46 protein-coding genes, 7 tRNA genes, 3 rRNA genes and 1 riboswitch (1 of these 57 running past the window's edge) are annotated in these 57,671 nt (G+C 35.3%); of the genes, 40 read left to right on the top strand and 16 right to left on the bottom strand.

Going from position 1 to position 57,671, the window contains the following annotated elements; all coding sequences use genetic code 11:
- The first annotated feature begins 224 nt into the window (after nt 1-224).
- From CKV65_RS05995 to crcB, 8 genes are all read left to right on the top strand, one after another.
- A 16S ribosomal RNA gene (locus CKV65_RS05995) occupies nt 225-1,780 on the top strand.
- A gap of 238 nt (nt 1,781-2,018) precedes the next feature.
- Nucleotides 2,019-4,928 (top strand): 23S ribosomal RNA (locus CKV65_RS05990).
- 66 nt (nt 4,929-4,994) lie between these two features.
- Nucleotides 4,995-5,111, top strand: a 5S ribosomal RNA gene (gene rrf / locus CKV65_RS05985).
- The 16S, 23S and 5S rRNA genes sit together here with 4 tRNA genes alongside, the layout of an rRNA operon.
- 5 nt (nt 5,112-5,116) lie before the next feature.
- Nucleotides 5,117-5,191: transfer RNA gene (locus CKV65_RS05980), tRNA-Gln, on the top strand.
- Nucleotides 5,192-5,197: 6 nt separating this feature from the next.
- Nucleotides 5,198-5,273: transfer RNA gene (locus CKV65_RS05975), tRNA-Lys, on the top strand.
- 4 nt (nt 5,274-5,277) lie between these two features.
- Nucleotides 5,278-5,352, top strand: a tRNA-Glu gene (locus CKV65_RS05970).
- 8 nt (nt 5,353-5,360) lie between these two features.
- Nucleotides 5,361-5,436: transfer RNA gene (locus CKV65_RS05965), tRNA-Val, on the top strand.
- A gap of 47 nt (nt 5,437-5,483) precedes the next feature.
- Nucleotides 5,484-5,549, top strand: a riboswitch (Fluoride riboswitch).
- A 73-nt stretch (nt 5,550-5,622) separates the two neighbouring features.
- On the top strand, nt 5,623-6,000 hold the full coding sequence (gene crcB, locus CKV65_RS05960) for a fluoride efflux transporter CrcB (protein WP_027890121.1): 378 nt from the start codon (nt 5,623-5,625) through the stop codon (nt 5,998-6,000).
- A gap of 49 nt (nt 6,001-6,049) precedes the next feature.
- Here the strand turns inward: crcB and CKV65_RS05955 are convergent, their stop codons facing one another.
- Nucleotides 6,050-6,508 carry a DUF441 domain-containing protein gene (locus tag CKV65_RS05955; RefSeq protein WP_027890120.1) on the bottom strand — a complete coding sequence of 153 codons (459 nt, stop codon included), beginning with the start codon at nt 6,506-6,508 and terminating at the stop codon, nt 6,050-6,052.
- Nucleotides 6,509-6,730: 222 nt separating this feature from the next.
- Here CKV65_RS05955 and CKV65_RS05950 point away from each other — a divergent pair, with 222 nt between their 5' ends.
- Complete coding sequence (locus tag CKV65_RS05950) at nt 6,731-7,534, top strand: amino acid ABC transporter substrate-binding protein (RefSeq protein ID WP_036254653.1); 804 nt, start codon at nt 6,731-6,733, stop codon at nt 7,532-7,534.
- Nucleotides 7,535-7,587: 53 nt separating this feature from the next.
- Here the strand turns inward: CKV65_RS05950 and CKV65_RS05945 are convergent, their stop codons facing one another.
- Nucleotides 7,588-8,463 (bottom strand): DMT family transporter, encoded by an 876-nt coding sequence (locus CKV65_RS05945; protein WP_027890118.1) that lies wholly within the window; start codon nt 8,461-8,463, stop codon nt 7,588-7,590.
- A gap of 159 nt (nt 8,464-8,622) precedes the next feature.
- Between CKV65_RS05945 and CKV65_RS05940 the strand changes: the two genes are divergently transcribed.
- Nucleotides 8,623-9,264, top strand: coding sequence for a flavin reductase family protein (locus tag CKV65_RS05940; RefSeq protein ID WP_027890117.1), 642 nt, complete (start codon nt 8,623-8,625; stop codon nt 9,262-9,264).
- A gap of 68 nt (nt 9,265-9,332) precedes the next feature.
- Here the strand turns inward: CKV65_RS05940 and CKV65_RS05935 are convergent, their stop codons facing one another.
- Nucleotides 9,333-9,755, bottom strand: coding sequence for a nitrous oxide-stimulated promoter family protein (locus CKV65_RS05935; protein ID WP_027890116.1), 423 nt, complete (start codon nt 9,753-9,755; stop codon nt 9,333-9,335).
- A gap of 177 nt (nt 9,756-9,932) precedes the next feature.
- On the opposite strand from CKV65_RS05935, the gene CKV65_RS05930 reads away from it, so the two are divergent.
- The 4 genes from CKV65_RS05930 to CKV65_RS05915 all read left to right on the top strand — a co-directional run bounded on the left by CKV65_RS05930 (nt 9,933) and on the right by CKV65_RS05915 (nt 14,665).
- A complete protein-coding gene (locus tag CKV65_RS05930; protein ID WP_027890115.1) occupies nt 9,933-10,994 on the top strand; it encodes a methionine ABC transporter ATP-binding protein in 1,062 nt (353 codons plus the stop codon).
- Nucleotides 10,963-11,616: a methionine ABC transporter permease gene (locus CKV65_RS05925; protein ID WP_027890114.1), complete on the top strand. Its 654-nt coding sequence runs from the start codon at nt 10,963-10,965 to the stop codon at nt 11,614-11,616. The genes CKV65_RS05930 and CKV65_RS05925 overlap by 32 nt, the downstream gene beginning before the upstream one ends.
- A gap of 27 nt (nt 11,617-11,643) precedes the next feature.
- The gene (locus tag CKV65_RS05920; protein WP_027890113.1) at nt 11,644-12,477 is read left to right on the top strand and encodes a MetQ/NlpA family ABC transporter substrate-binding protein; all 834 of its coding nucleotides are present in this window, start codon (nt 11,644-11,646) and stop codon (nt 12,475-12,477) included.
- Nucleotides 12,478-12,712: 235 nt separating this feature from the next.
- Complete coding sequence (locus CKV65_RS05915) at nt 12,713-14,665, top strand: alpha-amylase family glycosyl hydrolase (protein WP_036254651.1); 1,953 nt, start codon at nt 12,713-12,715, stop codon at nt 14,663-14,665.
- Between the two features lie 61 nt (nt 14,666-14,726).
- Here CKV65_RS05915 and CKV65_RS05910 read toward each other — a convergent pair whose 3' ends face one another.
- On the bottom strand, nt 14,727-16,037 hold the full coding sequence (locus tag CKV65_RS05910) for a hemolysin family protein (protein WP_027890111.1): 1,311 nt from the start codon (nt 16,035-16,037) through the stop codon (nt 14,727-14,729).
- 176 nt (nt 16,038-16,213) lie between these two features.
- Here CKV65_RS05910 and CKV65_RS05905 point away from each other — a divergent pair.
- From CKV65_RS05905 to CKV65_RS05835, 15 genes are all read left to right on the top strand, one after another.
- Nucleotides 16,214-16,288 (top strand) — tRNA-Gly (locus CKV65_RS05905).
- A 6-nt stretch (nt 16,289-16,294) separates the two neighbouring features.
- A tRNA-Gly gene (locus CKV65_RS05900) sits at nt 16,295-16,369 on the top strand.
- Nucleotides 16,370-16,445: 76 nt separating this feature from the next.
- Nucleotides 16,446-17,750, top strand: a complete 1,305-nt coding sequence (locus CKV65_RS05895) for an anion transporter (protein WP_027890110.1) — start codon at nt 16,446-16,448, stop codon at nt 17,748-17,750.
- Between the two features lie 55 nt (nt 17,751-17,805).
- A tRNA-Gly gene (locus CKV65_RS05890) sits at nt 17,806-17,880 on the top strand.
- Nucleotides 17,881-18,162: 282 nt separating this feature from the next.
- On the top strand, nt 18,163-19,455 hold the full coding sequence (gene tig, locus CKV65_RS05885) for a trigger factor (RefSeq protein ID WP_027890109.1): 1,293 nt from the start codon (nt 18,163-18,165) through the stop codon (nt 19,453-19,455).
- Nucleotides 19,456-19,498: 43 nt separating this feature from the next.
- Nucleotides 19,499-20,095, top strand: coding sequence for an ATP-dependent Clp endopeptidase proteolytic subunit ClpP (gene clpP, locus CKV65_RS05880; RefSeq protein WP_027890108.1), 597 nt, complete (start codon nt 19,499-19,501; stop codon nt 20,093-20,095).
- Between the two features lie 102 nt (nt 20,096-20,197).
- Nucleotides 20,198-21,436, top strand: a complete 1,239-nt coding sequence (clpX, locus tag CKV65_RS05875) for an ATP-dependent Clp protease ATP-binding subunit ClpX (protein WP_027890107.1) — start codon at nt 20,198-20,200, stop codon at nt 21,434-21,436.
- Between the two features lie 122 nt (nt 21,437-21,558).
- A complete protein-coding gene (gene lon, locus CKV65_RS05870; protein WP_027890106.1) occupies nt 21,559-23,871 on the top strand; it encodes an endopeptidase La in 2,313 nt (770 codons plus the stop codon).
- A 3-nt stretch (nt 23,872-23,874) separates the two neighbouring features.
- Nucleotides 23,875-24,504, top strand: a complete 630-nt coding sequence (gene yihA / locus CKV65_RS05865) for a ribosome biogenesis GTP-binding protein YihA/YsxC (protein ID WP_027890105.1) — start codon at nt 23,875-23,877, stop codon at nt 24,502-24,504.
- A gap of 403 nt (nt 24,505-24,907) precedes the next feature.
- Entirely contained in the window at nt 24,908-27,160 is a 2,253-nt protein-coding gene (gene pflB / locus CKV65_RS05860) for a formate C-acetyltransferase (RefSeq protein WP_027890104.1), read from the top strand.
- Nucleotides 27,161-27,223: 63 nt separating this feature from the next.
- Entirely contained in the window at nt 27,224-27,958 is a 735-nt protein-coding gene (pflA, locus tag CKV65_RS05855) for a pyruvate formate-lyase-activating protein (protein WP_027890103.1), read from the top strand.
- A gap of 117 nt (nt 27,959-28,075) precedes the next feature.
- Nucleotides 28,076-28,528 (top strand): siroheme decarboxylase subunit alpha, encoded by a 453-nt coding sequence (gene ahbA, locus CKV65_RS05850; RefSeq protein WP_027890102.1) that lies wholly within the window; start codon nt 28,076-28,078, stop codon nt 28,526-28,528.
- An 18-nt stretch (nt 28,529-28,546) separates the two neighbouring features.
- Entirely contained in the window at nt 28,547-29,026 is a 480-nt protein-coding gene (gene ahbB / locus CKV65_RS05845) for a siroheme decarboxylase subunit beta (RefSeq protein ID WP_027890101.1), read from the top strand.
- A 141-nt stretch (nt 29,027-29,167) separates the two neighbouring features.
- Nucleotides 29,168-30,358, top strand: a complete 1,191-nt coding sequence (locus tag CKV65_RS05840; protein ID WP_027890100.1) for a pyridoxal phosphate-dependent aminotransferase — start codon at nt 29,168-29,170, stop codon at nt 30,356-30,358.
- A gap of 99 nt (nt 30,359-30,457) precedes the next feature.
- Nucleotides 30,458-31,519, top strand: coding sequence for a DUF4163 domain-containing protein (locus CKV65_RS05835; protein WP_051177608.1), 1,062 nt, complete (start codon nt 30,458-30,460; stop codon nt 31,517-31,519).
- 58 nt (nt 31,520-31,577) lie between these two features.
- Here the strand turns inward: CKV65_RS05835 and CKV65_RS05830 are convergent, their stop codons facing one another.
- The 6 genes from CKV65_RS05830 to CKV65_RS05800 all read right to left on the bottom strand — a co-directional run bounded on the left by CKV65_RS05830 (nt 31,578) and on the right by CKV65_RS05800 (nt 37,719).
- Complete coding sequence (locus CKV65_RS05830; protein ID WP_027890098.1) at nt 31,578-33,245, bottom strand: SulP family inorganic anion transporter; 1,668 nt, start codon at nt 33,243-33,245, stop codon at nt 31,578-31,580.
- A 298-nt stretch (nt 33,246-33,543) separates the two neighbouring features.
- On the bottom strand, nt 33,544-34,050 hold the full coding sequence (locus CKV65_RS05825) for an O-acetyl-ADP-ribose deacetylase (RefSeq protein WP_095197698.1): 507 nt from the start codon (nt 34,048-34,050) through the stop codon (nt 33,544-33,546).
- 54 nt (nt 34,051-34,104) lie between these two features.
- Nucleotides 34,105-35,064, bottom strand: coding sequence for a DUF2971 domain-containing protein (locus CKV65_RS05820; protein ID WP_027890096.1), 960 nt, complete (start codon nt 35,062-35,064; stop codon nt 34,105-34,107).
- 193 nt (nt 35,065-35,257) lie between these two features.
- On the bottom strand, nt 35,258-35,497 hold the full coding sequence (locus tag CKV65_RS05815; protein ID WP_027890095.1) for a DUF6718 family protein: 240 nt from the start codon (nt 35,495-35,497) through the stop codon (nt 35,258-35,260).
- Between the two features lie 286 nt (nt 35,498-35,783).
- Nucleotides 35,784-36,281: a hypothetical protein gene (locus CKV65_RS05810; protein ID WP_027890094.1), complete on the bottom strand. Its 498-nt coding sequence runs from the start codon at nt 36,279-36,281 to the stop codon at nt 35,784-35,786.
- Between the two features lie 535 nt (nt 36,282-36,816).
- The gene (locus CKV65_RS05800) at nt 36,817-37,719 is read right to left on the bottom strand and encodes a ComEC/Rec2 family competence protein (protein ID WP_155909574.1); all 903 of its coding nucleotides are present in this window, start codon (nt 37,717-37,719) and stop codon (nt 36,817-36,819) included.
- 300 nt (nt 37,720-38,019) lie between these two features.
- Between CKV65_RS05800 and CKV65_RS05795 the strand changes: the two genes are divergently transcribed.
- A complete protein-coding gene (locus CKV65_RS05795) occupies nt 38,020-39,369 on the top strand; it encodes an AAA family ATPase (RefSeq protein WP_027890091.1) in 1,350 nt (449 codons plus the stop codon).
- A 23-nt stretch (nt 39,370-39,392) separates the two neighbouring features.
- On the opposite strand, the gene CKV65_RS05790 is transcribed toward CKV65_RS05795, so the two are convergent.
- The 3 genes from CKV65_RS05790 to CKV65_RS05780 are packed head-to-tail and all read right to left on the bottom strand — an operon-like array spanning nt 39,393 to nt 44,929.
- Nucleotides 39,393-40,601, bottom strand: a complete 1,209-nt coding sequence (locus tag CKV65_RS05790) for a restriction endonuclease subunit S (protein WP_051177607.1) — start codon at nt 40,599-40,601, stop codon at nt 39,393-39,395.
- On the bottom strand, nt 40,601-42,160 hold the full coding sequence (locus tag CKV65_RS05785; RefSeq protein WP_027890090.1) for a type I restriction-modification system subunit M: 1,560 nt from the start codon (nt 42,158-42,160) through the stop codon (nt 40,601-40,603). The genes CKV65_RS05790 and CKV65_RS05785 overlap by 1 nt, the downstream gene beginning before the upstream one ends.
- 15 nt (nt 42,161-42,175) lie before the next feature.
- Entirely contained in the window at nt 42,176-44,929 is a 2,754-nt protein-coding gene (locus CKV65_RS05780; protein ID WP_027890089.1) for a type I restriction endonuclease subunit R, read from the bottom strand.
- A 280-nt stretch (nt 44,930-45,209) separates the two neighbouring features.
- Between CKV65_RS05780 and CKV65_RS05775 the strand changes: the two genes are divergently transcribed.
- From CKV65_RS05775 to CKV65_RS05755, 5 genes are all read left to right on the top strand, one after another.
- Nucleotides 45,210-45,974, top strand: a complete 765-nt coding sequence (locus CKV65_RS05775) for an alpha/beta hydrolase (RefSeq protein WP_027890088.1) — start codon at nt 45,210-45,212, stop codon at nt 45,972-45,974.
- 29 nt (nt 45,975-46,003) lie between these two features.
- On the top strand, nt 46,004-46,756 hold the full coding sequence (locus tag CKV65_RS05770; protein WP_027890087.1) for an esterase family protein: 753 nt from the start codon (nt 46,004-46,006) through the stop codon (nt 46,754-46,756).
- A gap of 32 nt (nt 46,757-46,788) precedes the next feature.
- A complete protein-coding gene (locus tag CKV65_RS05765) occupies nt 46,789-47,982 on the top strand; it encodes an ATP-grasp domain-containing protein (protein WP_027890086.1) in 1,194 nt (397 codons plus the stop codon).
- A gap of 207 nt (nt 47,983-48,189) precedes the next feature.
- Nucleotides 48,190-48,753, top strand: coding sequence for an alkyl hydroperoxide reductase subunit C (gene ahpC, locus CKV65_RS05760; protein WP_027890085.1), 564 nt, complete (start codon nt 48,190-48,192; stop codon nt 48,751-48,753).
- A 17-nt stretch (nt 48,754-48,770) separates the two neighbouring features.
- The gene (locus tag CKV65_RS05755; protein WP_027890084.1) at nt 48,771-50,414 is read left to right on the top strand and encodes an FAD-dependent oxidoreductase; all 1,644 of its coding nucleotides are present in this window, start codon (nt 48,771-48,773) and stop codon (nt 50,412-50,414) included.
- Between the two features lie 52 nt (nt 50,415-50,466).
- Here CKV65_RS05755 and CKV65_RS05750 read toward each other — a convergent pair whose 3' ends face one another.
- Genes CKV65_RS05750 through CKV65_RS05740 form a run of 3 tightly spaced genes read right to left on the bottom strand, consistent with a single transcriptional unit; the run spans nt 50,467 to nt 53,385 of the window.
- A complete protein-coding gene (locus CKV65_RS05750) occupies nt 50,467-51,768 on the bottom strand; it encodes a pyrimidine-nucleoside phosphorylase (RefSeq protein ID WP_027890083.1) in 1,302 nt (433 codons plus the stop codon).
- Between the two features lie 16 nt (nt 51,769-51,784).
- The gene (gene deoB / locus CKV65_RS05745) at nt 51,785-52,966 is read right to left on the bottom strand and encodes a phosphopentomutase (protein ID WP_027890082.1); all 1,182 of its coding nucleotides are present in this window, start codon (nt 52,964-52,966) and stop codon (nt 51,785-51,787) included.
- Between the two features lie 17 nt (nt 52,967-52,983).
- A complete protein-coding gene (locus CKV65_RS05740) occupies nt 52,984-53,385 on the bottom strand; it encodes a cytidine deaminase (protein WP_027890081.1) in 402 nt (133 codons plus the stop codon).
- A 171-nt stretch (nt 53,386-53,556) separates the two neighbouring features.
- Here CKV65_RS05740 and CKV65_RS05735 point away from each other — a divergent pair, with 171 nt between their 5' ends.
- The 5 genes from CKV65_RS05735 to CKV65_RS05715 all read left to right on the top strand — a co-directional run.
- Nucleotides 53,557-54,465 carry a DUF2156 domain-containing protein gene (locus CKV65_RS05735; RefSeq protein WP_027890080.1) on the top strand — a complete coding sequence of 303 codons (909 nt, stop codon included), beginning with the start codon at nt 53,557-53,559 and terminating at the stop codon, nt 54,463-54,465.
- Between the two features lie 72 nt (nt 54,466-54,537).
- Nucleotides 54,538-54,954 (top strand): YwiB family protein, encoded by a 417-nt coding sequence (locus CKV65_RS05730; RefSeq protein WP_027890079.1) that lies wholly within the window; start codon nt 54,538-54,540, stop codon nt 54,952-54,954.
- 36 nt (nt 54,955-54,990) lie between these two features.
- On the top strand, nt 54,991-56,646 hold the full coding sequence (argS, locus tag CKV65_RS05725; RefSeq protein WP_027890078.1) for an arginine--tRNA ligase: 1,656 nt from the start codon (nt 54,991-54,993) through the stop codon (nt 56,644-56,646).
- A 39-nt stretch (nt 56,647-56,685) separates the two neighbouring features.
- Nucleotides 56,686-57,033: a DNA-directed RNA polymerase subunit delta gene (gene rpoE, locus CKV65_RS05720; RefSeq protein WP_027890077.1), complete on the top strand. Its 348-nt coding sequence runs from the start codon at nt 56,686-56,688 to the stop codon at nt 57,031-57,033.
- 30 nt (nt 57,034-57,063) lie between these two features.
- A protein-coding gene (locus CKV65_RS05715; protein ID WP_027890076.1) for a CTP synthase crosses the window boundary here: on the top strand, nt 57,064-57,671 show its start. 1,000 nt of this gene lie beyond the right edge of the window; 608 of the gene's 1,608 nt are visible here — the first part of the coding sequence; it begins with the start codon at nt 57,064-57,066; the stop codon falls past the right edge of the window.

Here is a 57,671-nt window from a genome sequence, read left to right as displayed (position 1 = left end):
GAAAAATAAATTAAAAAAAGTGCTTGACAAACTCTTCTAAGTGAGATAAAATAAACAAGCTGACTTTTGAGAGGTCAGCAAAAACAAAGATGTTCTTTGAAAACTAAACAATGCACAATGTTTTCTAACAGACGAATGTGCGGTAATTCATGAAAATGAATTTACCTTTAAAATTTCTTTTAAAACAGATAATTAAGAGCCAATCGGTTCTTCGAAAAATAATTTTTTTGGAGAGTTTGATCCTGGCTCAGGACGAACGCTGGCGGCGTGCTTAACACATGCAAGTCGAACGGGGTGTTTATTTCGGTAAACATCAAGTGGCGAACGGGTGAGTAACGCGTAAGCAATCTACCTTCAAGATGGGGACAACACTTCGAAAGGGGTGCTAATACCGAATGAATGAGAGATGACCGCATGGATATTTCTCTAAAGGAGGCCTCTGAAAATGCTTCCGCTTGAAGATGAGCTTGCGTCTGATTAGCTAGTTGGTGAGGGTAAAGGCCCACCAAGGCGACGATCAGTAGCCGGTCTGAGAGGATGAACGGCCACATTGGGACTGAGACACGGCCCAGACTCCTACGGGAGGCAGCAGTGGGGAATCTTCCGCAATGGGCGAAAGCCTGACGGAGCAACGCCGCGTGAACGAAGAAGGTCTTAGGATCGTAAAGTTCTGTTGTTAGGGGCGAAGGGCAACATTTTGAATAAGGGTGTTGTTTGACGGTACTTAACGAGGAAGCCACGGCTAACTACGTGCCAGCAGCCGCGGTAATACGTAGGCGGCAAGCGTTGTCCGGAATTATTGGGCGTAAAGGGAGCGCAGGCGGGAAGTTAAGCGGACTTTAAAAGTGCGGGGCTCAACCCCGTGAGGGGGTCCGAACTGACTTTCTTGAGTGCAGGAGAGGGAAGCGGAATTCCTAGTGTAGCGGTGAAATGCGTAGATATTAGGAAGAACACCAGTGGCGAAGGCGGCTTTCTGGACTGTAACTGACGCTGAGGCTCGAAAGCTAGGGTAGCGAACGGGATTAGATACCCCGGTAGTCCTAGCCGTAAACGATGGATACTAGGTGTGGGAGGTATCGACCCCTTCCGTGCCGGAGTTAACGCAATAAGTATCCCGCCTGGGGAGTACGGCCGCAAGGTTGAAACTCAAAGGAATTGACGGGGGCCCGCACAAGCGGTGGAGTATGTGGTTTAATTCGACGCAACGCGAAGAACCTTACCAAGACTTGACATCGACTGACGTACTTAGAGATAAGTATTTTTACTTCGGTAAACAGGAAGACAGGTGGTGCATGGCTGTCGTCAGCTCGTGTCGTGAGATGTTGGGTTAAGTCCCGCAACGAGCGCAACCCCTATACTATGTTGCCAGCACGTAAAGGTGGGAACTCATAGTAGACTGCCGCGGACAACGCGGAGGAAGGCGGGGATGACGTCAAGTCATCATGCCCCTTACGTCTTGGGCTACACACGTACTACAATGGGATGAACAGAGGGAAGCGAAGTCGCGAGGCAGAGCGGAACCCTAAAAGCATCTCTCAGTTCGGATTGCAGGCTGAAACTCGCCTGCATGAAGTCGGAATCGCTAGTAATCGCAGGTCAGCATACTGCGGTGAATACGTTCCCGGGCCTTGTACACACCGCCCGTCACACCACGAAAGTCATTCACACCCGAAGCCGGCTAAGGGCCGAAAGGAACCGACCGTCGAAGGTGGGGGCGATGATTGGGGTGAAGTCGTAACAAGGTAGCCGTATCGGAAGGTGCGGCTGGATCACCTCCTTTCTAAGGAGCATGCGTTACCGGAAGGTAAGGTATGAGTCGAGCACATTCGTAAGCATTGTTTGGTTTTGAGAGAATATCTCTCAATTGTTCTTTGAAAACTGCACAGAAGAATATAAATGCAAAAAATTAATTCACCGAAAAGAAAAGCAAATGCTTCTCTTAGAGTTTAGTGGATTGAACCAAGCATTTTAGGATTAAAAAAAACATTAGCGAAGACAAAAGCAAATGACCTTAAGTAAGTTAAGTGAACAAGGGCATACGGCGGATGCCTTGGCGCCAAGAGCCGATGAAGGACGCGGTAAGCTGCGAAAAGGTATGGTAAGGAGCAAGCATCCAGTGACCCATACATTTCCGAATGGGGCAACCCATCATCAGTAATGTGATGATACGAAAGAGGCAGACCCGGGGAACTGAAACATCTAAGTACCCGGAGGAAAAGTAATCAAATGAGATTCCCTAAGTAGCGGCGAGCGAAAGGGGAAGAGCCCAAACCAGATAACTTCGGTTGTCTGGGGTTGAGGACCGGCAGAAAGAGGAAACTTCTTAGCCGAATGGTCTGGAAAGGCCATGCGTAGAAGGTGAAACACCTGTAGGCGAAAAGGAGTCAATCTGGCTGGTATCCAGAGTACTACGAGACACGTGAAACCTTGTAGGAAGCAGGGGGGACCACCCTCCAAGGCAAAATACTAATTGGCGACCGATAGAGAATAGTACCGTGAGGGAAAGGTGAAAAGAACCCCGGGAGGGGAGTGAAATAGAACCTGAAACCGTATGTCTACAAGCAGTCGAAGCACCTTAAGAGTGCGACGGCGTGCCTATTGAAGAATGAACCGGCGAGTTACATTATGTTGCGAGGTTAAGTGGGAGACACGGAGCCGAAGCGAAAGCGAGTCTTAATAGGGCGACTAGTAACATGGTGTAGACCCGAAACCGCAGTGATCTATCCATGGTCAGGTTGAAGCGCAGGTAAAAATGCGTGGAGGACCGAACCCGTGAGTGTTGAAAAACTTTGGGATGAACCGTGGATAGGGGTGAAATGCCAATCGAACGCGGAGATAGCTGGTACTCCCCGAAATAGCTTTAGGGCTAGCCTCAGGGAAGATTATAGACGGTAGAGCACTGTTCTGGTAAGGGGGCGTAAAGCCTACCGACCCTAGACAAACTTCGAATGGCTATAATTAAGACCCTGGGAGTCAGACTGCGAGTGATAAGACCCGTAGTCAAGAGGGAAACAGCCCAGACCACCGACTAAGGTCCCCAATGCTGTACTAAGTGGAGAAGGATGTAAGACTTCATAAACAACCAGGATGTTGGCTTAGAAGCAGCCACCATTAAAAGAGTGCGTAATAGCTCACTGGTCGAGAGGCCTTGCGCCGAAGATGTCCGGGGCTCAAGTACAGAACCGAAGTCGTGGCAGGATGAATAATTCTGGGTAGGGGAGCGTTGTGTATTCGACTGAAGGTGTACCGTAAGGAGCGCTGGAGGATACACAAGAGAGAATGCCGGTATGAGTAGCGAAAAGAACAGTGAGAATCTGTTCCACCGAAAGCCTAAGGTTTCCTGAGCAACGCTCGTCGACTCAGGGTAAGTCGGGACCTAAGCCGAGGCAAAAAGCATAGGCGATGGACAACAGGTTAATATTCCTGTACCGCTTCAAATCGTTTGAGCAATGGAGTGACACAGAAGGTAGCTTGAGCACGCGACTGGAAGAGCGTGTCGAAGGTGGTAGGTTGTGATATAGGAAAATCCGTATCATAAGACCGAGAGCTGATAGATAGACGATACTTCGGTAGAGTCAAATTCAAGTGAGCCATGCTGTCGAGAAAAGCTTCTAGTGAGAGATGGAGCGCCCGTACCGAAACCGACACAGGTAGGCGGGGAGAGAATCCTAAGGTGCGCGGGACAACCCTCGTTAAGGAACTCGGCAAATTGTATCCGTAACTTAGGGATAAGGATAGCCGGAGGATGTGAAGGGATTAACTTCTGGAGCGTCAGCCGGTGGCACAAGAGAGGCCCAAGCGACTGTTTAGCACAAACACAGGTGCCTGCGAAAGAGAAATCTGAAGTATAGGTGCTGACACCTGCCCGGTGCTGGAAGGTTAAGAGGAGGGCTTAGAGGCAACTCGAAGGCTTGAATTGAAGCCCCAGTAAACGGCGGCCGTAACTATAACGGTCCTAAGGTAGCGAAATTCCTTGTCGGGTAAGTTCCGACCCGCACGAAAGGTGTAACGACTTGGGCACTGTCTCAACGAGGGACCCGGTGAAATTGAAGTACCTGTGAAGATGCAGGTTACCCGCGACTGGACAGAAAGACCCCATGGAGCTTTACTGCAACCTGACATTGATGTTTAGTAAATAACGTACAGGATAGGTGGGAGACTGGGAAGTCTGGGCGTTAGCCTAGATGGAGTCGACGTTGGGATACCACCCTTTATTTATTGAACCTCTAACTGTAGGAGTAACGAAACTCAGGACAGTGTCAGGCGGGCAGTTTGACTGGGGCGGTCGCCTCCCAAAATGTAACGGAGGCGCCCAAAGGTTCCCTCAGCGCGAACGGAAACCGCGCAAAGAGTGCAAAGGCAGAAGGGAGCTTGACTGCGAGTCAGACACGACGAGCAGGTACGAAAGTAGGGCTTAGTGATCCGGTGGTTCCGAGTGGAAGGGCCATCGCTCAACGGATAAAAGCTACCCTGGGGATAACAGGCTAATCTCTCCCAAGAGTCCATATCGACGGGGAGGTTTGGCACCTCGATGTCGGCTCATCACATCCTGGGGCTGGAGCAGGTCCCAAGGGTTGGGCTGTTCGCCCATTAAAGTGGTACGTGAGCTGGGTTCAGAACGTCGTGAGACAGTTCGGTCCATATCCATCGTGGGCGTAAGAGACTTGAAGGGGGCTGCTCCTAGTACGAGAGGACCGGAGTGGACGGACCAATGGTGTACCAATTATCCCGCCAGGGGTACAGTTGGGTAGCTACGTCCGGAAAGGATAAACGCTGAAAGCATCTAAGCGTGAAACCAGCCTTGAGATGAGGTCTCCCGAAGCGTAAGCTTGAAAGACACCTTAAAGAAGATGAGGTTGATAGGCCAGGAGTAGAAGTTCAGTAATGAATGTAGCGGACTGGTACTAATAAGTCGAGAACTTAACTTAAAAGCTTGGTAGGGCAAAGAAATTCTTCTGTGAAGTTTTGAGGGAACAAACCTCAAAAAATGAATATCCGGTGATGATGCCTAAATGGAACCACCTGTACCCATACCGAACACAGTAGTTAAGCATTTAGAGGCCGAAAGTACTTGCATGGAAACGTGCTGGGAGGATAGGAAGTTGCCGGTTATAGTTGGGGTATCGCCAAGCGGTAAGGCATGGGACTTTGACTCCCACATGCGTTGGTTCGAATCCAGCTACCCCAGCCAAATAATGGTTCACTAGCTCAGTTGGCAGAGCACCTGACTTTTAATCAGGGTGTCCCGAGTTCGAATCTCGGGTGAGCCACCATCATGGCGCGTTGGTCAAGTGGTTAAGACACCGCCCTTTCACGGCGGCTTCATGGGTTCGAATCCCATACGCGTCACCATTTTTATTGGGCGGTTAGCTCAGCTGGGAGAGCGCTTGCCTTACAAGCAAGATGTCAGCAGTTCGATCCTGTTACCGCCCACCATTAGTGATTAATCTCCTTGTTTTCAAGGAGTTTTTTTGTTGCATAAATTAATAGATGGTGATGGAGTTCACCGATAAATCTGTAAATCATACAGTAATGACTCCTGTTATATTATATTTATAATTTTAAATATGTATAACAGGAGTTTTTTATTTTATAAATAAATGAGTATTTAGGGAGGTTTTTATGACTAAAGTATTAGTAGTGATGTTAGGATGTTCTGTAGGTGGTGCTATGCGATATTTAATTACCACCTATATAAATAAGTTAGGTCATTTCCCTTATGGAACTTTGACAGTAAATTTAGTTGGTTGCTTTTTAATTGGCATCATTTCTACACTGTTAACAGAACGATTTACAGGAGCATCGCAGTATTTATCGTTATTATTGACAGTTGGCTTTTTGGGTGGACTTACGACATTTTCTTCTTTTAGTAATGAAACTATGCTTTTATTAAAAACAGGATTGGTTTTGCAGGCTATAGGTAATATTGCTTTAAATACGATTGGTGGACTTATTGCCGTTTGGATTGGCATAATACTTGTTAGAATGATTTATTCATAAATAGTAAAAGGGTGAGGATTTTCCTCACCCTTTATTTTTAGTTTATCATTTAGTGAAAAATTACTTTTGCTATGCTTAATACTAAATACGTCATGCCACCGGCTATCAATGGACCAACAGCAACGCCTTTAAAGAAGAATACACCGACCATAGTGCCGACAACGAGGGAAGTTACAATAAAAGGTGAATCTTTTAATAATGTTATTCCCCAGCCACCAGCTACAGCAGCAAAAACACCTGCAAGAAGTGCTAAAATTCCTATAGGCGATTTAAAGCTATCTATCATCATAGAAACAGTTATTTTGCCGTTAGCTAAAGGCAGTAATATAGCAATAGTAAGAAGGATAATGCCATAATTTAAACCATTGGTTTCGACAAAGTTCATTAGAGCATTGAATTGAAAAAGTTTGAGAATTAATATGATGCCTACGGCATAAAATACGGACATATTATGACCGATATAGCTTAAAAGTAATAAGACACCAAGAATAATGTATTCACTATACAAAAAGAAGGCCTCCATTTCTTAAACTGCGTATATTTTAGCATATTATTTTTATAAACACAAAATTTTTGCAAAAAAATGTATAAAAGTATGGAATTTTATAAAAAAATCTGTTACAATATAACAGGTTTCTTTATTGTGAAAGCGTAGTAATTTATTATTGCTTTAACTAATTAAAATAATAAATAAAGAAGCAGTTTTATTACATAGGGAGGCATTATTTATATGAAAAAATTATTGGTATTATGCTTAGCAATGGTATTCGGTGTAATGATGATTGCAGGCTGTGGTAGTCAGAATGAACAAAGTTCTTCTGGAAGTGAAGCAGACAACAGCAAACCAATCGTAATTGGTTTAGATGATAGTTATCCACCAATGGGCTTTAAAGATGAAAATAATGAAATTGTTGGTTTTGATGTAGATTTAGCTAAAGAAGCTGCAAAACGTTTAAATCGTTCTGTAGAATTTAAAGGCATTGATTGGTCCAGTAAAGAAGCTGAATTACAAAGTGGCCGTGTAGATGTTTTATGGAATGGTCTTGATATCACAGAAGAACGTAAACAAAATATGTTATTCAGTGACCCATATATGAAAAACCGTCAGGTTGTATTTGTTCCAGTTGATGTAGAAGTTAACTCTATTGAAGATTTGAAAGGTAAAGTAATCGGTACTCAGAGTGGTAGCACAGCAGAAACTTTCCTTGATAATAACCAAGAATATGCATCTCAGTTCGCTGAAGTTAAAAAATATGGTGATTATATAGATTCCTTCATGGATTTGGAAAATGGTCGTATTGATGCTGTAGTAACTGATGAACTCGTAGGTACTTACTATATGCAAAAACATCCAAATGCATTTAAAGAAACAACTATCGTTGTAGGTGAACCAACTGATTTTGGTATCGCTTTTGCTAAAGATAATACAGCACTTCGCGATGAAGTACAAAAAGTTATGAATGAAATGAAAGCAGATGGAACAATCGCTAAGATTTCTGAAAAATGGTTCGGTAAAGATATTACAAACGAATGATAAATAGTAAATAGAAAAACCTCTAAGAGCTAAAATAGTTCTTAGAGGTTTTTTTATATGTTCAAGATAGTTACAGCAAATATGATTATGAAAGCACCGATTAATTCAATGAAACCAAAGTTGATGTTTAAAAATATTATGGATAAGATTATTGATGAAAATGGTTCAAGTGAAGCAAAGACGCTTATTTTTGTCGGTGAAAGATATTTCGTGCTTTCAAGATAAGCACAAAAGGCAATTGCTGTGCCGAAAATGATTATGGCAGAAAAAGAAATTGCAGTATCTAAATCGAAAATACCTGTGAATTCCCAAAATGGTTGATAAAAACACATTACAACGCCACCGATTAACATACCCCAACCAATGACGAGTGTAGAACGCCATCGTTTAATGATTTGGCGCGGTTGAAGTGTATAAAATGCAGCAAAAACAGCACAAGTAAGTCCCCAAGCTAGAGCAGCTGGTGAAATTGCTAATGTATTAAGTTGTCCTTTTGTCACGAGTAAAAATGTTCCGAGCATAGCGAGAAAAATAGAAAATAATTCGATTTTGCGCGGAATGCGATGTGTTGTTATAAGTAAATAAAGAACAATGAATATTGGCATTAAATATTGTAGGATTGTAGAAGTGGCAGCATTACTATGTACAATGGTCTCAAAGTAAGTGTATTGAACGCCTAGCATGCCTAAGATACCAAAACAAATCAATGGAATTTTATCTTTTGTTTGCCAAATGGAAAAAATATCTCCATGGTGAAGTATTGCATCGACACATAATAAAATGATACCAGATAAAATTAAACGGATAGTAACGAGCCATTCAGCAGAAATCATTTTATCAACAAATAGATGTTGAGATAATACGCCAGAAGCGCCCCATAATACTGTGCCTGTAATTATTAACAATGTTCCTTTTAATTGTGAAGACATAACAACCTCCTAATAATATAAAAATAATAGATATATTCTAATATTTTTTTTATTTGTTGTAAATAAATCTTGCTTTTTGAAACTGCTTATATTAAAATTTACATAAGATATTAATTAATAATAAATATTTATAAATAGCGGTTAAAGGAGATGGAAGTTATGGAAATGTCAGCATTATGGAAATTGAGTTATGGAATGTATGCTATAGGAACAATGGACGGAAAAAGACCTACAGGTTGTATAGTTAATACGGTAATTCAAATCACTAGTGATAATCCAGTGATTGCTGTTAGCATGAATAAGAACAATTATACTTATGAATGTATAAAGCGCACAGGCAGATTTTCTGTATCAATTTTATCAGAGCAAACTACGCAAAATGTAATAGCAAAATTAGGTTTTTCATCAGGAAAAGATACAGATAAATTTGATGGTGATATTTTCGCTTGGGAATATATGGATGGTCTTCCAGTGGTAAATGAAAATAGTTGTGCGCAAATAACAGCTCAAGTGCTCACAATGACAGAAATGGAAACGCATTTTGTGATTTTAGCTCGTGTGCAAGATGCTAAGGTAACATCTAATTATAATCCGATGACTTATAAATATTATCATGAAGTAATAAAGGGTAAAGCACCGAAGAATGCACCTACGTATCAAGCACCAGAAAAGATTACGAATAAAGAAACATGGGTTTGCCAAGTTTGCGGATATATTTATGAAGGCGATTTAACGAAAGAACCTGATGATTTTGTTTGCCCTATTTGTAAACAACCAAAATCTATGTTTAAAAAGCAGTGAAATATAAGGTTTTAATATAAAACTAAAAAAGCTGACCTGTTGGTCAGCTTTTCATTTTAATCATTTAATTATTTATTTTTGGAACGAGCTTTAGCTTTAGCAGCTTGTTTTTTCTCTTGTTCGCGTTTAGCATAATCTACGCCCCAGCTTTTCATTTTATGCTTAAAAGCAAGCATTGGGTGATGTAAAAACATGCGTTTTTGTGTACTTTTCATGATATCGCGAAATTCTTTAGTTTGTTTTGCGCCAAAACATGGACGGTCGCAGCGTTCGCAAATTGGTTTTGTAATACCGTATGGACAACGAGCAATTTTTACCATTACAGTGCTGAGTAGTGCTGTACATTTTGGACAAAGTTTTGTTCCTGAAGTGCCGTGATGACTATGACAGTATACGCCGAATGTTTTACGGATTTCTTCTTTTTCTTTTGGTACGTTGTTTTTTATTTCAACGGGTTTGCGTTTTGGCAAAATTTTTGAAAAAATTCCCATAATAGTCTCTCCTAATCATAATAATAAGTTCTCATTTAATTGTACGGTTTATTATAATTTATGTCAAGGATAGGTATAATTTATACTAAATAGGTAATATTTGTTATTTGACAACAAATAAGATTTATGATACTGTCATTGGTAATAATATAAAAAAACAACGGGGTGTATGTTTATATGATAGAACTAAAGAACATAGTAAAGACATATGATACACCGAACGGCCCTGTTCACGCTTTAAAAGATATTAATTTGAGTATAAAACGCGGTGAAATATATGGAATTATTGGGCTAAGCGGTGCGGGTAAATCAACTTTAATTCGTTGCATAAATATGCTAGAAAGACCATCATCTGGGGAAGTAATCGTTGATGGTAAAGATTTGACTAAAATGAGTGATAGTGAACTTCGTCAAGCGCGTAAAGATATCGGCATGATTTTCCAACACTTTAATTTATTGTCAACATCAAATGTATATGATAACATTGCATTTCCATTAAAATTGGCAGGAAAGTCAAAAGAAGAAATCAGAGAAAAAGTAGAACCATTACTAAGTTTAGTTGGTCTTGAAAATAAAGCACATCAATATCCTTCTCAGCTTTCTGGTGGTCAAAAACAACGTGTAGGTATTGCTAGAGCACTTGCTAATGATACAAAGATATTACTTTGTGATGAAGCAACGAGTGCACTTGACCCACAAACGACAAAAGCTATTTTAAAGTTGATAAAAGATATTAATCAAAAGCTTCAGCTCACAGTTGTAGTAATCACACATGAAATGCAAGTAATTAAAGAACTTTGTGATAAAGTAGCTGTACTTGACCGCGGTATTATTGCTGAAAATGGAACAGTATTAGATGTATTTACTAATCCAAAAGAAAAAATTACTAAAGAATTCATCAGTGTATTGAGTAGTAATGAACTTCCAGCAGCATATCGTCAAGGAGAAATCAGTAAAACATATATTAAAGATGCTACGATGTTACTTAGACTTACGTTTATTGGAGAGTCGGCTGATAATCCAGTTATAGCAAATTTAGCACGAAAATATCCAAATTTAGATATAAGTATATTATTTGGTGATTTATCACAAATTCAAATGGTACCATACGGTCGTATGATTATTGGTCTTGATGGCGATGAAGCAGGTATAAAAGAGGCTATTAGTACGCTTATGGCACAGGATTTAAAAGTGGAGGTGATAGGATATGTTCAGCGACGCTCTACTGTTACTGCCTAAGGCATTAGGTGAAACTATATATATGGTAGGAGTTTCTATGATTATTGCTTCTGCTATTGGTATTCCACTTGGTGTATTACTTTTAGCAACAGGTAAAGACCAAGTATTAGAATTAGGTATAGCAAATAAAACTTTATCTGCTATTGTAAACTGTGTACGTTCCATTCCATTTATTATTTTAATGGTAGCAATTATTCCATTTACACGTTTAGTTGTAGGTTCTTCTATTGGTACAACAGCAGCTATTGTTCCGCTTATAATAGCTTCCATTCCGCTTATTGGTAGATTGGTAGAAACATCACTTAGAGAAGTTCCATATGGCTTAGTTGAAGCGGCTTTATCTATGGGAGCTACGCCATATCAAATTATTCGCAGAGTGCTTTTGCCAGAAGCAATGCCAAGTATTGTATCACAGCTCACAACAGTAGTTATAGTTTTAATCGGTGAATCAGCAATGGCTGGTGCTGTTGGTGGCGGTGGTCTTGGTGATTTAGCTATCCGCTATGGTTATCAGCGTTTTAATCCTGAAGTGATGCTGGCTACGGTTATTGTACTTATTATATTAGTACAAGTAATACAATTGCTGGGTAATTTGTTGGCTAAAAAGCTAAACAAAAAATAAATATTTTTATAAGGAGAGGATTTATTAATGAAGAAGATTTTAACCATTCTTGCTGCTGCAATGTTTGCAGTAGGTGCTCTCGCTGGTTGCGGTTCTGACAATGCTTCTAGCGATAAGAGCAGTTCAAGTTCCTCCGGTGAAAAAGTTGTATTAAAAGTAGGTGCAACTGCTGTTCCTCATGCTGAAATTTTGGAACAGATTAAACCAGAACTTGCAAAAGAAAACATTGATTTACAGATTGTGGAATTCAATGATTATGTTCAGCCAAACTTAACATTAAATGATGGTGAATTGGATGCTAATTTCTTTCAGCATAAACCATATTTAGATGAATTTGTTGCAGAACACAGCGTAAAATTAACTAGTGCTGGCGGTGTTCATATCGAACCAATGGGTATTTATTCTCATAAAGTTAAAGCTGTTGACGAATTACCAGAAAATGCTACTATAGCTATTCCAAATGACCCAACAAATGGCGGTCGTGCACTTTTATTACTCGCTAAAGCTGGTGTTATCACATTAAAAGACAATAACGATATTAAAGCTACTGTTCAAAGCATTGTAGAAAATCCTAAAAACATTCAATTCCAAGAAGTTGATGCAGCTCAGCTTCCACGTGTACTTGATGATGTAGATGCAGCTGTTATCAATACAAATTATGCTATGCAAGCTGGATTTGTACCAGAAAAAGATGCTTTAATGATTGAAGATAGCACTTCTCCATACGTTAATATCGTAGCTGTACGTGAAGGCGATGAAAACAGACCAGAAATTCAAGCTTTAATGAAAGCTTTAAGATCTGATACTGTAAAGAAATTTATCGAAGAAAAATATAAAGGTGCTGTAGTTCCAGCATTTTAATTTAAATTAGAAAAGAAATAGACAGAAACGTACATGTTTCTGTCTATTTTTCTATTTATGGTAAATGTAGTATAATATAATTAATTTTACGCAATATAATATATTGTTGTGTTAAAATGTTTAGATTGATTATTTTAAGTTGTAATTAATCTAAGGTATTATATATTGATTTAAAAATTAATTAGCGTAGTATATGATTAATTTTATACATAGCTGATAATTTGGAGGGATAATAATGGCTAAATCAGAAGAAAAGGAAAATAAAGTAAAAAAGGCCAAAAAACTAGTCGATAAAAAGGCTAAGAAAAAAGCTAATGAAAACACAATTTGTGATGATAAAGCTTTTAATGAACGTCTAAACAAACATTATGATGAATTAAAATGGCTTTATTGCGAATTATATCAAGATGATGAAAATCCACTTGCACATTTTGACGATTTATTAAAACAAATAAGAGAATATTATAATAATCGTCCACAGTATTTGAAAAAATTAGATGTACAAAGAGAACAAAATCCAAATTGGTATAAAGGCAATAAATTAATGGGTATGATGATGTATGTAAATTGCTTTTCTGGTACATTGAAGAAATTTGAAAAGAGATTGCCATACATTGAAGAAAGTAATATAAATTATCTTCATCTTATGCCATTATTATCCTCACCTAAAGGAAAAAGTGATGGTGGTTATGCTGTAGCAGATTTTCGCAGTGTACAAAAAGAATTAGGCACAATGGAAGATTTAAGAGCATTAGCAGAAAAATGTCATGAAAAAGACATCAGTATTTGCCTAGATTTCGTTATGAACCATACATCAGATGAACATGAATGGGCTATTCGTGCTCGCAAGGGTGAAAAAGAATACCAAGATAGATACTTTTTCTTTGATGATTATTCTATGCCTGAATTATTTGAAAGAGATTGTCCTGACGTATTTCCAACAACAGCACCTGGCAACTTTACTTATTTAAACGATATAAATAAATTTGTTATGACAACATTTTATCCATATCAGTGGGATTTAGATTATCGTAATCCAATCGTATTCAATGAAATGGTATATAATATGTTATTTTTAACAAATCAAGGTATAGATATAATTCGCCTTGATGCTGTACCATATATTTGGAAACAACTCGGTACAAATTGCCGTAATTTACCACAAGTTCACACTATAGTACGTATGATGCGCATGATTTCTGAAATTGTTTGTCCTGCTGTATTACTTTTGGGTGAAGTTGTAATGGCTCCAGATAAAGTTGTTCCATACTTTGGCACACAGGAAAAACCAGAATGTCATATGTTATATAATGTAACAACTATGGCAACAACATGGAATACTGTAGCAACTAGAGATACTGCACTTTTAAAACATCAAATGGACATCTTATCTACTTTACCAAAACAGTATATCTTCCAAAATTATTTGCGTTGTCATGATGATATAGGTTGGGGACTTGATTATGGTTTCTTGCGCAATTTTGGTATAGATGAAGTGGCTCATAAACGTTATTTGAATGATTTCTTCACAGGTAAAATACCAGGTTCATTCAGTATTGGTGAACTTTATAATGATGATGAACGCTTGGGTGATGCACGTCTTTGTGGTACTACAGCTTCACTTTGCGGTATTGAATATTATGACAAACAAAAAGATAAAGATGGCATTGAAAGAGCAATTCAACTTGATTTGACTTTACATGCATTTATGCTTTCTCAATCTGGTATTCCTGTTATCTACAGTGGTGATGAAGTTGTTCAATACAACGATTACAGTTATAAAGAAGATAAAGATGCAGATAAACGTGCTGATTCTCGTTATGTACATCGCGGAGCATTTAATTGGCGAAAAGCTGGTAGACGTAAAATTAAAAATGCTATTCAAGCTAAGGTATATCAGAACTTGAGCAAAATGGAAAAAATTCGCAGTAAGTACGATGTATTTAAATCAGATGCTAATATGTATACTTTACCAACTTGGGAAAAATCTACTTTGGCAATTGTTCGCGAAAATGAAAATGAAAAATTCATCGGTATATATAATTTTAGTGAATACGAACAAATGGCTTGGATTAATGAAACAGATGGTTTATATACAGATTTATTGACAGATACAAAGGACTTTAAAGCTGCTGGTATAAAAATGCCACCGTATGGTGTATTATGGTTATGGCGTGAAAAAAAATAAAGTTTTAATAAAAGAAAAAAGAGATAGGATTTTTATGTCCTATCTCTTTTTGTATTAGTAGTTATTTTATCTGTGTCATTAAAATTCTATCGACACGAGCTTTGTCCATGCTGATGATTTCAAAACGATATTTGTCCCAAATGCGAACTTCAGCGACTTTTGGAATGTAGCCAAAATATGAAGTAATAAAGCCACCCATTGTTTTAAAATGACCACTATCTTCATGTGGTAAGATTTCAATATCAAATTTTTCTTTGAAATCATCAATATCATATAATCCATCAATGTACCATGAATTTTCATCACGTTGAATAAGTTGTGGTGTGTTTTGTACAGGTTTGCCTGCAATATCACCTAAAACTTCATTGATGATATCGAAAATGCTGACAAAGCCGATAACACCACCGTATTCATCGAGTACGACAGCTTCATTAACATCGCTTTCGCGGAATTTTTCCATCAAGCGGAATGTTTCCATAGCTCGTGGTACAAACATTGGTTTACGTATAAGAGCTTCTAAATCAGGTTTTTTGTTATCTAACAATGTATTTAAAATATCTTTAGCGTATAAAATACCGACGAAATCATCTAAATCATCTTTGCCGACTAAGAATACATTGATATTATTTTCCTTAATTATTTTTAAGTTGGTTTCTAAATCGTCTTCTAAGTCAAGCCAAAGCATTTGTGTACGCGGTGTCATTAAATCGTAGGCTGTTTGGTCGCTCATATGGAAGATGCGGTCTACGATATCCTGTTCAGCTTTTTCAAAAGTACCTTCTTCTGTACCGCGCTCGATTAAGTCTTTTACTTCATCTTCAGTGACATTATCATTTTTTTGTGGGTTGATACCAAAGACGAGTAAAATTGTATTAGCAATAGCAGTAAAAATAGCGATAAGCGGTGAAAGGATTTTTTGCCAGAATTTTAAAAAGCTAAGAATTTTAAGTAGACAAAGTTCAGGATTATTGATAGCAATTTTACGTGGCAAAGTTGTGCTGAGTACAAGACATATTAAAATGATGAAAAATGTGCTTAATATTAATGTAGCTGGTTGAACATAAGCAGCAATTTGTGAACCTGTGATATTTATAAGTCTATTTGTAAGAAATGGTGCAATGGCAATACCTGTAAATAAACCAATTAAAATATTGGAACAAACATTGCCTACTTGCACAGTAATAAAATAGGGATTAGGGTCATCAATAATTTTTAGTGCTTTTGTCGCTTTTTTGTAGCCATCATCAATTAATTTTTCTATTTGGTTTTTATGAGAATTGGCAACAGCTATTTCTGCAAAAATAAAAAAAGCATTTAAGATAATTAATAAAAAGGTTAAAATGATAAAAATATTTGTCTCGGGACTATCCAAGAAAAACCACTTCCTTTAAAAATTTTATGTTTATTATATCACTTCTAAATGGCAAATACCATTTTTCCAAAGGATTTTATCTGTTTAGAAAAATTTTTACAAAAAATTTATAAATAAGTGTTGACAAATAAGTTTGATATAAGATATAATAATCAACGTTGCTGATAGCAACAAATGCGGAAATAGCTCAGTGGTAGAGCACCACCTTGCCAAGGTGGGGGTCGCGAGTTCGAGCCTCGTTTTCCGCTCCATATAACGCGGAAATAGCTCAGTGGTAGAGCACCACCTTGCCAAGGTGGGGGTCGCGAGTTCGAGCCTCGTTTTCCGCTCCATTTGCTCAACATCCCAGTAGAAATACTGGGTTTTTTTGTTATAATATATAAAAATGAATATTTAGCAGGTGATAAAATGAAACCATTTATGCAAGAGTTCATCGCGGGATTTATTTTATTGTTAGTATTAGTTGTATTTACAATTGGCGGTTTTAGTAATGTACACGATGCTCAAGAATTAGTGGCAGGACTTATATTGCTGGCTACTTTAGTTGTATTTACACTCGGAAAAAGTCCTGTATTTAGAGTTGATAGAGCAGGTATGTCTATTATCGGAGCTTCATTGATGACAGCTTTTGGCATATTGACCATTGATGATGCTGTTGGAGCTATTGATGCAAAGACGATTGTCGTATTATTCTCATTAATGGTTGTTGTAAGCAATCTGAAATTAGCTGGCTTTTTTACATATATAGGCAGATTGGTCTTCACGCATATTCATTCAGGAAAAGCTTTATTACTAGCCGTTACTTTTATGTCAGGTATTTTATCTTCTATAGTAATTAATGATATTGTATGTTTGTTGTTTACACCTGTAGTTATAATGATTTGTTTAAAAGTAAAAGTAAATCCAGTACCGTATTTATTGGCTGTAGCGATGGCTTCTAATATTGGCAGTGCGTGTACTTTTATCGGTAATCCGCAAAATGTATTGATAGGTAGCTTATCTAAAGTTCCAGCTGGAGAATATTTTTTATCAGCAGCACCGATATCGTTATTGGGTTTAATTTTGCTTTATTTGGCAATATCATTTATATACGGTAAAGATTTGAATGTAAATTTCAATTTTGAAAGCAATGATAATAGAATTATTCATACGTATTTATTGAGTAAAACATTAATAGTTTTAGCATTAGTTATCATTTTTTATTTAGTAGGTTTTGATTTATCTTTAACAGCAAGTTTCGGTGCGGCATTTTTGTTGATTAATGCGCGCATAAAACCAGAACGCGTTTATGAAGATATAGATTTTAACTTATTGATTATGTTCATTGGCTTATTCATAATCATTGCTGGTGTAGAAAAAAGTGGTCTATTAGAATTGATAAATAGCTTTTTACCTCCAGAATATATGAAGGAAATACCACTGTTTTCTGTAATGGCAATAGTATTATCTAATATAGTAAGCAATGTACCAGCTGTATTACTTTTAAGATATTACATTCCAGTAGATGAACAAATTTTATGGCAAGCTTTAGCATTATTGTCTACAATAGCTGGTAATTTAACAGTTTTTGGTTCTATTGCAAATTTGATTGTCCTTGAAATAGCTAAAAAACAAGGTATAAAGATAACATCACGTCAATATTTAAAAATAGGTTTTCCACTTACCGTGGTATTATCCATAATCAGTATTATTTGGTTTGAATTTATAAATTAAAGGTGTTGACTTTTTGTTTTTTATGCTTTATAATGATACATGTCGCTAAAACAGTGCGGAAATAGCTCAGTGGTAGAGCACCACCTTGCCAAGGTGGGGGTCGCGAGTTCGAGCCTCGTTTTCCGCTCCATATGAAATTAGTCCCCAGTCGTTATGACTGGGGTATTTTTGTATAAAAGCTTGTCTTTATTAAAGTATTGTGATATCATTCATTTAGTATAGTAGGTGTACTGTGATATTTTATCTAAAAATAGAGTTATCTTACATATAATACAGTAAGTCATAAGTTCTATTAAAATAAATAACTTTTGCTTTTATATTAAAGAAGGCAAGAGTATTTCACATATGACAGTAACTTATACAATAAGAATAAATTGTTTAATCGTCAAACAACAGGAGGTTTTTTTTCACAATGAACGTTACTACAGAAAAGATTGAAAATCATAAGGTGGTACTTACAATTGAAGTTCCAGCTGAAGAACTCGATAAAGGTATTAAAGCTGCTTGCAAATCCCTTGCAAACCGTGTAAATATTCCTGGCTTCAGAAAAGGTCATGCACCACGCCGCGTTTTAGAAATGCATATTGGCAAAGAAGCTATCATGGATGAAGCTTTTGACCGCGTTGCACAGAAAGCTTTCGATGCAGCTTTAAAACAAGAAAATCTTGACCCAGTAGACCGTCCACAGGTGGATATCGTAACTTTAGAAGAAGGCAAAGATGTAGTATTCAAAGCTACAATCACTCCTATGCCAGAAGTTACTCTTGGTGAATACAAAGGATTAAAAGTTGCTAAAGATGCAGTAGTTGTTACAGATGAACAAATTGATGAACAAGTAAACAACATTTTAAATCATCATGCAAAAATGATTGACGCTGAAGAAGGCGCTACAGTAGCAAACGATGACTTCATCACTTTAGATTTCAAAGGTGAAGTTGATGGCGTAGCATTCCCAGGCGGCGAAGGCAAAGATTATCCACTTCAAATCGGTTCCCATTCCTTCATTGATAACTTTGAAGACCAACTCATCGGCCTCAAAGTTGGCGAAGAAAAAGATGTTAATGTAACATTCCCAGAAGAATATCATGCTAAAGATTTAGCTGGTAAAGCTGCTGTATTCCATTGCAAAGTTAACAGCATTAAACATAAACAGCTTCCAGAGCTCACTGATGAATTCGTAAAAGAATCCACTTCTTATGAAAACATCGAAGATATGAAAGCTAAACTTCGCGAAAACACTGAAAAACGCATGGAACGTGAAGCTGATACAAAACGTCGTAACGAAATCTTAAAACAAGCTACTGATAATATCACTGTAGATATTCCAGAAGTTATGATTGAAAACCGTGTAAGCAACATGATTAATGAACTTGCTGTAAACCTTGAAAACCAAGGCATGAACTTAGATGCTTACCTCAAATACACTAACATGGACATGGATAAACTCCGTGAACAGTATAAAGAAAGTGCTTCTATTGCAGTTAAAACTGACCTCATGCTTGATGCTGTTGCAAAAGCAGAAGATATCAAAGTTGAAAATGCTGATATCAACGCTGAAATTGCTCTTCTCGCTGCAACTTATGGCACAACTCCACAAGAAGTAAGCAAAATCATTAAAAAGAACGGTAGCATCGGTAATTTAGTAGCAACTGTACTTCATAAAAAAGCTGCTAGCTTCGTAATCGATAGCGCTGTAGAAGCTTAATAAGTAAATTAAAAGAATATATTTTAGTCGGGGTGAATAACACATGAACTATGTACCAATGGTAGTTGAACAATCGGGACGAGGCGAACGTGCCTACGATATATATTCGCGTCTATTAAAAGACCGTATCATTTTTTTGGGCGGCCCTATTGACGATAATGTAGCTAATGTGGTAATAGCACAGCTTCTCTTTTTAGAGTCTGAAGACCCGGATAAAGATATTCACCTTTATATTAACAGTCCAGGTGGTGTAGTTACTGCTGGATTAGCTATTTATGATACTATGCAGTATATTAAGCCAGATGTATCTACAATTTGTATTGGACAAGCTGCTAGCATGGGTTCTGTATTATTGGCAGCAGGTGCAAAAGGCAAAAGATATGCACTACCATATTCACGCATAATGATTCATCAACCACTCGGTGGCGCACAGGGACAATCTACAGATATTCAAATTCAGGCACGTGAAATTTTACGTATTCGTGAAATTTTGACTGATATCTTAAAACAACATACAGGTCAATCTGTAGAACAACTCATGGCTGACACAGAAAGAGATAATTTCATGTCAGCTATTGAAGCTAAAGAATATGGTTTGATTGATGAAGTTATCGTTCGTACGGGTAAAAAAAGTAAATAAATATGCTTAAAGTGTAAAGTGGCGAAATGATTGTATTACAGTTAATAATCGCCACTTTTCACAAATGGTTTAAGGGTTTTGTATAAAAGAGGTGAATATAGGTTGAAATTCGGTGAAGACAAAGGACAAATGAAATGTTCATTCTGTGGTAAAACTCAAGACCAAGTGCGTAAACTCGTAGCAGGTCCTGGTGTTTATATTTGTGATGAATGTGTACGGCTTTGTAATGAAATTGTCGAAGAAGAGATGAATGATGGCGAACAAATCGAATTGAGAGATTTGCCAAAACCTAAAGAGATTTATGATGTATTAAATCAATATGTAATTGGACAGAATGATGCAAAAAAATCTTTATCAGTTGCCGTTTATAATCACTATAAACGAATAAATAGAGCGCCACGACAAGATGATGTTGAGCTACAAAAGTCAAATATTTTAATGCTCGGGCCAACTGGTAGTGGTAAGACATTACTTGCTCAAACTTTGGCGAAAATATTGAATGTTCCTTTTGCTATAGCCGATGCAACATCACTCACGGAGGCAGGATATGTCGGCGAAGATGTCGAAAATATTTTGCTGAAATTGATACAGGCTACGGATTATGATATTGAAAAAGCCCAAAAGGGTATCATCTATATTGATGAAATTGATAAAATTGCCAGAAAATCAGAAAATCCATCAATAACGAGAGATGTTTCTGGTGAAGGTGTGCAACAGGCACTTTTGAAAATACTGGAAGGAACAATAGCCAGTGTACCACCTCAAGGTGGTAGAAAACATCCGCATCAAGAATTAATTCAAATTGATACAACTAATATTTTATTTATCTGCGGTGGTGCGTTTGATGGCATTGAAAAGATAATCGATGCGCGCCTTGGACATAAAAATATTGGCTTTGGTGCTGATGTAAAAAGTAAAGTAAAACAAAATACAGGCGATTTATTGAAGCATGTTTTACCAGAAGATTTATTAAAAAGTGGTTTTATACCAGAATTTATAGGACGTGTTCCTGTAGTTGTTACTTTGGAATCTTTAGATGAACAGGCTTTAGTGGATATTTTGGTTAAGCCTAAAAATGCATTAGTAAAACAATACGTAAAACTTTTGGAAATGGATGGAGTTAAACTCCATTTCGATGATGAAGCTCTGCATTTAATTGCAAAAGAAGCTCTCGAACGTAAAACGGGCGCTAGAGGACTTAGAGCTATTTTGGAAAGAATTATGCGCGATGTAATGTTTGAAGTGCCTTCTGAAAAAGGTGCTGTTTCGTGCGAAATTACAAAAGATACAATTAAGAAGAAAAAAGCTCCTGTAATAACTTATGCTGATAAAAAAGCTTAATATATCAGTAGGGTAACAGGTCTATTAATACGACAAGAGTAAAGAGTTGTTGCAAAGTAAATCAGGTAGCAGCAGCTCTTTTTTCTATAAATACTTTAAACTCATTGGGAGGAATTTTTTGCGTGGGGAAGAAAAGTACACTTAGTTTTTTACCGCTGCGAGGAATGGTATTATTTCCTAACAACGGCGCGCATATTGATATCGGTCGCGACAAATCAATAGCAGCGATGGAAGAAAGTTTAGGACATGATAGACTTATCATGCTTTGCGCGCAGAAGGATATTGAAACAGAAGACCCGAAAATAGATGATGTATATGAAATTGGTACAGTATGTCAAGTTCAACATGTAGCAAAGTTAAACAATGGCATCATGCGTGCTCAAATTGAAGGTTTATATAGAGCTAGAATTCTTGATTATCGTGATGATGGTCTATTTATTGAAGTAGATGTTGAAGAAATCGAAGATGATAAAACAGAAGGAAAAGAAGTACAAGCACTTATAAGAGCTTGTATATCTAAATTTGAAGATTGGGTTAAACTAAGTCATAAAATACCACCAGAAGTCATGATAGCCGTGAATGTAGCTATGGATGATGGTCATGTTTTATGCAATGTAGTTACTAATCATTTAAACTGTAAATTTGAAGATAAACAAAAAATCCTAGAAATCGTACCAGTTAAGGAAAGATTAGAAGCTTTATATAAACTGCTCCAGCAAGAAATAGAAATTATGGAGCTGGAAAATAAGATTGTCATGAGCGTAAATAAGCAAATGACAAAAACTCAAAAGGAATATTATCTGCGTGAACAGATAAAAGCCATTAATAAAGAATTAGGCGAAGATGATGAGATAACTCAAGCTATAGAAGAATATCGCACTCGCATGGAAGAAAATTCTTATCCAGATGACGTTGTTGAAGCACTTGAAAAAGAATTGAAACGTTTAGAGCGCACAAATCCATCTTCACCAGAAATGGGAGTATCACAAAATTATATTGAATGGCTACTTGATTTACCATGGGAAATAGAAAATAGTGAAATAATAGGTGTAAAAGAAGCTAGAAAAATTTTAGATGAATATCATTATGGTCTCGAAAAAGTCAAAGAACGTATTATTGAATACTTATCGATAAAAACATTATCGCCAGATATCAAAGCACCAATAATCTGTCTTGTAGGGCCACCTGGTGTTGGTAAAACTTCTATTGCTACATCTATTGCTAAAGCATTAAAACGCAAATTTGTGCGTGCTTCTTTAGGTGGTGTGCGTGATGAAGCTGAAATCCGCGGTCATCGTCGTACTTATGTAGGTGCAATGCCAGGGCGCATTATTGAAGGCATTAAAAATGCCGGCACAAAAGACCCATTATTTTTACTCGATGAAGTAGATAAAATGGCTTCTGATTATAGAGGCGACCCAGTATCTGCGCTCTTGGAAGTATTAGACCCAGAACAAAATAATACATTTTCTGACCATTATATCGGTTTGCCATTTGATTTATCTAAAGTAATGTGGATTATCACAGCAAACGACCTTGGGAACATTCCACGACCATTGCGCGACCGTATGGAAATCATTATGCTTCCTAGCTATACAGAAGTGGAAAAATTGCATATAGCAAAAGAACATTTAGTTTCTAAAGTAAAAAGAGCAAATGGTCTTAAAGCTTCACAAGTTAATATAACTGATGAAGTCATCAAACAGATTATTGAAAAATACACACGTGAAGCTGGCGTACGTGAATTAGAAAGACAGCTTTCAAAAGTTTGTCGTAAAGCTGCGTATAAATTAGTAAATGAAAAGAAAAAATCTGTTCGCGTTACGAAAAAGAACTTAACAGATTTTCTTGGCAAAGCTAAATTCACAGATACGAAAGCTGAAAAAGAACCGCAAGTCGGATTATGTACAGGTCTTGCTTGGACTGAAGTTGGCGGTGTTATCTTGCCAGTAGAAGTAGCAGTATTAAAAGGCAAGGGCAATATAATCTTAACAGGTCAACTTGGTGATGTAATGAAAGAGTCTGCAAGAGCAGCTATCACTTATATTAGAAGCAGAAGCCAAGAACTTAATTTGCCAGAAAAATTCTATGAAGAAGACGATATACACATTCATTTTCCAGAAGGAGCAGTACCAAAAGATGGCCCATCTGCTGGTATCACTATGGCTACAACTATCGTATCTGCACTCACAGGTAAGAAAGTAAGAGCTGATATTGCTATGACTGGTGAAATCACTTTGCGTGGTAGAGTTCTTCCAATTGGCGGACTTAAAGAAAAATCTTTGGCGGCATATCGCGAAGGCATCTATACTGTAATTATGCCAAAAGAAAATGAACGCGATATCGATGATATTTCTAAAGAAGTAAGAGATAAAATGACCTTTATTCCTGTAAAAAATATGGATGAAGTTTTAAAAATCGCATTGGTGGATTAAATGATGCAAACACAAGATAAAATAAATATAATAAGAGCGAGATACGTAGCGTCTGCTGTAAAAAAATCGCAATATCCTGAAGAAAAATTGAAGGAAATCGCCTTTATTGGTCGCTCCAATGTAGGTAAATCCTCTTTGATTAATTCCTTGACACGTGTGCATAATCTGGCACGTGTCAGCGGACAACCAGGTAAAACACAGACGATTAACTTTTTTGAGCTCACAGCTAGAATGATTGAGACAGGTGAAGATAAATTATTCCATCTCGTCGATTTGCCAGGCTATGGCTATGCTAAGACAGCACAGGCTAATCGCAAGCAATGGGCAAAATTTATCGAAGAATATTTTTTAGGCTCAAAACAATTACAATTTGTTTGTCAGCTTATAGATATTCGTCATGCACCGATGAAATCAGATATAGAAATGTTCAACTGGCTTGTCAAAAACAATGTTCCAGTACTCATCATCGCTACAAAAGCAGATAAAATCAGCCGCGGTGCAGTAAATAAACAAATCGCTCAAATAAGAAAAACGCTCGGTGTAAAAGAAATAGATATTTTGCCGTATTCTTCTGTGAAGAATGCAGGTAGAAGTGAACTTTTAGAAGTAATCAATCAAATGTTAAACGATTGATAAATGAAAAGTGCCTTTAACAAATGTTAAGGGCACTTTTTTTATAGAGCAAAATATTTGATAAGATTTATAAATAAAAAATAGATTTAACTAGTGAGAAGATAATAGAAGTAAACAGTTTAACATCAGATAGAAATTTAGAATAGTTTATCAGAAATGTTATGGTAATTCAATAAATAGTATTGCCATAATATTATTTTTTTTATAGAATATATAGGATATTATATATAATTTAGTATATAATGTTATTCTTTTATAAAGATGAATAATATTTTTAATTAAATAAATTTTTATATTTACTATGAATAAATTCTGTATTATAATTATTTTAAATGATAAAGTACTTTATTTATATATAATAGTTATGATGACATAAATATTTATAAAGAGAGGATTTTTTTCAATGGTAGAAAAGAAAGAATGGGAAGGTTTTAGTGGTCGTCTTTGGAAAGAAGAAATAAATGTTCGTCAATTTATTCAGGACAATTACACTCCATATGATGGCGATGAAAGTTTTTTAGCAGGTTCTACACCAGCAACAGATAAATTATGGTCTGTATTACAGGGATTGCAGAAGGAAGAAAGAAAGAAAAACGGCGTTTTGGATATGGAAACAGAAATCGCTTCCGATATCACTGCATATGAAGCTGGCTATATTGATGAAAGCTTAAAAGATTTAGAACAAGTAGTAGGTTTACAGACAGATAAACCATTAAAACGCGCATTTTTACCAAATGGTGGTATAAAAATGGCTGTGCAGGCATGTGAAACATACGGCTATAAAGTAAATCCAAAACTTAAAGAAATATTTACAAAATATCGCAAGACACACAACACAGCTGTATTTGATGCATACACTCCAGAAATGATGAAAGTTCGCCATAATAAAATTTTGACAGGTTTGCCAGACACTTATGGTCGTGGTCGAATTGTTGGCGATTATCGCCGTGTAGCATTGTACGGTATTGATTTCTTAATTGAAGAAAAATTAAATGATAAAATGCATTGCGGTGATGGCACTATGACTGATGATGTAATTCGCTTGCGTGAAGAAATCGCTGAACAAATCAAATGCTTAAAACAGATGAAAGAAATGGCACAGAGCTATGGCTATGATATCTCTCAACCAGCAAAAAATGCTAAAGAAGCAATTCAGTGGCTTTATTTTGGTTATTTAGCAGCGATTAAAACTCAAAATGGTGCAGCAATGTCCATCGGTCGTGTCAGCACATTCTTGGATATTTACTTTGAAAGAGATTTAAAAAATGGCGTTTTGACAGAATTGCAAGCGCAAGAATTAGTTGACCATTTCACAATGAAATTGCGCATGGTAAAATTTGCGCGCATTCCTTCATATAATGAATTATTCTCAGGCGACCCAGTATGGGCTACTTTGGACGTTGCAGGCACTGGCGTAGACGGTCGTTCTTTCGTAACTAAGACAGATTTCCGTTTCTTGCACACACTTGAAAATATGGGACCTTCTCCAGAACCAAATTTGACAGTTCTTTATTCTTCAAGATTGCCTGAACCATTCAAAGATTATGCAGCTAGAATTTCCATAAAAACAAGCTCCGTTCAGTACGAAAATGATGATGTAATGAAACCTATCTGGGGCGATGATTACGCTATTTGCTGCTGCGTATCCGCAACTCAAACTGGTAAAGAAATGCAGTTCTTCGGAGCACGTGCTAACCTTGCAAAATGCTTGCTCTACGCTATCAATGGCGGTGTAGATGAAAGAACAGGACAGCAAGTTGGCCCAGCATATAGACCGATTACTTCCGAATACTTAGATTATGATGAAGTAATTGCTAAATATGATGAAATGATGGATTGGCTCGTTGGTATATATGTCAACACATTGAATTTAATTCAGTACATGCACGATAAATATTTCTATGAAGCTTCACAGCTCGCATTGATGGATACTGATTTAAAGAGAACTTTTGCAACTGGTATTGCAGGTTTCTCACACGTTGTTGACTCCCTTTCCGCTATTAAATACGCTAAAGTCAAAGTCATTCGCGATGAAAATGGCATCAGCAAAGATTTTGAAATCGAAGGCGATTTCCCTCGCTATGGTAACGATGATGACCGCGCAGATGAAATTGCAGTTTGGCTCTTGAAAACATTCATGACTAAATTGAAAAAACATCATACGTATCGCAATTCTGAACCGACAACTTCTATTTTGACAATCACTTCAAATGTCGTATACGGTAAAGTAACTGGAGCTATGCCAGATGGTCGCCCTGCTGGTGTGCCATTATCCCCAGGCGCAAATCCAAGCTACGGCGCAGAACAAAATGGTTTGCTCGCTTCACTCAACTCCCTTACAAAATTGCCGTATGAATGGGCATTAGATGGTATTTCCAATACGCAGACAATAAATCCTGGTGCATTAGGCAATAATGAAGATGAACGAGTTAAAAACTTAGTTCAAGTAATGGACGGATATTTTGACCAAGGTGCACATCATTTGAATGTCAATGTATTCGGCAAAGAAAAATTGATTGATGCTATGGAACACCCAGAAAAAGAAGAATATGCAAACTTCACTATTCGCGTATCTGGTTATGCTGTTAAATTCATCGATTTGACAAGAGAACAACAATTAGATGTAATAGCAAGAACTTGCCACGAACATCTTTAATATCTAATATTGAAATTATAAAAGGAGCGTAACAGCTCCTTTTTATTTTAAGGAGAGAATTTCATGGAAAAAATAATGGGAAGAATACACTCTGTTGAAAGTTTCGGCTCGGCTGATGGCCCAGGCATTCGCTATATAGTGTTTTTGCAGGGCTGTAATATGCGCTGTAAATATTGCCACAATCCAGATACTTGGAAATTTGAAGGTGGTCAGCTTTTATCAGCGCAAGAAGTGTTGCAAAAAGCAGTTCGCTATAAGGCATATTGGAAGAATAATGGCGGCATAACGGTGAGCGGTGGCGAAGCTTTATTGCAGATAGATTTTGTATTGGAATTATTTAAATTGGCTAAAGAAAAAGGCATAAGTACCTGCCTTGATACTTCAGGTAGCCCTTTTACAAGACAGGGCAGTTTTTATGCTAAATTTGAAGAATTGATGAAAGTCACTGATGTTTTTCTGCTCGATATAAAGCATATCGATGATGAAAAACACCGTAATTTAACTGGTAGAACGAATGAAAACATTCTCGACATGGCAAAATGTTTATCTGAGAATGGCAAAAAAATATGGATACGCCATGTATTAGTGCCACAAATCACCGATGATGATGAGTATTTAAAACAGTTGCGCGCTTTTATAGATACATTAAAAACTGTAGAGCGCGTAGAGGTATTGCCATATCATACATTAGGCGTGTTTAAATGGGAAAATTTAAATATACCATATGAACTGAAAGACATTGAACCACCAACGACACAGCGTATTGAAAATGCTAAAAAAATATTAGACGCTATTTGATAGCTGAATACAATATCGCTTCTAATAAAAAGTGAAGCTCATTCATATTTGCTTGACTGTATAATTGATAATTTGCTACAATAAAAATCAGATATTTTTATAAATGAGGATTATATTATGCTTACAAATTTTGATAAATCACTATTGAATTTAATTCAACGCAATTTGCCGATTGCACAGCGTCCTTTTTTAGAACTTGCCAATATACTCGGCACTACAGAAGACAATGTAATTGAAAGATTGCGCTATTTAAAAGAACATGGTTATATAAGACGCATCGGACCCTTCTTTGATTCTGGAAAATTGGAATATAAAGGAACGCTCGTTGCCCTTAAAGTAAAAGATGGTTATATGGAAAAAGTAGCACAGTTTATCAATAAATATCCAGGTGCTACGCATAATTATCAGCGTGAAGGAGAATACAATCTCTGGTTTACGCTTTTGACTCATAGTGAAGAAAAGCGCACTCAGATTTTAAATGAAATAAAAGCACAAGAGGGCGTAGAAAAATTGATGAACCTCGTATCAAATAAAAAATATAAGATTAATGTACAGTTTAAATTAAAATAATTAGAAGCGGAGCAAAATATGGATTTATTGGATAAACAGATTATCAGAATTATGCAAGATGAATTTCCTTTAGTGAAAGAACCGTATAAGGAATTTGCCAAAAAACTCAATATTTCAGAAGAAGAATTGTTAAATCGCTTGCGCGTTTATAAACAAGAAGGCAAAATTCGCAAGATGGGCGCAGTTCTTCGCCATGTAGAAGCTGGCTTTAGAGCTAATGCGCTTTGCGCTTGGGTTGTGCCTGCCGACAAAATTGATGAAATAGCACAGAATTTGGCAGCTTGTCCATCTGTTTCACATTGCTATGATAGAAATACGACGCCTGATTGGCCGTACAATGTGTACACAATGATACACGCACATACACGCGAAGAATGTGAAGTCATAGCACAAAAATTGGCAAAGGAAAACAATCTTTCTAAGTATACGATGTTGTATTCTGTAAAAGAATGGAAAAAGACGAGTATGCGCTATTTTGACGAAGCAGAAGATGAATAAAAATTTAGCTTAATTTGTGATAAAATTAGTGGTAAGATTTTTATTAAGGAAATTTTGTATCTTATGGATAATATCTATCGATAAAGCAATCAATGCTTTTTGATGATTTTAATATTAACTTAATTTGAAAGGGTGAATAAAATGATTTCAGAAAAAATGTATGAACTTGGTACTAAAAAATCAACAATTCGTACTATTTTTGAATACGGACGCAAACGCGCGTTAGAAGTAGGTGAGGAGAATATTTACGATTACAGCTTAGGTAATCCAAATGTTCCAGCACCAGATTTTATTAAACAAGCGATAATTGATATCTTAAATGAAATGGACCCTTGTGATGTACATGGCTATACTGTAGCACCAGGCAATCCAAAAGTAAGAGAAATCTTAGCAAAAGATATAAACAATCGTTTTGGCACTCATTTCACAGGCAAAAATCTGTTTATTACCAGTGGTGCAGCCGGTGCAATAACAATTGCTTTTAAAGCATTGAGTGAACCAAATGATGAATTCATCACATTTGCACCGTATTTTCCAGAATACAAATGCTTTGTAGAATCCGTCGGCGCTACTTTAAAAGTAGTACCAGCTAAAATTGATGATTTCCAAATTCAGTTTGACGAATTTGAAAAAATGATAACACCTAATACAAAAGCTATCATAATCAATTCTCCAAATAATCCAAGTGGTGTTGTCTACAGCGAAGCTACTATCAAACAATTAGCTCAAATTTTAACAGATAAATCCAATGAATACGGACATCCAATCTTCTTGATTTCTGATGAACCATATCGTGAAATAGTATATGATGGTGCATTCGTTCCATATATCCCTAATTATTATGCAAATTCTATCGTATGCTATTCTTATAGTAAATCCTTCTCCTTACCTGGTGAACGTATTGGCTATATCGTAGTACCTGATGAAGTTGCAGACTTTGACAAAGTTTATGGTGCAGTAGCTGGTGCAGCTCGTGTACTCACTCATGTAAATGCATCTTCTTTGTTCCAGCTCGTAGTCGCTCGTTGTGCTGGCAAACCTTCCAATATTGCGCCATATGAAGAAAATCGCAATCTCTTATACAATGGTTTGATTGAAGCTGGTTTCAAATGCGTAAAACCAGAAGGGGCATTCTATTTATTCCCTCAATCATTAGAACCAGATGATTATGCTTTCTGCAAAAAAGCGCAGGAATACGATTTATTATTAGTACCAGGCACAGACTTCGGTTGCCCAGGACATTTCAGAGCTTCTTATTGCATTAAACGAGAAACAATCGAAAAATCTTTGCCTATATTTAAGAAATTAGCTCAAGAATATAAAAATAAATAAAGCTAAATAAAAATAAAAGGATATTGTTAATAAAATATAAAGTTATCAACAATATCCTTTTTGTTTTATAAATAATAATAAATGAAAAGAGGGAGACGTATGATAAAAATTAAATTCAAATTAATATGTCTTTTATGTATTATTATGTTAAATAATTTAGTAATATCAGCTAATTGCAATGGTTTAAAAAATTTTTATTGGGGAGAACCAATATCAGAAATACAAAGGACATATAATTTATCGGATATAAGATATTCAATTGATAAGAATACAGTAGTTTATAACGTAGATTTAGTGGAACCATTTTATAATAATATGAAAGAATGGGATTATGATTTGTATTTTTGTAATCAAAAATTATATGGAATAAAAGTGGATTATTCTACTTATGAAAATTTGTCTTATAATGAATTTATAAATGTTATAAGTAAAGATTTAGGAAATCCTTCTTTTAATAATGGAATTGAATGTATTTGGAAAAATGAAGAAAGTACATATATTTTTAAAGATTATGGTGGAATATATAGATTATTTATTTTTAGTACACAATTGCTAAAAGAACATAAGAGAATATCGAGAGATATAAATTATAAATTAAGTTCATCTTCAAGCGTGAAGACAGGAGAGCAGTCATATATCAATCTTAGTTTAAAATATCCATTAGTATATTTAAAAAATAACGAAGTACAGAATAAAATAAATACTGATATTGCTAATTATGTATATAAATTTAAAAATGAATACGATAATGGAGATTTTATTAATGGAAGAATGAGATATGATATTAAATACGAAGATGAAGATTATATTTCAATAATATTATCTTTTTATAAATATACTGGTGGCGTGCATGGTTTTATTCATGGAAAAGCTATTGTATATAGTAAAAAAACAGGTGAAGTAATTCCATTAGAGAATTTTGTTAAAATAAATTCTGCAGATGATTTAAATAATATATTTATTTCTATATACAGTGAAGATATGTTTTTATTGAAAAAACATAGTATTATAAAAAGAGTTAGTAAAGATTACTATCTTGGAGGAGATGGATATATATATTTAATGTATCAACCGTATGAATTAGCAGGTTTTGGTTATGGTTTAACAAATGTTGAAATTAGTGATAAAATAATGGATTATTTTAATAGAAAAAATAAATGAAGACAATAAAAGCCCTATAGATTTTATTCTATAGGGCTTTTGGCATATAGTTATATGATTAATCTTCTTTTAGTTCGTTTTTGGCGGCTAAATCATTTTCACATTTTTCAAGCGCAGTAGAGAATTTGCGCCAGAGGTGTTTTCTGCCTAGTGTGCGGAACAATCCAGCACGGTACATATGGCGGCGAACTTGCGGATTGGCTTCGCAAAGATAGACTTCAATACCGCGTTTTTGCAAATTCTTGATGATTTCATTGAGCATTTTAAGCCCGCTCAAATCGACGAATGGCACACTTTCAAAGCGCAAAATCAAAGATTTCGGGTCTTTATCGATATGGGCAAGAGAACGCTCAAAGGCATTTACAGCACCAAAGAACAACGGCCCTTCAATCGTATAGACGAGCATTTCAGGGTGATGTTCTAATTCTTTTTGAAACTGTGGTTCGATTTCTGTATGGTGGATAGCGTGTACATCAACAGAAAATACCATTTTGCGCATGAATTGCAAAATAGCGAGCACTACGCCGACATTTACGGCAACTACTAAATCAGTGAAGATAGTTAAAAAGAAAGTTATGAGCAGTATTAAAGAGTCTGCACGCGGTGCAACGCGAATTAAGCGAATGAAATTCGGCACATCGCTCATATTGTAAGCCACGACAAATAAGATAGCAGCCATGGAAGCGAGTGGGATATTTTCAGCAAGCGGTGCTAAACAGAACAGCACAAATACGAGAAATACGCAGTGAACTAAACCAGCGAGTGGACTTGTACCACCTTGACGAATGTTCGTAGCAGTACGAGCGATAGCACCAGTAGCAGCGATACCACCGAAAAGCGGACAGATTATATTTGCAAGTCCTTGACCGAATAACTCTTGATTGGAATTGTGCTGATGACCAGTCATGCCGTCAGCCACGACAGCGGATAATAAAGATTCAATAGAGCCGAGCATGGCAATCGTGAAAGCAGGACCGATTAAAGCAAAAACATCAGAAAGAGAGATTTCGGGAATGGTTAAACTTGGCAATCCCTGCGGAATACCACCAAAAGCAGTGCCGATAGTGGCAACGCCTGGGAATTGGAAATAAGACTGAATACAAGTAGCGACAACCATTGCCCAAAGCGGTGTAGGCAATTTTTTCACAAGTGGAATTTTAGGCACGATTAAAATAATCGCAAGGCTGATTAAACTGATGATTAATGTAGGTATATGACTTTGTGGCAATGCTAAAATCATTAAGTAAAGTTTTTCATGGAACATTTCAGCATGTGCGATAGGCGGAAAACCAAAGAAGGATTGCCATTGACCAACCCAAATAGTAACACCAATACCAGCAGTAAAGCCTACGATTACAGGGGCAGGGATAAAGCGAATGACATCACCGAGTTTTGCCAGCGACATTAAAATTAAAATAATACCAGCCATCATAGTGGCGATTTGTAGACCAGCTAAGCCGTATTGCATTAAGATACCGCTGAGCAATACGATAAATGCACCTGTAGGGCCAGCAATCTGCACGCGAGAGCCACCGAAGATGGAAACGAAAAAGGCTGAAATAATAGCAGTGTAAATACCTTGGGCAGGAGATACACCGCTTGCGATAGCGAAAGCCATAGCAAGTGGCATGGCTACGATGCCGACAACGATACCTGCGGAGATATTTTTCCCTAAATGTTCAGACTTAAATAAACCAGCGTTATAAGCTTCTTTTAATGCGATCAACAGTAATTCTCCTTTGATTGAATATTAAATTGTCAATAAAAAACGAAAAAATATGTAAGGTTTAATATTTCATTGCACAGTGGATTTTACAATTTTGTTTTAAAGTACGCAAATTATATTTGCAATATACCATTATAAGTAAAATACCTCCTTTGTAAATTTTTGGATTTATAGATTTATTTAGTGTATCTTGTAAAAAGACACAAGGAATAGTCTAACACTAGAATTAAAAACTAGCAATAAGAAAATAAAAAAAGGAATTAGCAAAATACTAATTCCCGTAAGTTTTTAGCGAAATTTATAACTTGAGATACGCTTTATACATATTGTATGTTTTCGTATCAAAGCAAGAATAAATAATTGTCATATCATAATCTGAATTATTTTTTAGCCAAGTATCAACAGTTGCTATAGCAATTTTTGTAGCATCTTCTAGAGGATAATGGTAAACACCAGTGGAGATTGCAGGAAAAGCTATGGAATGAACATCGTATTTTTTAGCCAAATCGAGCGAATTTTTATAGCAGTTTGCAAGATTTGTAGCATCGCTGTCCTTGCCTGAATAAATCGGCCCAACAGTGTGAATGACATATTTTGCCTTTAATTTATAGCCTTTAGTGATTTTTGCTTCACCAGTATTGCAACCGCCGAGTGTGCGACATTCATTTAAAAGTTCATGCCCTGCTGCGCGGTGAATTGCTCCATCTACGCCACCACCGCCGAGCAGTGTTTTATTAGCAGCATTGACGATAGCATCACAATCAAGTCTTGTAATATCGCCTAAATCAATTTGAATTTTACTCATAAAAACACCTTCAATCATTAATTATTATAAATAAAGTTATATTTTATTTATAAATTATCGTATTGGAATTTTAGAAATAGTGATTTTCGTTTTAGTAAGCCCATTTGCCTTGAGAAAATGAGCAAGCTCCTGCTTGTTTTGCCTGCACATAGCGCCGAGTGTAATCTCAGGGATTAATTTGCTATCCCAAATATGCGATAGACAAAGTTTATGGTAGCTACGGATTTCATTTTTAAACACTGAAAAATGCGTCTGTTCAATGGCGGTATTTTTAAGTGAAGAGTTAAATTTATCATGCAGTAGTTTAAACGTTTCAGGAATTATGATATTTTTGCTCATAGTCAAAAAATCTTTTTTCATCATCAAGGTTTTGGGATAAAACAGCAAGCGAAATTCATGCTCATCAGCAAAATAACTATTTTTAGCGAAGTTCATTAATTTATGGTAAGCGATTATTAAGACGATAAAACCGTATTGTTCAATGTATTTTTGAAAAGACTCGTTATAAGTACGGACTTGCTCTTCAAACAATGTATAAAAACGCGAGCAAATTTGCATGAGTTTATTTAAAATCTCTTCATCGCTGTACAAAATTTTTTCTAGCTCTGTTATGGAAAAATGCGAATAATCCTTAAAGCTGACATTTAATTTATCCATATTGATACCGATACAAACACCGCTATAACCAGCAGCATATCGCTCCCAGTGTGATAAATTGTCTTTTTTATCCGTTAAACTGAGCGAATAGCCATCTGATTTTTTCAGGTATTTTCTTTGTTCAGGCATATGGATATTAAAGCTCTTTTTGAGCAAAGATAGATATTGTTTGAAATTATCATCAGTGGAATTGTCTATAATTTCGTCCATATCCTTGAGCATACGATTTACAGTATAATATCGTTCTGATTTATCGTTAGAAGATTTTAGATTAGTCAGCCAAAGTTCACGGCTGGTTATGATGCTGTATAGTGAATTGATTGATGTGTAGTGATAGAAAATATTTTGCTCATCCATAATTATTACCTCATAAAATCTTATTAATTATAATTATGAGAGCGAAAGAGAGGAAAAGCAATAGTGTATTTGTTTATTTCTTTAATGGTAAAAAACAGATAAGATTATCATAAAATAAGTAAGTATTTTAAATTACAAATAAAATAAGCCCTTACAGAAAAATTGATGTAAGAGCTTTATTAATTATAATAAATTATTTATTTTTATTATACATAGCATAAACTTTGTTTTCAAAATCTTTTTCAGAGTTAGCAAATGAATAAGGTTCATATTCCCCATAGGCAGAAGGTCTACTAATTGTTACTAATTGAATATTGTCATAGCCTATTACAGAAAGGATTTTCTTTTTTAAATCTACTAATTTTTTACCATGATTAGTTTGCAGGGCAATAGAACCAATACTATTAAAATCTTTAGCTATTAGATAACACATAAGATAAAACCTCCTTATAGAATTTGGAAAAATTTTTATAAATATATTAAAGATGAAAAAAGCCAAACATATTTTTACAATACGCTTGGCTTTTTACTTATGAAGAAGAAATGTTAACATTTGAAAGAAAAAATGTTAATAGGTACAAAGAATAATACTCTGTATTTCTTATTATAACACAAAAAAAGAATAAAGTTAAATTGTAATTGTAGGGAAAGTATAATAGCTTATTGGCAAAATGACAATATGAGAGAAGATTTATTGAAAGAAAAGAGCCGTTTGCTACTTAAGAAATAGTCTTTTCATCTTGTAGAGCAATAGATACTCGGTTATGAATGTAGTTTGATTGCTTTCTGTAAGAAAACATAAACAAAATAAAGCCGAAAAGAATAATATCAAATGGATAAGAAAAAGAAATGTTTGTAAATCCATAATTATAGATATAAGATATTAGGATAAAAACAAATAGGGCAATAATGGTTCTATATGAATTGTTTATTTCATATAGAACTTCTATTTTAGAGTCTTTCATAGAAGCGTTTATATAATTAGTATGATTGAAAGGTATTGTAAAATGAATTATTTTTAAAATAGGTTCAATAATTAAAGAACCTATTCGGCTAATACATATACCTATAAAATAGAAGAAGAAAAATTTTAAAACAGTATCATCTGAAATAAGTTTTATATGAAAGAAGATATCCATAAAATAGTAATACATAAATCCAGGAACAAGATTGTTTAATATGTTATATGAGCTAATTTTACTTAAAAGTTTAGACATGGCTACATCTCCTTGATATCAATTTTATTAAAGGCTAAACTTAAACATTCCTCAACAGAATGGTGTTTCTTTGCTTGTAAAAGGATTAAATGGGCAAAAGTTGGATTAAACTTCATGTTATAAGCATTTTTATCGAATAAAAAGCACTTATTATCAATCTGTTTACAGAGAAAAAGATTATATTGTTTTCTGTATAAATAAAATAAATGATAGTCACAAGTTATACAATACAGATTTTTCTCTGTTAATTGATGATTAGCTAGATAGCTAGTTATCAAAAAGTTGTGCCCAATTAATATGGCAACATTAGATAAATCATTAGATGGTATACTGGTAAATTGATAAACCGTATATAGTTGGTTGTGTGTTTTTTTATATTTTTTTTTGTAATAATATATTTTTTTGTAATAATATATATTAGATGTATTAACGAGAGTAAAATAGAGACGAAATACTCGCTCAAAAAATTGTTTTTGAGCGAGTATTTCAGTTTGAGATGATAATGCAGATAATGAAAATAGATAAATGGTCATGATTATTCTCCATAGCTGCCAATGATAGGTGGTATCAGTGAATGGTTTTGGGTGTAATTTTTATCTATAATAGATAAATTACCTAAAATTTTAGTGTTATAAACAATATGACCAGTAGTATCCAATTTATCTGAACCACCATTAGAATTGCCAGTATTGTCCGAAATATAATATTCTACATAATATTTAAAAATATTTTTTTCGAATATTTTTTCAGCCTGTTTAACTTTACCATGATGAGGAAGTTGGATGTAATCATAGTCTGTTACAAGCTTCTCTATAGGAGAAAATGCACAATCTCCTGTGAGCAAAAGTTTTTTTCCGTTTACAGCAACTTCTACAAGTAGGCTTGTAGCATTATAAGGGGATTCTTGATCTACTGTATCACCTTCAGTAGTATCTAAATGTTTGGCTACAGCAGAAATCATGTATTCAAATGATGGACCTACAAGTTTCACATTGGAAGTTATTTGAGGATTGATTTCATAGTAATCCTTTATAGGATACCCAGAAAGTTTAGCGATGTTATCGTATTTATCCAGTATTTGGTTTTTTAGAGAATTGCGTGTTTTACGGTTATCATCGATTTCATCCAAAATTTGGTCAACGTATTTTAAAAGTAATGTTGTTATGATTTTATCAATTTTATCCGCATCTAAAAGAGTTTGTAGACCGTTAAAATGGTCTGAATCGTTATGAGATAAAATAAATGTGGCTTTTGAGTAATTGTGAGTATCCATGTATTTTATGACTTGTTTAGCGTGTTCTTCGTGTCCGCAATCATAAATGATTAGTGTATGATTGGTATTATCATCAATCAAAATGCAATCACCATAGTTAATACGACTATTTTCTGGATAAGTTTTTGAAGAGAGAATACGTATATTCATCAGTAATACCTCCATTATTTTTGATATAATTTTTAAAATTATAAAATCATAATAAATGTATATAATGGTTACATTTATTAATTGATTTTAATGATTTAATTATGATATCATAAAAAGATAGTACAATATTGTAACAATTAGCACTGTTAGTAATCGAGTGCTAATGTATTAATATCATATCACATTGATAAAAGTTTGTCTATCATAAAATTTAAATTTTGTTACCATAATTAACAAAAAAACGAATAAAATAAGAAAAAATGGCTAATTGCGATTGAGATACTTATTTGAGTAACAAAAAGGAAGGATGATAAAATGTTTACATATGTAAATATGAAAAATTTTAAATCTTTTAGTGATACTTGTTTTAATTTACAAAAAAGAAAAGACACACCTAAAAAGATAGCTGTAATTTATGGAGCTAATGGTAGCGGAAAAACAACACTAGTTCATGTTTTTGCTTTATTGAAAAAAACACTAGTAACTATGCGGTCTAGGGATATGTTAAAAGATATTTTTGAAAATAAAATACCAATACCGAAAGGGATACCATTAAAGTCAGAAGTAATATTAGAAGTGATAAAAGATAGATTATCTAATAATGAAATGGAAAGCATTATAGAAGAATATAAGCTAAAAAATTCAAAAGAAAATATGGTTTTAGAATATGGTTTTGTCTTAGACGGCTCTACAGGGAAGTATTATATAGAGATGGATGATACTTCGATAGTAAGAGAAAGATTAGAATATAAAATAAATAAAAAAAGAGGATGCTTATTTGATATAGAAAAAAACTCCATTATGATAAATAACAATGTGTTTCTTACAGAAGAGTTCTCTTTAAATATAAAAAAACAAATAGAAATGTATTGGGGAAAACATACATTGTTATCCATTTTATTTTTTGAAATGGAAGATAAGACGAAAGAATATATTGAAAAAAATGTTTGGGAAAATATCATAAAAATAATAAATTATTTTAAACAAATAAATTACAAGATAAAAAATGATCATAGCGGAGAAAGAATGTCTTTATGTGTAGATACACCAATGTTGTGTGATTTTGAAAGTGGTATTATCAAGAAAAAAGATGTTGCTTTGTTAAATAAATTAGAAAAGGTATTAGATGAAATAATAAGAACTTTGTATACTAATGTTGAAAAAGCATATTATAAAAGAGTAGAGCATGATAATGGTATTGAATATGAATTAATGTTAACAAAGAGAATAAAAGATAATGTATTTGATATAAGTTTTGCTGCTGAATCAACAGGAACACATGAATTATTTGATTTATTACCGTATCTAGTGAAGGCTATAGATAGTAAATTTGTTATAATTGATGAATTTGGAAATGGTATACATGATTTGTTAACAGTAAAATTGATAGAATCTGTTAATAAGTTAATAAAAGGACAACTTATAATTACTACACACAATACGTTATTAATGGATCAAATAGTAATAAAACCAGAAGCATTATATTTTATAATGGTTGATGGTTTTAATAAAAGTATAAAATGTGTAACAGATATTGAAGAAAGATTACATCCTAAGTACAATTATAGAAATAGATATTTAACAAATGATTTATATAAAAATGCGTTACCTAAATTAAATAAATTGAATTTAGATGAATTAGTAGAGTTATACAAGGAAAAATAAAAAAGCCCCGATTGGGGCTTTTTTTATACGAACATTTGCTGTAATAGTCCTTTTTTTATTTGCTTCCAGTGTTCTAGCTGTGCTTTTTGGTTGTCGATTTTGCGGTCAAAGGCTGAAAGAAAGTCAGCGATTTTTGTTTGTTCTTCTAAACAAGGAACAAATAAAAGTATTTCAGAAATATCTTTTTTATTAACAGAAGTAAATGTACTTCCTTGGCTTTTTTTTATTAATTGAAATAAGTTGTATTCTAAGCTATATTTACCAAATAATTTATTACATTTAAAAGAAATAGCAGATAAACCACGACCAATACAGAATTTTTTATTGGCTGTATTTATAGCACCAACAGGAGCTCTTACACTTAATAAAATATCTGTAGGATTTGCAATTTTTTGTGGTTTAGTACACCAATATTTTTCAATAGGATATTTATTAGTAAATTCAGCATTACCTTGTAAAAAAGGAATACCAATTTTTTCATTGTTGATAAATTTACTATCAGGAGATTGTCCCATAGTAATAAGACTAATTTCATCTAAATTTTTCTTTTTCCAGTCTGGATAATTATTGCCGTTTTCATCTTTAAAGCGTACCTTTTGGCTAAAAATTTGTTGTAACAAGCCTTTTTTCTGGTTTTCTAAAGTAGTGATAATGTTTTCTAAATTTGATATTTTTTTATCTACTGTAGAAAGGAAGTTAGCAATTTTCTTTTGTTCCTCTATTTTGGGAAAGGGAATTTTAAAAGATTTTATATCTTGAATACTAACATTAGATTGATTACCAGTACCACCAACAGAAAATCTAAAAAATATGTTTAGAAATGTATTATTTAGTAAGATGTATTTCAAAAAATTAGAGGAAAAATTTGAATTAATTATTTTAAAAACAGCTAATCTTTGATTTAAAAGTAGGTTGGTTTCATCTTTTATTTGATAAGAATATCCAAAATCTTTTTTTCCAAATGTTCCTGTTAGCGTTAGAATAATATCATCTTTTTTAAGTAAATATGGCTTTTCTTTTTGGGAAATAGTATTTAAATAACTAGGATTTTTTTCTAAATTTAAAGTGTTATTATTAATATTCCCCATTTTTATAACTTGATATTTAGCTTTATAATTTAGTAAATTTTCACTTTTAAAGGCGTATCCACCCAATATATTAGTAAATGAATTTAAAGGAACTTTCTGCCATTCATCAGTGAATTCTTTAAATCTTAATTTTGGTACATTCATTATTTTAACCCCAATTCTTGGAAGTATTTATCTAGTTCGATATCAATATCTCTTGCTTCGTTTTGAAGTGCAGTCAATGCGGTAAATTCTGCTTGTAAATTGACTGGTTCTTCTTCTTCAAATGTATCTACATAGCGAGGAATATTGAGATTATAGTCATTTTCTTCTATTTCTGCCATTGGGGCAACATGGGCATATTTATCTACATCTTGGCGTTCTTTATACGTTTTAATGATTTTATCTATATGTTCATCAGTCAATAAATTTTGGTTTTTGCCTTTTTCAAATTCTTTTGAGGCATCAATAAATAAAATATTATCGCTGTTTTCGCCTCGGTTTTTCTTGAAGACGAGAATACAAGTTGGAATACTTGTGCCATAAAATAAGTTGGCAGGCAAGCCGATTACTGCATCGAGTACATTTTGGTTTTTGATTAAAACTTTGCGGATTGCTTCTTCACTGCTACCGCGGAATAATACGCCATGCGGTAAAACTACTGCCATAGTTCCGTCTTCATCTAAGGCATGGAGCATATGGCAGACGAAGGCAAAATCTGCTTTGCTGGCTGGTGCGAGTTTGCCGTATGGGCTAAAGCGTTCATCTTCTAGGTATTCTTTTTTTGCTGACCATTTGGCGGAATATGGCGGATTTGCTACAACTGCACTGAATTTTTTATCCATAAAAGCAGGATTTTCGAGTGTATCGCCGTTCACTATATTGAAATTTTGATACGGGATATTGTGCAAGAGCATATTCATGCGAGCGAGGTTGTAAGTCGTGGCTGTTTTTTCTTGTCCGTAGTAGAAAGTAACGGAAGTTTCTTTGCCGATACGAAGTAGCAAAGAACCACTACCGCAACATGGGTCATAAACGGATAAAAGTTTGTCTTTGCCAAGGCTTACAATGCGGGCTAGAATTTTGGATACTGGTTGCGGTGTGTAGAATTCGCCTGCTTTTTTGCCTGCTGTTTGGGCGAACATACCGATTAAATACTCATAGGCATCGCCTAATACATCAATTTCAGCGTTGTCAAATTCTAATTCTAAATTATCTATGCTGGCTAATACTTTGCCGATAACTTGGCTTCGCTCTTTGACTTCTTTGCCGAGTTTTGTCGATTTTAAATCCATATCATCGAAAAGCCCTTCAAAATCGTGCTGGCTTTCTGTGCCTAATGAGGATTCAGAAATGGCGGCAATCGCCTTATCGAGTTCTTCAATATCGAAAGTGGCTTCATCTTTTAATCTTTGGGTGAAATGGGAAAATAAATACTGTGGCTCGATAAAATAGCCGAGTGAGTCAATTATTGCTTGTTTAAATAAGCTTTGGGTTTCTTCGTCTGCTGTTGTGTAGTAATCTTCAAATGTTGTTTTATCGTATTGTAAGAATTTAGAGGCTTCTTTTTCGACTTTTTCGGATAGATAGCGATAGAAGATTAATCCGAGGATATAGGATTTAAATTCGTATGCTTCCATACTGCCACGCAAGTCATTTGCCATTGCCCAAAGTGTGGCGTGTAATTGGCTTTGTTGATTTTTTTGAATATCTGATGTAGACATAGATTGCTCCTTTGATTATAGATATTTTTGTACGTTGTTTTTGATAAATGTTATAGCGGCATTAGCTATTTTCATTTTTTCTAAGAAAGGTTTTTTGATGAATTTCATGATATTACTTTTATTGGTAATGCCTGTATATTCGTATTCGCTTATTTCATTTTGTAAAACTTCTGTATCGAGTTCATGCTCTTTGGCGAAGTTGTTTATTTCCTTAGTGCGTTCTTGTGTTTCAAAATCGTTGTAGGCATCATCAATCGAGCTATCGGGATTTAATTTCGGCACTACTTCATCGAGGAAGTTTTCAATCAGGTCAATTTTATAGCGAAGTTTCATATCATCGCTGTTTTTTAATTCTTTTTTGATATGATTGATTTCCGTTTGTTGTTTAATTATATCATTTCGTTCGATATTGCGGATTAAGTTCATTATATAAGTGGTATTTATGCGGTCAGTGGCAACGAGTTCTATGCAGAAATCTATATCATTTAATATAGAAGCTTTTTCTTTTGATGTATCGTTTTTAAGATTTTCATAGATTGTAAAATATTTTGATTTATAGTCCATGAAATCCTGTGCACTCATATTCGTGATGTCTTTGTCAAAATCAAATTCAATGAAATTGCTAAGTACATTTTGCAATCGGCTAACTCTGCGAAAAGCTAAGACGAAATCGCGCTGTTCTTCTTCGGTCTGCAAATCGTCGACATTTTGGGCTTTCGGTGCAATCTGTGTCAACTCATTTATAGCGTCTTGCATTTCTTTTAAATAGGAAGCTAAATCGTGCGTTAATACATCATCAATATTATCTGTCTGTGAGAATAAGCGTATAGCATTATCGGTATTTTCTTTTAAATTGCGATAGCAAATGATATTGCCGAATGGTTTTGTCGTGTGTTCTACGCGGTTAGTGCGGGAATACGCTTGAAGCAAATTGTGATATTCGAGATTTTTGTCGATGTAGAGTGTATTTAGTACTTTGGCATCAAAACCAGTCAACATCATGCCGACTACGATTACAATATCGATTTGCGAAGTCTTGATTTTCTTCATTAAATCATTGGCATAGGCAGAAAATGTATTAGTATCGTAATTTGTCTGATACATTTTGTTGTAATCTTGGATTATGCGCTCTAGGGCATCGCGCGAATGCTCATCTTTGAATTCAGCTTCTTCATTTACGCCATAAGTGAAAATGGCGGCTATTTTTAAATCTGTTTTTAAGCTCTTAAAGATATCGTAGTATCTGATTAAATTATCCACGCTGGAAACGGCAAAAAGTGCATTGTATTTGCGGTTATGAGTTTTTATATCGTGGTATTTTACTATATGTTCAGCGATTAATTTTAGGCGAATAGGGTCATCGAATACTTCTTGTTTGTCGATATCTTGAACTTTTGTCGTATCGGTCGGGTCGTATTCGCCGTCAAATGTCTTGATGTATTCCACATTGAAGCCTAATACATTATGGTCAAAGATTGCGTCTTTAATCAGATAAGTGTGTAGGCATTTACCGAAGATATCGGCTGTAGTGCGTCCGTCTTGCGATTTATTTTGCGGAAAACGCGGTGTGCCTGTGAAGCCGAAAATCTGAAGGTGCGGGAATACTTTTTTTATACAATTTAATTGTTTGCCAAAGGTGGAGCGATGACATTCATCAAAGATTATGACGATTTTATCATCAGCGTATTTGGCAAAGATTGATTTGTATTTTGGCGAGCTTGATGCTTTGGCTAATTTTTGAATGGTTGTAACGATTAAATTTTTATGTTTATCAGCTATTTGGCGAGCTAAGACATTTGTGTTATCCGTGGCATCTACGGAGTTTTTTTCAAATTTGTTGAATTCCTGCAAGGTTTGGCGGTCAAGGTCAGAGCGGTCGACTACGAAGAATATTTTTTTAATATTGGAGTTATGGGACAGAATTTGACTGCATTTAAATGAAGTGAGCGTTTTGCCCGAGCCTGTAGTATGCCAGATATAACCGCCTTTATCGGAAGTTAAGGCTTTTTGTATCAGTGCTTTTGTAGCGTACACCTGATAAGGGCGCATAATCATCAAGTTTTTATCACTATCGTTAACTATCATATAATGGATAATCATATCGAGGATTTGCGTCGTGTTTAAAAATTTTTCTGTGAAATCGAATAGATTGGAAATGCGTTTATTCTTGTCATCAGTCCAGAAAAATGTCATTGAATAGAGTGGTTTTGTATCGCTGTTGGCAAAATATTTTGTGTCCACTCCATCGGATATTACAAAAAACTGAATGTAGCGGAATAAACCTTGATAAGAGTGACGGCGATAGCGCAAAATCTGCGAGAATGCTTCTTTTAAATCGCCACCGCGTCTTTTTAATTCGATTTGCACGAGTGGCAAGCCGTTTATCAAAAGCGTAACATCATAGCGATTTTTAAATGTTCCTTTGACACTTATTTGATGAGTTACTTGAAAGATGTTTTTTGCATAATCTTCGGTATTTAATAAAGTCATATAAATTGAAGTATCATCATCGCGCGTCAAAGTGAATTTATCGCGTAAAATTTTTGCTGATTGGTAGATGCTTTTTCCGCCGATTTGAGTCATCAAGCGGTCAAATTCTTTATCTGAAAGGTCTTTGCCATTTAAAGCTTCAGCATTTAATTTATTTATTTGTTGCCTAAAATTTATGAGTAAATCATCTGTATTATTTATATCTACTTTAGTAAAATTTTGCGTAGTTAATGATTGGATTAATTGATTTTCTAATTGTGCTTCACTTTGATATTCCATAAGGAAACCTCCTAAAATATAAACGAGCATAAACAATAGTTAATATTTATTATATCATTTTAATTCATAGATTGAAAAAGATATGTATTTATCGTATTTATTAGAAAAAAATCTTATGATAATGAAGATAAATTATTTATATGTTTACAAAATTACATAAATTTTTAGTGAAAAGTAGTGTTAATCTTGAATTTTTAAGCCATTTATGCTATATTAAAGAACATATTACAATACATTTAAAATATTGTAGTATTTATTTTTATGGTGAAGAGGTAAAACAATGGTAGATATATGGGATATTACTATACCGGAATTTACAGGCGATGAAACTCGCAAATTGTATATTTATCTGCCACGGTCTTATGACAGTGCGCAGGATAAAAGATATCCGGTGCTTTATATGTTTGATGGACAAAATGTTTTCTTTGACAGCGAAGCCACTTATGGCAAATCTTGGGGACTTAAAGATTATTTGGATTTCAATGATGTAGATATGATTGTCGTAGCGCCAGCTTGCAATCAAAATCCAGATAATGGCAGACTCAGAGAATATTCACCGTTTACTTTTAAGGACCCAGATTATGGCACTATCAAGGGATTTGGTAAGGATACAATGGAATGGATTATCAATGAATTAAAACCAGAAATTGATAAGGATTTCAGAACACTTGCTGACAGAGAACATACATTTATTGCAGGCAGTTCCATGGGTGGACTCATGAGTTTATATGCAATAACGGAATATAATCATATATTTTCCAGAGCAGGTATATTTTCACCTTCCATTTGGACGGGCGTTAATAAAGTAGCCAAAATGATTAAAAATGCTGATATGGCACCTGATACGGTAATTTATATGGATTATGGTTCAGAAGAATTCGGCAATCATAAGCATATGTTGCAAAAATTTGCAATGATTTCTTCTGTATTGATGAAAAAGAAGGTTCTTTTAAATACTCGTGTTGTGCCAAACGGTACGCATAGTGAAGCTAGTTGGGAAAGACAAGTTCCGTTTTTCATGAATACGCTTTTCTATAATTTATAAGCAAAATCAATAATGTAAGGATGGAATGCATGGATACACAATATTTTAAATGGTATAGTCCAAATTTAAATCGCGATATGGAACTTAAAGTATATGGCTGGGCAGGTAGACCTATGCTGTTCATTCCATGCCAAGATGGTAGATTTTTTGACTTTGAAAATTTCCATATGGCTGATGTTTGGGCAAGATGGATTAATGAAGGACAGGTAATGGCTTTTTCTATTGATACAATGGATAAAGAAACATGGTCAAATAAAAATGGTGACCCTCGTTGGAGAGCTGAGCGCCATGAACAATGGATGCGCTATATCACTGATGAAGTAGTGCCATTCATGCGCGATATGGTAAATAGACATAACAACTGGACGGGTTATCCAGGCATAATGGTATTTGGTTGCAGTTTGGGAGCAACTCATGCCGCTAATTTGTTTTATCGCAGACCGGATTTATTCGATAGACTCTTAGCTTTAAGCGGTATTTACACAGCAGATTACGGCTTTGATGGCTATATGGATGATATCGTTTACAATAACTCCCCTGTGCATTATTTAGCAAATATGCCAAAAGACCATCCTTATATCAATTTGTATAATTTGAAAAAATCCGTTATCTGTGTAGGGTTAGGCCCTTGGGAAGTGCCAGACTCTACAAGACAGTTGCATGATATTTTACGCGACAAAGGCATCAATACTTGGGTAGATTATTGGGGCTTTGATTGCAGCCACGATTGGTATTGGTGGTATCGTCAAGTAGAATATTTTGCGCCGTACTTATTGGGTTAAAGGTTTTATACAAATTAAAAAAGGGGATATTTATGACAAATTTTATTTTTATTTCACCGAACTTTCCTGAAAACTATTGGCATTTCTGCCGTGAATTGAAAAACAACGGCATCAATGTTTTAGGTATCGGTGATGCACCTTATGACCAGTTGACGCAAGAATTAAAAGATAGTTTAAATGTGTATTACAAAGTAAATAGTTTGGAAAACTATGACGAAGTTTATAAAGCTGTAGAATATTTTAGAGATAATTTTGGTAAAATTGATTGGTTAGAGTCCAATAATGAATACTGGCTTGAACGTGATGCGCGTTTGCGTACAGATTTTAATATCAATAGCGGTTTTAAAAATGAAGATATACCACGCATTAAATATAAATCCAATATGAAGGCATATTATGCAAAAGCTGGTATTCCTACAGCTAAATATCATCTTGTAAATGATTGGGATAGCTGTATGGCATTTATTCGCGAAGTGGGATACCCTGTAATCGTAAAACCAGATAATGGTGTGGGTGCAAGTTCCACTTATAAACTCAATAGCGAAGACGAAGTTGGTTATTTCTTTGCTACTAAAAATCCAAGTATACAGTATATTATGGAACAGTACATATATGCTGAAGTAAATTCGTATGATGCTATCATTGATTCCCATGGCAATCCTATATTTGAAATTGGTAATGTAACACCAATGTCTATTATGGATATTGTAAATAATAATGATAACAGTATTTTTTACATTTTAAATAAATTACCAGATGATACACGCAATATGGGTAGAGCTACAGTAAAAAGCTTCGGAGTAAGAAGTCGTTTCGTTCATTTTGAATTTTTCCGTCTTTTAAAGGATTATCCAGGACTTGGCAATAAAGGTCAACTTATCGGTCTTGAAGTAAATATGCGTCCATGCGGTGGCATCAGCCCAGACATGATGAACTTCTCCCAAAGCACTGACGTATATAAAATTTGGGCAGATATGATAACTTATGATTCTTCACTTAAAGGTATTGGTGAAACAGCATATTGTGCATTTGCTGGTCGCCGTGATGGCAAAAACTTCATATTGAGCAATGAACGTATAATGGAAAAATACGGTGCTAATATGAAAATGGCTGGCAGAGTAGCTGATGTTTTATCTGGAGCAATGGGCAATCAGATGTTTATTGCTACATTCCCAACAAAAGAACAGATGGATAATTTCTATAATGATGTACTTGCTTGCTGGTAAAAGGTGAGAAAAGAGCTGATGTATTCAGCTCTTTTTTTGCTCTTTTGAAAATCAAAATGAATATAGATTTCTTTATAAAAATTTTAAATTTTATTAATTGATAATAATAATCAGTATTGACAAATAAAATTTTTAATGATAATATATACACAACAAATTGATAAACGTTATCAATTAAAAATATTTTTTATTATGGAGGATTTAAATATGTCATTAATCAATAAAGAAATTGCAGATTTCAAGGTTCAATCTTTTATAAATGGTGAGTTTCGCCAGGTTACAAAAGCCGATGTATTAGGCAAATGGTCAGTATTCTTCTTCTATCCAGCTGATTTTACTTTTGTTTGCCCGACAGAACTTGAAGATTTAGCTAATAAATACGAAGAGTTCAAAAATATAAATTGCGAAATTTACAGTGTATCATGCGATACGCATTTTGTGCATAAAGCATGGCATGATGCTTCTGAAAGAATTAAAAAAATCCAGTATCCTATGTTAGCAGACCCGACTGGAGCTTTAGCACGTGATTTTGATGTGATGATTGAAGCTGACGGCATGGCAGAAAGAGGAACTTTTGTAGTAAATCCAGAAGGCAAAATCGTGGCGTATGAAGTTAATGCGGGTAATGTTGGCAGAAATGCTGATGAACTCTTGCGCAAGGTACAGGCTTTACAATTTGTAGCAGCTCATGGTGATGAAGTATGTCCTGCAAAATGGCAACCAGGTGCTGAAACTTTAAAACCTAGCCTTGAGTTGGTTGGTCTTCTCTAAGAGATAGAGGTATCATCATGAATAATATGTATGATGCTGTGATTATTGGCGGAGGCCCTGCGGGGCTTTCGGCTGCTATATATTTAGCTAGAGCAAAGTATAAAGTGCTCGTGTTAGAAAAAGAGAAAATCGGCGGACAGATTACGATAACGGCAGAAGTCGTGAATTATCCTGGCCTATCTGTAACTGATGGCAAGAAGATGACGAAGGAGATGCAACTTCAAGCGGAGTCTTTCGGTGCTGAATTTGCAATTGCTGAAGTACTGGATATGAAGTTAGATGAAGATATCAAGACTTTGTATACGACAAAAGGCGAGTATAAAGCTTTAGGTATTGTGATAGCGACAGGTGCTAATCCGCGTAAACTCGGTTTTTACGGTGAAAAAGAATTTCAAGGTCGTGGCGTGGCGTACTGTGCTACTTGCGACGGGGAATTTTTCACTGATATGGACGTCTTTGTAATCGGTGGTGGCTTTGCTGCTGTAGAAGAGAGTATTTTTTTGACCAAGTACGCGCGTCAAGTAAAAATGATTGTGCGTGAGAGTGATTTTTCTTGTGCAAGGACAATTGCTGACGAGATAAAACGCTATCCGAAAATTTCTGTTGAGTTTAATACAGAGATAGTGAAGGCTGGCGGAGAGCAAATGCTTTCGTTTGCTGAATTTAAAAACAATAAAACAGGTAAAAGTTGGCGCTATGATGCCAAGGCAAATGAAAGTTTCGGCATTTTCGTATTCGCTGGCTATGTGCCTAATACGGCATGGTTTAAGGACAAAATTCACCTTGATGAACACGGTTATGTAATCACAGATGTGAATAGAAAGACAAATGTAGATGGCGTCTATGCTGCTGGCGACTTATGTGTTAAGAATTTGCGCCAAGTAGTAACGGCTGTATCAGATGGAGCAGTGGCGGCAACCTCTTTGGAAAAGCATATTTCATATATACACGATAAACTTAATATGCCAGAATTTGAGCGCCCTGCTGTTGATAAAAATAGATTGCAAAAACGTAAAGAAGCTATATCATCGCAGGAAAATGCAGATACTACAAGCTTTATTTCTGCTCAGATAAAAGAGCAATTGCGCGGTGTATTTGCGAAATTCATCAGTCCTGTAAAAGTCAAGGTATGGTTTGATGAAAGCAGATTAGCAGCAGAATTGCGAAATTTTGCTGGTGAATTGCAGGGAATTTCCGATAAACTCTCTCTCGTAGAAGAAAAGATAAATGAAGTAGATGGCAAGGTAAAAACAGCGTGTCTTGAAATACTGCGTGATGATGGCAGTTCCAGTAATATATTTTTCCATGCCGTGCCAGGTGGTCATGAATTCAATTCATTTGTAATCGCTCTGTACAATGTAGCGGGACCAGGGCAAGAAATAGATGAAGTCGTTAAAAATCAGATTAAAGCTATTGATAAGCCGATTGATATAAAAGTAGCTATGTCATTATCCTGTACTATGTGTCCAGAAGTAGTCATGGGTACGCAAAAAATTGCTGCTGAAAACAATTTAGTAACGGCACACGTTTTCGATATCCAACATTTTCCAAAGTTAAAGCAAAAATACAATATAATGAGTGTGCCATGTATGATTATTAACGATAAAGATGTGTATTTTGGCAAGAAAAATATAGCTGAAATTGTACCATTATTAAAATAAATTCTTAAATAAAAAGGCGGAAAGATTATTTCTTTCCGTCTTTTTTAATCTGTTAATCAGTGATTATTTCGTGTATTAATGTTGGCTTTGTCGCAGTATCTTCGATGAAGATATTGTCATACAGTTTTTGTTTTACTTCCGTGATGTTTTCTTTATTGCTGTAAATGGTCAAAAGACTTTCGCCTTTTTCTACTTTATCGCCTATTTTTTTGTGCAAGACGATGCCGACTGCAAGGTCGATTTTATCATCTTTAGTAGCGCGTCCTGCACCGAGGAGCATAGAGGCAATGCCGATTTCATTAGCTATCATGCGAGATACATAGCCTGATTTTAAGGCAGGCAATTCAATTTTATACTTAGCTTGAGGCAATTTAGAAGTGTCTTCAATGATGGAAGTGTCGCCACCTTGGTTTTGAATAAATTCCTTAAACTTAGCGATTGCCTTTCCGTTATTAATAGAATCTAAAAGCATCTGTTTTGCTTCGTCAGTGTTTTTTGCTTTGCCTGCTAAAATCACCATTTGGCTACCCAAAGTCAATACGAGTTTAGTTAAATCTTTTGGGCCTTTGCCTTTAAGTGTATCTATTGCCTCTTTTACTTCGAGGGCATTGCCGATGGCAAAGCCTAAAGGCTGGGACATATCGGAGATTATGGCAACTGTCTTGCGTCCTACATTATTGCCGATACGCACCATGGCATGGGCGAGTTCTTCGGCGTCTTTTTCTGTTTTCATGAAAGCGCCATAGCCTGTTTTTACGTCTAGTACAATAGCATCAGCACCAGCGGCGATTTTTTTGCTCATTATGGAGCTAGCAATAAGGGGAATAGAATTGACTGTGCCTGTAACATCGCGCAAGGCATATAATTTTTTGTCGGCAGGTGTCAAATTGCCACTAGGACTCATGACAGCAACTTTATCCTTATTTACAAGGTCGATGAATTGCTCTTTTGTCAGCTCTACATGAAAGCCCTTTATCGACTCTAATTTATCAATAGTACCGCCTGTATGACCGAGTCCACGACCAGACATTTTAGCGACAGGAACACCGAGTGAAGCGACGAGCGGGGCAAGTACGAGCGTCGTTGTGTCGCCGACTCCGCCTGTAGAGTGTTTATCGACTTTTATGCCCTGTATGGAAGATAAATCAATCGTATCGCCAGAATTTACCATAGCCAATGTTAAATCAGCGCGTTCGCGTTCGTCCATGTCTTGAAAGTAAATTGCCATGGCGAGTGCGCTCGCTTGGTAATCGGGGATAGTGCCTTTTGTGTAGCCTTCAATGAAGAAATTGATTTCCTGCGTAGATAATGCTTTGCCATCACGTTTTTTTTCAATAATATCCACCATTCGCATAGTGTATCACCAACTTTTAAATTAATTTATCTAGGAAGGATTGACCGTATTTAGGCATTTTTACAGCGAAGTTTTCAGCAATCGTTGCGCCTACATCAGAGAATGTTTTGCGCAAGTCAATTTTGCCATATTGAGTGAATTTTGGTGAGTATATCAAAAGTGGTACGAATTCACGCGTATGGTCAGTGCCTTTATACGTTGGGTCATTGCCGTGGTCAGCCGTTATCATCAGTAAGTCGTCGTCTTTTAATTTAGCGAAGACTTCTGTAAGGCGTGCGTCAAATTCTTCTAGGGCATTGCCGTATCCTATAGCATCGCGACGGTGACCGTATTGGGAGTCGAAATCAACGAGATTAGTGAATGAAAGTCCTGTGAAATCTTCGTCTAATAGGCTGATAAATTTATCTATGCCGTCCATGTTGGAAGTAGTGCGAAGGGCACGCGTTACGCCTTCGCCGTCAAAGATATCGCGGATTTTGCCGATAGCAATGGAGGCAAAGCCCGCATCTTGGAGAGCATTCATGACTGTTTTATCGAATGGTTTTAAAGCGTAATCATGGCGGTTAGGTGTGCGAGTGAAATCTTCTTTGCAAGTGCCGACATATGGGCGGGCTATAATTCTGCCGATTATATATTTACCGTCTTTCGTTATATCGCGGCAGAATTGGCAGATTTTGTACAGTTCTTCAAGTGGGATTACTTGTTCATGTGCTGCAATCTGCATTACAGAATCAGCAGAAGTGTACATTATTAGTTCACCTGTTTTCATTTGGCGTTCGCCGTATTGTTTGATGATTTCTGTACCGCTGGCTGTGCAGTTGCCGAGGATTTTGCGACCAGAGAAGTTTTCTATTTGCTCGATTAAATCTTTAGGAAAGCCGTTTGGAAATACTTGAAATGGCTTGTTGATATGAAGCCCCATTATTTCCCAATGTCCAGTCATGGTGTCTTTACCGCAGGAAGCTTCCTGCATTTTTGTATAATACCCCATAGGTTTATCCACGATAGCGACACCTTCTAATTTGCAGATATCAGAAAGTCCGAGTTTTTCAAGGTTTGGCAGATTAAGTCCGTGTTTTGCTTCAGAGATATGCAAGAGTGTATTTGTTCCAACATCATCGAATTTAGCTGCATCGGGAGCTTCGCCGATGCCTACAGAATCCATTACAATTACGTGTATGCGTTTAAATTTTTGCATGATATCACCAACTTCATTTATTTTTGTAGAGCTTCTTTTGTAAAAGCACCTGGCAGTATTTCTGCAAATGTTTTTACAGTGTATTCAAGGGATTTTTTGCCCAGAATAATCTCAGTATTTTTATCAGCAAATTCAGCTATTACTTGACGGCAAATACCGCAAGGATAGGTATATTCATCATCAGCACCGACAATGGCAATGGCACGAATTTTGCGGTTGCCTTCGGAAATGGCTTTAAAAATTGCTGTTCGTTCAGCGCAATTTGTTGCACCGTAAGAGGCATTTTCAATATTGCAACCGGTGTAAATTTTGCCATTTTCCATAAGTACAGCTGCGCCTACTTTAAATTTAGAATAGGGGGCATAGGCATTTTTGCGCCCTTCATATGCTTTTTCTAATAATAATTTATAGTTTAGCATAATCTCACATCCTTAAATATAGATGAAATTTTTTCGTTTGTACAATTTATTTATAATTTCAGTGCAGTATATCCATTAATTATTATATCAGCAAATAGTGGCATTGGCTTTTAAAATTTGCTATAATATATCGTTAAGTTGATTTGAAGTCAACGAATATAAAAGAAGTAGGTGATTATTATTTTATTTCAGGAATTAAAAATAGAAGATAAAAATATATTAGACCCATATTTCCAACTAAATTACCATGAAAATTCTCATTTAAATTTTACTAATTTATTCATGTGGCGAAAACCATATCATATTGAGTGGTGCATTGAAGAGGATATCTTATTTTTCATAGCAGAATATAATGAAGAAAAATTTGCATTGCAACCACTTTGCACAGAAGATAAATTTTTTATGGCTATAGATAAGATAAGAGCGTATTTTGCTGAGCAGAATTTACCACTCGTATTTTCAGGTTTAGAAGAAATGGCAGTAGAAAAATTAAAGGAATATCCAGCTGGTGAATTTGAATTTGAAGATAATCGCGATGACTATGATTATGTCTATAATTCTGCTGACCTCATAAAATTGGCGGGCAGAAAATTTCATTCTAAGAAAAATCATTTAAATAGTTTTCGTAAAAATTATCCAGAAGCTAAGTATTTACCGATTAATGATGATATAATTACATTATGTAAGATAACAATTAATGGCTGGTACAAAAAGCGTTTAACATTGACACCAGATGACCCATTTATCAAAGTAGAACGCGATGCAATAATCGAAGTGCTCAATAATTTTGACCAGTTAAAACTCAAGGGTGGAGCTATTTTCCTTGTAAATAAGGTAATGGCATTTACTTTTGGCGAAGCTTTAAATACAGATACAGCGGTAATCCATGTGGAAAAAGCAGACCCAGATGTAAATGGTGCATATACAGCTATCAATCAGGCTTTCGTAGAAAATGAATGGGCAGACATGGCTTATATAAACCGTGAAGAAGATATGGGGCTTGAAGGATTGCGCAAAGCAAAAGAGTCATATCGCCCTGTTAAGATGATTAAAAAATTTACTGCTAAATTTAAAGGTTAAACTATAAATACTGTTGGCAAGGTATAAAGATTAAGTTATAATAGAGCTTAGTGTATTTATAGGGAGATTTAGATGAACAAAGTTATTGTTAAAATTAACAGTAAACAAAAAGGCTCAGAAGAAAATGTCGTAAAGATGGAGGCAGTCGCTAACCATCATAAAAAAGGCGATATTTCTTATGTAATATACAAAGAGACAAATTTAGTCGATAAACAAGAGACTTCGACTATGCTGAAAATCGGGAAAGATTTTTTAGCTTTGACGCGTAGTGGTGGAGTAAAGCAACAGCAACTGTTTGCTAAAGGCAAAGTCAGCCATAGCGATTATGAAACACCATACGGCAAATTACACATGATGGTGAAAACTCATCGTTTTGATATAATTTCTGATGTGAAACATCACATCATTAAAATAGATTATGCTTTATATATAAATGACAGTTGGCAGAGTGATAATGAATTAATCATTAAAATTAAGCCTGCTAATTGAAATTAATAGTTTATCATAAATATGGGAGGATTTTGATTGGATACTAAAGATTTGCTTATACAGGCTATTAAAGATGCTGCCCAAAAAGCTATTGCAGAAAAAGCACTTCCTGAAGGTGAATTGCCACAGGTTATTTTAGAAGTGCCACCAAAAAAAGAGTTGGGTGATTTCGCATCTAATATTGCTATGCAATCGGCAAGGGTCTTTCATGCTGCGCCGAGAAAGATTGCTGAGGAAATTGTAAATCGTTTAGAGGCTCCATTTTTAGAAAAAACAGCCATTGCTGGCCCAGGATTTATCAATTTTTATTTAAAATCCGATGTTATATATGCTTCTTTAGCTGATTTGTTAAAACAGGGTACAGAATATGGCAATTTGCCAAAACAAGATAGCCCAAGAATTCAAGTTGAATATGTAAGTGCTAACCCAACAGGCCCACTTCATGTAGGTCATGGTCGTGGTGCAGCTTTCGGTAGTGCTCTTGTAAATCTCATGCGTGCTGCTGGATATAATGTTTCTAGCGAATATTATATCAATGATGCTGGTAATCAGATTAATAACTTAGCAGCTTCTGTTAATGCGCGTTATTTGGAACTTTTAGGTAAAGAAGTTGAATTTCCAGAAAATGGATATCATGGACATGATATCATTGATACAGCACAGCGCATCATCAATAAAGATGGTGATAAATATTTGCATATGAGTGATGAAGAACGCTTGGGTATCTTTAAAGAATTAGCTTTAAAAGAAAAATTAGCAGCTTTAAAAGAAGACTTAGCTAATTTCAACGTACATTTCGATGTATGGTTTAGCGAAAGAACACTTCATCCAGATGCTATCAATGCTGTTTGCCAAAAACTCATGGACAATGGCAATATGTATGAAAAAGATGGAGCAAAATGGCTTAAATCCACTGCTTATGGCGATGATAAAGACCGTGTAGTTATTCGTGATAATGGTGTTCCTACGTATTTAGCAGCGGATATAGCTTACCATAGTAACAAATTTGAACGTAAATTTGATAAACTCATTAATATTTGGGGCGCAGACCATCATGGTTATGTTTGTCGTGTAAAAGCAGCGATGGCAGCTCTTGGCTATAATCCAGATGATTTAGATGTACTTCTTTTACAGATGGTAAGCTTGTATCGCAATGGTGAACTTGTAAAAATGTCTAAACGTACTGGTCAAAGCGTAACACTTGCTGAACTCATTGAAGAAGTTGGCGCAGATGCAGCTCGTTTCTTCTTTATCATGCGTTCACTTGATAGCCAGCTTGATTTTGATTTGGATTTGGCAAAATCACAGTCCAATGAAAATCCTGTTTATTATGTACAATATGCTCATGCACGTATTTGTAGCATTTTCCGTCAAATGAAAGAAGCAGGTATAAAAATCGAAGAAAATCCAGACTTATCACTCTTGACAGATGAAGCAGAAACTGCTTTAATTAAAAAGTTATTGTCTTATCCAGATGAAATTGCATTGGCTGCTAAAAATAAAGCACCGCATCGTATTGCGGCATATGTACATGATTTAGCTTCAATGTTCCATAGTTTTTATAATAAATGTCGTATTTTGGGTGTCGACAATAAATTGGCACAAGCTCGTTTGGCACTCTGCATGGCAACAAAATATGTATTGGCACATGGTCTTACTGTTTTGGGTGTAAGTGCGCCAGAAAAAATGTAATATATTGTTATAGAAACATAAAATTGAGGAGGAGTATTTATGGATTTTCAGCATAGTTCGGAAGTCGATGTAGCTTATTATATTTTGACTTTAGCAAATAAACCTATTTTTTATAAAGACCTTATAATGGAAGTTATCGAAAAGAAATGCAAACCGGTACAGTCTTTATCCGCTGCTATTTCTGAAGTATACACACTTATTAACATGGATAGCCGTTTTCAATATACAGGCGATGGAATGTGGGGTCTTACAGAATGGAATCCGCCAGAAACAAAACGCAGTACAGTTGTTTCTACATCAAGCGGTTCAAGTAAAAGTAAAGCGATTTCCAGCAGACGTCGTACTAAATTATTAGAAGGCATTCAAGAAGACGTTCCAAGAGATTAAGTGCTTAAATTTTAGAGGAGGATTTTTTTAATGGCAAAATATATTTTTGTTACTGGTGGCGTAGTTTCTTCTTTAGGTAAAGGTATCACAGCGGCTTCACTCGGTCGTTTGCTCAAAAGCCGTGGTATTAAAGTAACAATTCAAAAATTTGACCCGTATATCAATATTGACCCAGGTACAATGAGTCCATATCAGCATGGTGAAGTTTTCGTAACAGAAGACGGTGCAGAAACAGACTTAGACCTCGGACATTATGAACGTTTTATCGATATCAATCTTACAAAAAATTCCAATGTAACTACTGGTAAAATTTATTGGTCCGTATTAAATAAAGAACGTCGTGGTGATTACCTTGGTAAAACTGTACAGGTAATTCCACATATCACAAATGAAATCAAACAGCGTGTATATGCTGTAGCAGCACATGATGATGCTGATGTAGTTATCACAGAAATTGGTGGTACAGTAGGCGATATCGAAAGCTTACCATTCTTAGAAGCAATTCGTCAGGTTAAAAAAGAAGTAAGCAAACACGATGTTTTATACATTCATGTAACATTAATTCCATATATTTCCGCAGCTGGTGAACTTAAAACAAAACCTACTCAGCACAGCGTAAAAGAACTTCGTAGTATCGG

This window comes from Megamonas hypermegale (assembly GCF_900187035.1).
GTDB lineage: Bacteria > Bacillota > Negativicutes > Selenomonadales > Selenomonadaceae > Megamonas > Megamonas hypermegale.
The sequence above is the reverse complement of the archived record's forward strand: the minus strand, read 5'-3'. Positions and strand labels throughout refer to the sequence as shown.

Excerpts from the sequence above, each read along its gene's own strand:
- CKV65_RS05750 (WP_027890083.1), bottom strand. The coding sequence starts at position 51,768 with ATGCGAATGGTGGATATTATTGAAAAAAAACGTGATGGCAAAGCATTA.
- CKV65_RS05825 (WP_095197698.1), bottom strand. The coding sequence starts at position 34,050 with ATGAGTAAAATTCAAATTGATTTAGGCGATATTACAAGACTTGATTGT.
- CKV65_RS05765 (WP_027890086.1), top strand. The coding sequence starts at position 46,789 with ATGACAAATTTTATTTTTATTTCACCGAACTTTCCTGAAAACTATTGG.
- CKV65_RS05820 (WP_027890096.1), bottom strand. The coding sequence starts at position 35,064 with ATGGATGAGCAAAATATTTTCTATCACTACACATCAATCAATTCACTA.
- deoB (WP_027890082.1), bottom strand. The coding sequence starts at position 52,966 with ATGCAAAAATTTAAACGCATACACGTAATTGTAATGGATTCTGTAGGC.
- CKV65_RS05950 (WP_036254653.1), top strand. The coding sequence starts at position 6,731 with ATGAAAAAATTATTGGTATTATGCTTAGCAATGGTATTCGGTGTAATG.
- CKV65_RS05800 (WP_155909574.1), bottom strand. The coding sequence starts at position 37,719 with ATGGAGGTATTACTGATGAATATACGTATTCTCTCTTCAAAAACTTAT.
- ahbA (WP_027890102.1), top strand. The coding sequence starts at position 28,076 with ATGCTTACAAATTTTGATAAATCACTATTGAATTTAATTCAACGCAAT.
- CKV65_RS05740 (WP_027890081.1), bottom strand. The coding sequence starts at position 53,385 with ATGCTAAACTATAAATTATTATTAGAAAAAGCATATGAAGGGCGCAAA.
- CKV65_RS05920 (WP_027890113.1), top strand. The coding sequence starts at position 11,644 with ATGAAGAAGATTTTAACCATTCTTGCTGCTGCAATGTTTGCAGTAGGT.
- CKV65_RS05730 (WP_027890079.1), top strand. The coding sequence starts at position 54,538 with ATGAACAAAGTTATTGTTAAAATTAACAGTAAACAAAAAGGCTCAGAA.
- ahpC (WP_027890085.1), top strand. The coding sequence starts at position 48,190 with ATGTCATTAATCAATAAAGAAATTGCAGATTTCAAGGTTCAATCTTTT.
- crcB (WP_027890121.1), top strand. The coding sequence starts at position 5,623 with ATGACTAAAGTATTAGTAGTGATGTTAGGATGTTCTGTAGGTGGTGCT.
- CKV65_RS05895 (WP_027890110.1), top strand. The coding sequence starts at position 16,446 with ATGAAACCATTTATGCAAGAGTTCATCGCGGGATTTATTTTATTGTTA.
- CKV65_RS05935 (WP_027890116.1), bottom strand. The coding sequence starts at position 9,755 with ATGGGAATTTTTTCAAAAATTTTGCCAAAACGCAAACCCGTTGAAATA.
- CKV65_RS05795 (WP_027890091.1), top strand. The coding sequence starts at position 38,020 with ATGTTTACATATGTAAATATGAAAAATTTTAAATCTTTTAGTGATACT.
- pflB (WP_027890104.1), top strand. The coding sequence starts at position 24,908 with ATGGTAGAAAAGAAAGAATGGGAAGGTTTTAGTGGTCGTCTTTGGAAA.
- CKV65_RS05945 (WP_027890118.1), bottom strand. The coding sequence starts at position 8,463 with ATGTCTTCACAATTAAAAGGAACATTGTTAATAATTACAGGCACAGTA.
- CKV65_RS05915 (WP_036254651.1), top strand. The coding sequence starts at position 12,713 with ATGGCTAAATCAGAAGAAAAGGAAAATAAAGTAAAAAAGGCCAAAAAA.
- ahbB (WP_027890101.1), top strand. The coding sequence starts at position 28,547 with ATGGATTTATTGGATAAACAGATTATCAGAATTATGCAAGATGAATTT.
- CKV65_RS05930 (WP_027890115.1), top strand. The coding sequence starts at position 9,933 with ATGATAGAACTAAAGAACATAGTAAAGACATATGATACACCGAACGGC.
- yihA (WP_027890105.1), top strand. The coding sequence starts at position 23,875 with ATGCAAACACAAGATAAAATAAATATAATAAGAGCGAGATACGTAGCG.
- CKV65_RS05835 (WP_051177608.1), top strand. The coding sequence starts at position 30,458 with ATGATAAAAATTAAATTCAAATTAATATGTCTTTTATGTATTATTATG.
- CKV65_RS05755 (WP_027890084.1), top strand. The coding sequence starts at position 48,771 with ATGAATAATATGTATGATGCTGTGATTATTGGCGGAGGCCCTGCGGGG.
- CKV65_RS05785 (WP_027890090.1), bottom strand. The coding sequence starts at position 42,160 with ATGTCTACATCAGATATTCAAAAAAATCAACAAAGCCAATTACACGCC.
- rpoE (WP_027890077.1), top strand. The coding sequence starts at position 56,686 with ATGGATTTTCAGCATAGTTCGGAAGTCGATGTAGCTTATTATATTTTG.
- pflA (WP_027890103.1), top strand. The coding sequence starts at position 27,224 with ATGGAAAAAATAATGGGAAGAATACACTCTGTTGAAAGTTTCGGCTCG.
- CKV65_RS05775 (WP_027890088.1), top strand. The coding sequence starts at position 45,210 with ATGGTAGATATATGGGATATTACTATACCGGAATTTACAGGCGATGAA.
- tig (WP_027890109.1), top strand. The coding sequence starts at position 18,163 with ATGAACGTTACTACAGAAAAGATTGAAAATCATAAGGTGGTACTTACA.
- CKV65_RS05790 (WP_051177607.1), bottom strand. The coding sequence starts at position 40,601 with ATGAATGTACCAAAATTAAGATTTAAAGAATTCACTGATGAATGGCAG.
- CKV65_RS05780 (WP_027890089.1), bottom strand. The coding sequence starts at position 44,929 with ATGGAATATCAAAGTGAAGCACAATTAGAAAATCAATTAATCCAATCA.
- CKV65_RS05815 (WP_027890095.1), bottom strand. The coding sequence starts at position 35,497 with ATGTGTTATCTAATAGCTAAAGATTTTAATAGTATTGGTTCTATTGCC.
- CKV65_RS05810 (WP_027890094.1), bottom strand. The coding sequence starts at position 36,281 with ATGTCTAAACTTTTAAGTAAAATTAGCTCATATAACATATTAAACAAT.
- CKV65_RS05925 (WP_027890114.1), top strand. The coding sequence starts at position 10,963 with ATGTTCAGCGACGCTCTACTGTTACTGCCTAAGGCATTAGGTGAAACT.
- CKV65_RS05770 (WP_027890087.1), top strand. The coding sequence starts at position 46,004 with ATGGATACACAATATTTTAAATGGTATAGTCCAAATTTAAATCGCGAT.
- CKV65_RS05940 (WP_027890117.1), top strand. The coding sequence starts at position 8,623 with ATGGAAATGTCAGCATTATGGAAATTGAGTTATGGAATGTATGCTATA.
- CKV65_RS05840 (WP_027890100.1), top strand. The coding sequence starts at position 29,168 with ATGATTTCAGAAAAAATGTATGAACTTGGTACTAAAAAATCAACAATT.
- clpP (WP_027890108.1), top strand. The coding sequence starts at position 19,499 with ATGAACTATGTACCAATGGTAGTTGAACAATCGGGACGAGGCGAACGT.